This window comes from Streptomyces sp. NPDC014727, assembly GCF_043083485.1.
Classification (GTDB): domain Bacteria; phylum Actinomycetota; class Actinomycetes; order Streptomycetales; family Streptomycetaceae; genus Streptomyces.
On sequence record NZ_JBIBYR010000004.1, the window covers coordinates 1 to 55,930 of the forward strand.

Below are 55,930 nucleotides of genomic sequence, written 5' to 3' on the forward strand. Positions count from 1 at the left end.
GCTCCTCTCACCGCCCCGTGACCCGGCCCGACACGCCGGATCACCTCTGCAGATCAACCCGTACGCACCTCTGCATCAGAGCCCGTACGCCGACAGCGGTCGGCAACGGCGCCCGACGAGGGGCCGAGGATTCCGCCGCGTTGTCGTGTTTTCGCAGGTCAGGCCGGATATCGAACTTCGCACTCTGCAGCGGCCACGTCCGCGTCATCGGCCTCTGAGACGTCGGCGCTCTCTTCGCTGGGTCGACTTCATCACCGCAGGACTCCACGGACAGGGCGTCGGGAGCCGGCTGGAGTGGCCACTCCAGCTGTTGTCCGGACCTCTCGAGGTACGGCGTGCCCTCCGCGTACCGCGACTCGCCGGACACCGGGCTCAGCACACTGAGCCCTGGTCGTCAGCTCCTGCCCCGTCGCCCGGGGCCCACTCAGCGACCTGGGGCGGCGACCGCGCTCCCCCGCAGCAGGGGCGGAAGCCGTGCCACAAACCTACGATGGCTCGACAAGGCACCATCAAGTCGAACCGGCGTTCCAGAGGAGGCCGCGATGGTGGAGCACTTTGTCTGGGTGACGACACGCCGCATCAAGCCGGGCGCGTTGGAGGAGTTCGAGAGGGCCTGGCGCCCGGACCCGTACCCGCAGGCGCTGCGCCGCGCCTACGCGTACTGGTCCGAGGACGGGCAAGAGATCACCGGGGTGTCGTTCTGGGACACCAAGGAAGCATGCGACTCCTGGCGGGCCTCCGCGGCGGAGACGCAGCGGCGTGACGCCATGGCCCCTTACATCGTCGAGGAGCGGGAAGGCTTCTACCGCGGCCGCGAACTCGGAGTCGGGCACGCCTGAAGCCGCCGCGGTCCTTCTGCCCGCGTCCTGGGGCGCCGAGGACGGGCAGCACCGGCCCGCGGACACCGACTCCCGGCCCCATCGATCCTCCGGGGGGCGACACTGGAGTCATGGCCCCATAAACGGTGAACCGAGTTTTGAGGTGGCCGATGAGCACTCTCGAAGAACAGATCGACGTTGCTGTTCCGATCGCTGTGGCCTGGCAACACCTCCACGAGGTGGAGGCCTATCCGCGATTCGTCGAAGGAGTACGCGAGGCTCGTTCGGAGGACGGGCACCGGGCGCGCCTGGACGTCGACGCGGGCGGCCGGGCTCAGGAGTTCGAAGCCGAGATCACCGACCGCGGTAAGGAGCACATGCTGGAGTGGCAGACCACGAGCGGTCCGGACCTGGCGGGAACCTTCTCACTGCTGCCGATCGACCGTGAGCACACCCGAGTCCAGGCCCGGATCGAGTACGACCCGGGCACTGTCAAGGAGGCGTTCGGCGGGCCGAAGGGATTCGCCCAGGCGACTGCGATCGAACGGCTTGTACGGGACGACCTGGAGCATTTCAAGGAGTTGGTGGAACGGGAACGGTGAGGCGCCGCGGACACCTCTGGCCGTCACGGCAAGCTCTGGGGGAGGTCTCAGCAGCCCCAGACCCATCCCCTTCCGCAGCCACGACCGCCTGGACGCTGCCGCTTGCGGAATCCAGCTCCCGCCCACGCAGAACGCTCGGCTGGGAAGCTCCAGCCGAGCGTCTGACTGAACTGCTGACAACAGCCGCTTGACCAGCGGGTCGCTACGCCCTCTTGAATCCGCCACCGGGAGCGGGCTCGTGCCTCCGGCGTGGCCTCGAGGCTGCCATCAGGTCAGATCGTCGGTGTGTCGTCGACGATCTCCTTGTGCGGTTCGACAATGAACTTCCAGCCCTCGCTGGGCTCCAGGAACCGCACTCGGGTCGGGTAGATGTCCAGGGCGCGGCGGTCGCGGTTCTGGCTGCTCGTGTTCTTCCGCGCCCGGGCCGGCTCCTCGTACAGGTCGACCTTGACGTCCGGCACCGCGACGACTTCCTCGCTCCAGCGCTGAACGACCCCCGCGCCGAACGCGTCCCGTGCGGCGGAGTAGAGCGACTCCAGGGATTCCTTGTTCCCGCTGGGCACGAAGAGGGCAAGGTTCAGGAGGACGCCGGCACTCTGGAGAACCTCGATTTCCTCCCCCGCCTTGTCAGCAATCCAGATCCCACCCTCTTCAGCATTGTCCGGGAGGACGTGAATCTCCTCACCGAAAACCGTCCTCGCAGCGAAGGACCCTCCCTCGAAATTTTTGCCCGGCTCCGTAAGGAAAGCCGGGGCATAGCAGTCGAGGGGAAGGCCACCCATCCCCGCCGAGACGAAGATACCGTCCTGGGGGCCCAAGCCTGCAATCTCCTCGGCCGTAAGACGTCGAGCCGTAACCTTCTCGGTATTCACGCCATTCCCCTTTTAATCGCGGCGTCCTGTGAATTCATTAGAACTCTACCACGAAAAGGATCAGCCGCTTTCCATTACGCATGCCTTCGCGCTCACGGTGGCACCGACCAACCCTGCGAGCAATTCTTTCCGGGAGAGCAGCGGGCAACTCCTCCCGCATCACCGAGGAAACGCAGCACTCATAGAGAAATGCGGCGATACCCAAGAGGCGCCATCTTGCTTCGGCACTGTTTTCAGCAACGACGTCAGTCACCGAGTGAAGTCGGTCGGATTTCCGACGCGAGGGCCCTGCGAGCCAGGGACAACGCAAGCAAATTACGCATTCACAGTGCTCTGTGTTCATACCAAGCCAAAGCTCTGAACTGCGCACATCGAGTGACAACCCCTACCGAATCAAAATCGGGTGGGCTTTCCGTTTTCAGCGAACATGCCGGCGACCGTGAACCATCATTCAAAGTTCTGCGATTACGGAGGTCAACAGCGGTCCCTGCCAGTTTCGAAATCGCAATCTCAGCCCTGGCATGCAGAGGCGCGGACGAGAAACACAGAAGCCCCCGGTCCGGCGGCGCGTGAGCACGGGTATGTCCGCCCCGTTCAAGGCCGCCGTCGAGGGACGGCCCATGGCATGCGACCGTGGCCGCGCGGTAGCGCCGCCGTCAAGAGGGTGCCGAGGGCGGCGCCCTCGATCCCGACGCCCAGCTGGAAGCCCCACAGTGCCCGCGGCATCGACAGCGACAGCAGTACGCCCACCACGAGTGCGGTGGCCACCGCCCACACCATGCTGCGGGTCCTGGCCAGCCCGCCCGCCAGCGTCCCTGCGGCCGCCGCCAGCGTGATCGGGGTGAGGAAGTACGGGTATGCCAACGCGCCCAGGCCCCGCTCCTGCGCCCACCAGGTGTAGGCGGGGGGCAGGAGGGCGGCCGTCAGCGCCGTCATGACCAGCACCAGGAGGAGGGCACGCCGGGCCGGCCGGACCCGGTCCTGCACCATGTACCGGGCCAGCCGCCACCCGCGTACCGCCCCGGCCAGCGGCACCCCCAGCAGCAGCGCCAGCAGGGTGAGCAGCCACCACGGGTCGACCAGCCGGGTCATGTACACGTACTGCGTCCACACCGCGGCGTGCAGCGGTCCCGGCAGCGCGGCCAGCCGCTCGTCCATGAACTGGCCGAACTCGATCTGCCACTGGAGCCCGAAGACGGTGTCCGCCTCGGCGACCACCGCCCCCGCCACCACCAGCCCCGGCACCGCGACCGTGAGGAACGGCCGCCGCGCCAGGTCCACCGAACGGGCCCAGCAGTCCCCGAGGAACTGGCACCACAGAGTGAACAGCAGCGCCAGCAGTGCCACCGTCAGCCAGCCGGAGAACTGCGAGGAGAAGCGCAGTCCCGGCAGCATCAGATGATCGACGACGGCACTGGGCGAGAGGGCGAAGCCCGCCAGCGCCCCGAGGCCCACCCCCAGCCGGAAGGGCACCGGCGAGGGCGCTCCGGCCCGGTGGCCCAGCCGGTGCAGCGAGGCGCGGACCACCGTCAGCAGCAGCACCAGCACCACCAGCAGGGTGATCAGCCACGTCGGCCACCAGCCGCTGATGCCGCCGCCCTCCCGGACCCGTGCGGTGACCGAGGCCACCGGATCCCAGGAGGTCGGCAGGCAGAAACCGATGACGAAGGCGAAACCGAAGCCCTGGTGCATCAGCAGCGCCTGGTCCGCCAGGCAGGCCCGGCGCTGCGCGAACGACGGATGGGTGCGGGTGAGCCGCGCCCACCAGCCGCGAACCGACCGCCGTGGCCGGCCGCCGGACCCCGCCGAGGCGAGGTCGAAGGCGTGCAGCAGCGGTTCGGACGTCCCCAGCCACTCCACGACCCGGGCGTCCGCCTGGAACTCCCTGGTCCGCAGGATCACCGAACGGGCGGCGAGCGCCACCGCGGCGAGAACGGCCGAGTCGAACAGCGCGGCCCCCGAGTACGCGGCGCTTCCTGGCACGAAGACCAGCCCACCCAGGTCCCCGAACATCCTGGGGAACAGGATCAGCGCGAAGTAGCAGCGCAGCATCCCCAGAGTGATCAGGGTGATGTCGACATCGCGGTTGCGTAGATGGGCCAGCTCGTGGAGGACGACGGCCCGGAAGGCGTCACGGTCCGCCGCGCCCGCGCCGTGGAGGCGGATCAGGCCGCGGCTGAGGATGATGTGGCGGCGGCCGGCACGGCCGAAGGAGACGCCGTTCACCCCGGAGTCGAGGAAGTCCACCAGGAAGGTGGCCCCGCGGGCCTGCTCGACGCCCGCGGCCAGGCGGGTGACCTCCGCGTGCAGGTCGGGGAAGCGCTCCGCGTCCAGCGGGCGCACCCCGCGGCGCCGGGCACGGCGGGCGGAGCGGAACCAGTAGTGCGCGGCGGTGGCCACGGCGAGGACCGCGTACGAGACGAGGATGCCCTGCGAGGTGTGGTCGCCGCTGGAGTCGCACGGCTCCTGCCGAGGAAGGGCCCTGATGAAGTCCCCCGTCCCGCCGGCCTCCCGCACCGCCTGGCGCAGGCAGTCGTTGAGGTCGGTGGCGCCCCGGTCGCCGGCGATGAAGTCGGCGTAGCCGGGGTGCAGGACGGACATGGACGCCAGCACCGCGCAGATCAGCAGGACGAACGCGAGGAGTGTCCCCGAGGGCAGCGGCCGGCGCGGTGGTGGCACCGTTTCCAGGGGCAGCTCGCCGCTCCCGGCGGCCGTCATGCGCCGGAACCGGGCCCGTCGGCTGCCCTCAGCTGGTCCCGGACCGCCTCGGCGAGCAGCTCGGAGCGGTCCGGCGGCAGACCGAGGAGGACGGCGGTACGTCCGGCCGCGGCCCCCAGCTCGGTGATCCGCTCCTCGGTGAGGGCAGGAGGCCGCTGTCCGGCATCGGGCGCGGCCGGGTCCTCGCCGCGGCCGCGGGTCAGCAGGCGGCGGAGCCGGGCCACCAGGCCGCTGCCGACCGTCTCGCCCATCATCTTGACCACCTCGGTGGCGACCCCACAGGCGATGCTGGTGACGACAAGTTCGGCGGCACCGCCGAAGGCCAGCGGATCGTCCTCGGTGCGCCGCCGGGCCCGCCGTCCGGGGCGCTTCGGCAGGCTCGCCACGGTCTCTTCGAAGTAGGGCAGCTCCTCGGGCGCGATCCGCGCCACGACGGCCCGCGCGAGTGCGAGGTCCGCGGCCTCGGGCTGTTCCACGTCGGTCTCCCTCCTCGGCGGGACATCGAAGGAGCAGCACCGTAACGCACAACGACCCTGCATGCAGGGCTACTTCAGGGCATTGGCAGTCACACCGCCGAACGCTCGCCCTCCCGCACCGATGACCCGCTCCCACTCCGCGAGCAGCCGCAGCCGCAGTCGCCCCGGGCCGCGAGCGGACGGGCCAGGGCGAGGAACGCGGCGCACAGCGCGAGGCAGCCGATCGTCCCACCACCCTTCACCACGCATGACCTGGAGCACAGGAGCCTCGTCGTTGCCCAGATCTCTCTCTAGGCGTCGCGGACCGGCGCACCACCTGGCCCCTTGTTCTCGTAGGCTCGGGCGAGTATCCCCACGGTGGCGGCCATGGCCTGGCGGAGTTCGGCCGGTGCAACGACCTCGACATCCCCGCCGAGCCTCAGCAGTTCGCCGCAGGCGTGCTCGGTGCCCTCGACCGGGATGACCGCCTCGACCCATCCGTCGTCGCCGACGGCGGTCGCGGTGGAGTCGACTGCCCGCACCACCTCCGGGGGGACGTTGTCGGGAAGGCGTCGGCGTCCCCGGGGAGACAGGCGGACGGTGGCTGTGCCGGTGTAGCGGCGAGCCTGGAAGTCATCGAGGTAGGAGGCCCAGTACGCGCCCAGGTCGAAGCCCTGCGGCCGGTCGAACCGCTCGTCGCCCAGCACCGCGTCGAGGACTTGGGCGACGCGGTAGGTCGCGGTCCCCCTGTCGGTGGCGGCCACGAGGTACCAGGTACCGGACTTGAGTACCAGGCCGTAGGGGTGAAGGTGGCGATTCACCTCCTGCGGGGCGCGCCAGCGGCGGTAGCGCACATCCACCGCACGCCGGGTGAGAACCGCGTCGACGAACAAGGGGAGATGCGGTATCCGTTCGGGTTCCCGGTACCAGCCGGGGGCGTCCAGGTGGAACACCGCCGCGGCCCGTGCCGCTTCCTCGCGCAGTCCTGCCGGCAGCGCGGCCAGAAGCTTCAGCCGGGCCGCCGACATCTCGGCCGTGAATCCCAGGTCGGCGGCGGGCCCGGGAAGTCCGGCAAAGAACAGTGCCCGCGCCTCGCCCTCGCTCATCCCGGTGAGGCGGGTGCGGTAGCCGTCGAGCAGTTGGTAGCCGCCCCCGCGGCCCGGCTCCGCGTAGACCGGGACCCCTGCGGACTGCAGGCGCGCCACGTCACGGTAGGCGGTGCGCACGGACACGTTCAGCTCGTCGGCGATTCCCCGCGCGGACATACGGCCCCGCGATTGCAGCAACAGCAGCACCGAGAGCAGTCGACTGGCAGACATGCGCGCATTCTCCTCGGAAACCCTGACAGCACCTGTCACACGGCTCTCCTACCGTCGAACCACTTCCCGGCCATGACCGAACAGGCCGGGAGCTGCGCACGGAGAACACGGAAACAGGAGCCTTGCTGTGCCACCCACCGAACTCGTCGGCCCACCGCCCGTGATCGAGCTTCGCCAGTACACGCTGCGTCCCCGCCGGCGCGACGAACTCATCGAGTTGTTCGACCGGGAGTTCGTCGAATCCCAGGAAGACGTGGGGATGAGTGTGCTCGGCCAGTTCCGGGACCTCGACGATCCGGACCGCTTCGTCTGGTTGCGCGGATTCCGGGACATGGAGGCGCGCCATCGCGCGCTCACGGACTTCTACGGCGGACCCGTCTGGGCCGAGCACGGTCCGCAGGCGAACGACACCATGATCGACTCCGACGACGTCCTCCTCCTGCGCCCCGTGTCGGCCGGGGACGGCTTCACCGGCTCCCTGTCCGGGCGGCCCCCGGTCAGCGCTACGGCGCCTGACCGATTCGTGTCCGCCACCGTGTGGTCCTTCCCTCCCGGACGGCAGGACGGCATCGCGCTGATCCGGGACGGCCTCCTCCTCGCGCTCAAGGAGACGGGACCCGCACCGCTCGCCTTCCTGACCACCGAGCTCGCGCACAACACATTCGCCGCGCTGCCGGTCCGCGCCGACGAGAACGTCGCCGCGATCTTCACCTCGTACCCCGACGAGAGTGCGCACCGTCGGCACCTCGCCGACATACAGGCCCATCCCCTCGCGCGGGAAGAGATCCTGCCGGGCGTCGAGCGGGAACAGACAGCAGCACCTCAGGTACTCCGGCTCGGGCCGACCGGTCGCTCGCTGATCTGACTCCGAACCGGCGCCTCGGGGGAGACGGTCGAGCGCGCCTGCGGCAAGGCCGCCGACCTGCATCACTGGCATACATGACGCCCCTGAGGGCGAGAGCCTCGTCCTTCGTCACCAGCTGCGACGGCCACGGCCGAAACCGCTCCGGCGGGGCCGGGGGCCTGCGTGCGGAACCGCCCGAGCAGGTAAAATGTAGGCCTATGGGTATATGGCGGCGGTTCTCGTTCCGCCAACATTCCTGGCGGGCCAGTGACGGCCTGCTGGCGATCCCGCTCGCTCTGATCGCAGTCATCGTGCTTGTGGACGCGACGACCGGGCCCGACGTGGCGCTGGGCCCCCTGCTGATCGTGGCTCCCGCGCTCACCGCCTCTTTCGCCGGCCCCCTCCTGACCGCCATGGTCGGAGCCATCGCCGTGGCGGCCCTGTTCGGCGTCGGCGTAGGGCTCCGCATCCTGACTACGGAGAGCATCGGTGCGCAGATCGTCGCCGTGGTGGTGGTCTCGGCGATCGTGACGGTGTTCCGGTGGCTCCGGGATCGGTACGGTCGTGAGCTGGCGCAGGTGCGGACGGTGTCGGAGGCCACGCAGCGAGCGGTGCTCAGACCGCTGCCGCGGCAGATCGGACCACTACGGGTGGCCTCGGTGTACCTCGCGGCGGAGGAGCAGGCACAGATCGGCGGCGATCTGTACGCGGCCACCCGCACCTCGGCCGGCACCAGGCTGATCATCGGGGATGCCAGGGGCAAGGGCCTGACCGCGATCGGAGACGCCGCGCTGCTGCTGGGTGCATTCCGGGCGGCCGCACACCGGCAGTCCTCCTTGCCCGACCTCATGGCCTACCTGGAGAACAGCGTGTGCTGGAGCATGGTCGAACCCGCCGAGTCGGAGCAGGAAGGGGAGTGCTTCATCACCGCCGCGATCATCGACATCCCCGACGCGGGTGAGCAGGCGGAGATGATCAGCTGCGGGCACCCGCCCCCCTTGCTGCTTCACGACGGACAGGTCACCGCGCTCAACCCCACCCGCCCCGCGCCGCCACTGGGCCTGGGTGAGCTGACCACACCCCAGTACCAGGTGGACACCTTCGCCCTGGGGCCCGCAGACCTGCTGCTGCTCTACACCGACGGCGTGATAGAAGCCCGGGACCCCGGCAGAATCTTCTACCCGCTGGCCGAACGTGCCGCCTCCCAGGCACACGACAGCCCCCGGTCCCTGATCCACCACCTGCGCGCCGACCTTCTGGCCCATGTGGGCGGGCACCTGGACGACGACGCCGCCATGGTCTGCATCCAGCGCACCCCCGCCCCCGCCCCGGCGACCTCCACGACGGCAGGCACCCACCCGCAGCCCCGCTCCACCACGAAGCACAGCAACCACCACAACCGCCGCTGACCACCAGGAGCGCCGCTGGGGCCCGGATGTCGGTGCGGGCGGACCTCACTCACCGTACGGGGAAGCCGAACGAGTAGCCCTGCTGCCTCAGCCAGGGCAGCACCTCGCGCAGAGCGGCCACGGTCTGGGAGCGATCCCCTCCCGCGTCGTGGAAGAGGACGGTCGGCCCGTTGGAGATCTCGCTCTTGACGGTGGCGACCATGGCGTCCGTGCCGGGACGCTCGAAGTCTCTGGAGTCGACGTTCCAGCCCAGCGGCCGCATTCCCCGGGACGCGGCGAGCTGTCGGCTGTACGGGGTGAAAGCACCACCCGGGGCCCGGTAGTACTGCGGCCGGACGCCTCCGGACGCCTTGGTGATCATGCGTTCGGCATCCAGGATCTGCTGGGACTGGTAGGCCTCGGACTTGGTGTCCATGGTGGTGTCGTGCGAGACCGTGTGGTTGCACAGCCGGTGCCCGGCCGCCACGACCGCCTTGACCAGGTCCGGGTACATCTGAGCCTGCGTGCCCACCATGCAGAACGTGGCCTTCACACCGTTGTCCTTGAGCAGTTGCAGCACCTGCGGTGTCCAGACCGGGTCCGGTCCGTCGTCGATGGTGATGTTGACGCCCCGGGCGCCGCGGTCCGAGGCGTGCGCGATGTCCGCCGCCACCTTGGTCACGGTCCGGTCCTGAGGCCGGGCGTCCGGCGCCGAGACACGCGCTTGCGGCTGCCGCCCTCCGGCGGTGTCGGCCTGCGCGGTCCACACCGAGGTGGCAGCGGCCACCGCTGTCACCCCGAGCGCCGCCGCGAGAAGTCGGCTGTGCCATCCCCTTCCCTTGTGCTTTGCCATGTCCGCCCACCCCTTTGCTGTCTCCGCCGATGCCGTGCCCCCATGAAGACATACGAACGCCCGTACAAGGTCCCTCTGTTACCGATCACAGACGAATCCGCAGGGGGCCGGCGACAAACACAGGAGTTCCGCGACAGACCAGGGGCGCAACGGCCCGGCCCGCCGATCGCAGGGGTCTCGCAGTGCAGTCCGACCGGTACGGCGCCGCAACGGCCTCGGGCAGGGGCCACATCGCCGACGACGCTGCGGGCCCCTGGCTCAGTCGGGCCCTTGGCCCCGCAGCGTGTGCCGCTGCATCAGCCGCGTAATGTCCTTCGCGGTGACGATCCCCACCAGATGGTGCCCGTCCACGACGAGGATGCGCATGCCAGTACCCGGTCGGAGCTTGTCGAGAGCCTCACTCAGAAGATCACTCGGGACGGCAACCGCGCACTGTGACAGCGGAATCGCCACCTCGCGCACGCGCAGCTCCTCCCGGCGCGCTTCCGGTATCCGGGCAAGCCTGCGGATCTGAACGATCCCGCTGGGACGGCCTTCGAAATCGAGCAGCGGCATGGCGGAATGGCGGGAGTTCACTGCCACCTCGTCGATGAAATGCCGGACGGTCAGCCAGTCGGCCCCGGTGGCCACCGGGCTGGACATGGCATCGGCGACCCTGACGCCCCGCAGCTCTGTGTGGATGACGGCGCGCTGCCGTTCGGCGCCGGCGACGATCGCGATGAAGAGACCGACGAAGATGAGCCACAGCCCGTTCGGCGCCCCGCGCAGGAGCAAGATCCAGCCGAAGGCCATCAGCAGCCCGCCCACGACCTGACCGCTTCGGGAGGCCACCCGATCCGCACGTTCCCGGTCTCCGGTACGCCACCACAACAGCGCCTGCACCACCCTTCCGCCGTCGAGCGGCGCAGCGGGAAGGAGGTTGAACACGCCCAGGAACAGGTTCGCCCAGCCGAGCCACACCAGAACGGCGGCGGGCACCGCCCAGCCGATCAGCGCGTGCAGCCCGATTCCCGCTCCGAGCGCGGCGCTTCCGATGATCAGGCTGGTGAGCGGCCCGCTGATCGCCACCGCGAAAGCCACCGCGGCCGTCGGCGGCCGCCCCATCCGGGTCATCCCGCCCAGCGCCCACAGCGTCACATCCTGTACCGCGATCTTCTTCCTGCGGGCCGTCGCGGCGTGTGCCGTCTCGTGGAGCAGGAGGCTGGCCATGAGCAGCAGTGCCCCTACGGCGCTGGCGAAGGTGTACACCGCATCCGAACGCCCTGGAGTCCATGCGGGGAGGGTCTGGCGGCCAAGACCGTACGCGAACAGGACCACCAGCAGCGGCACGCTCCAGTGCATCCGCAGTGGTACCCCGACAACTTGTCCGACACGGACCGAGCCGTTCATCGTCGTCTCCCGCCGGCTCGGCACCCGGTCCACCGGGCAGGACCTCGCGACCTGACTCCGTGAACCGACCAGCACGGCACCCACCCACTATTGTCGCTCTCGGAATCTCCCGCCGTCGGCCAGCGCCCATGGACGCGTTCAGGGAAGAAACGGGGAGATCGAGCGCCCGGTCCCGCCGCCGCCCGCGCGGGTCCGGTTCAGCCCTCCCGTACGATCCACTCGCTGCCGCCCAACGGGTAGTCGTAGCCGGGTCGCCCGGCGCCGGCGCTCGTGCGGAACGGGGTGCCGCTGCTGTCGATGCGCACCGTGCCCCGGCGGCCGCCGCTGGACCAGTCCAGGCTGAGGTCCCAGCGGACGTCGTGCGCCTTGGTGTGCGCGGTGACGTAGAAGACCTCCGGGTCGGACTCGCTGACCTTGTACGGGAAGTCGCGTTGGCCGTTCTTGACGGTGACCGTGGGGCTGCCGTTGTCGAGGTCGATGTCGAACGACTTGGTGCCGACGCCGCCCCCGCAGCCGACCCCCATCGAATAGTCGTTCCAGGCGAGCGGCGCTCCCTTGCCGACGACGCGTACGTGCAGCGCCTCCAGGACGACCGTGTCCCGCCCGGTGCCCTGAACGGTCAGGGCGACCCGCTGCTCCCCCGAGGAGACCGCGCCGTAGGCGCCGGCCCAGCGCAGCGCGTCCTGTTCGCTCGCGGGCGGGCCGACCTGCTCGGGTTCGCTGTCGACGAGGAAATGCTGGCTGCACGGGCTGTCGTAGACGTAGGGGCGGGAGGCGACGTTCAGCGGTACGGCGGTGCTGCCACCGGTGCGCTCGGCCGCGCCCGGCACGCCGCCGCGCTTCGAGGTGCCAGGGGTGGATCCGGCGCTGGAGGCGGAGGCGGACGGTGTGCGGCTCCCACCGGTCGGGGAAGGGGTCGCGGCGTCCGTCGCCGGCGGCTTCTTGGCGTCCGCCGTGTCGGTGGTCGCGCCGGCGGCATCGGCTGCGCGCCGGTCCCCCGCGTCGTTCCCACCCCCGCCGAAGGGCACACTGACGGCGAGCGCCACGGCTCCCAGCACGGCGGCCACTGCTACGGAGGCGATCAGCGCGTTACGGCGACGCCGCGGCGGCGCGGGATCGCGCGGCATGTCGACGACAACCGATTGATCGTCTCCGCCCGGTCCGTGCGTTGACGCCGCGCCGGCCGAATCCGTCGGCGGTCCGGTGACCGCCGTCTCCGGCGAACCGGTTCCACGAGCCGTCCCGGCCGGACCGGCCTCCTGGGCCGAATCCGTCGCCGGAGGCGGATCCGCGGCGGTGTCACCCGCGTTCCTCGCCCCGGCCGCCGTGATCTGGTCCGGCCTGGCCCTTCGTGCCGCGTCCGCCAGGATCCACTGCCGGTGCAGCTCCACCAGCTCCTGCGGCGTCGCCCGGCACACTCTCGCGAAGCGCTCCGCCGGTGCGTACTCCGTGGGCAGCGCGGTGCCGTTGCAGTAGCGGTGCAGCGTCGACGTGCTCATGTGGAGCCGCTTGGCCAGCGCCCCGTAGCTCAGTCCCGAACGGTCCTTCAGCTCCCGCAGCAGCGCCGCGAACTCGCCCGTACCCCCGGCCCCTTCCCTCTCCGACACTCGTTCCACGATCCCCCCATGTCCCGTTCACGCATTCCAGGGGCACTGCTTTTCCCCTGCTCAGAGCGCATTCCAGTGTTCCAGTGTTCCTAACCACCCGCTGTCCATGGCGGCCGGGACGGATCACCCCACAAGCTCCAGTCATCCAAGCACCACACCCACCTGAACAACGAAGGGGCATGGCCACATGTCGAGCATCCGGAACTCCCGCACCCGCCTTCTGACCGCCGCCGCGACCGTCGCGCTCGCCGCTCTCTCCCTGACCGCGTGCAGCGACGGAACGGGCGTGCGGGACGAGGGCGCCTCGGCTGATTCCGCCACGAGCGCCTCGCCCTCCGCGCCTGAGCGCGCACCGTCGGCCCCCGCCTCCGGATCCTCCGACCGCGGCTCCTCCTCCGACAACGCGAAGACGGCCACCCTCGCCTCGAAGCCGGCCGCGCACGCCCCCGCCGCGAAGGCCCCCACCTCCTCCGGCAAGATCGTCACCTGCGAGGGCTCCAACACCAAGACCGTCGCAGCCCCGCTGAACCGTCCTGTCAACCACATGCTCCTCACCGTCACCAACACCGGCAGCAACACCTGCTTCCTGTACCGCTACCCGGCCGTACGCTTCGGCGAGGCCCAGTCGGTGCCGCCGGTCATCGAGGACTCCCAGCCGCAGGCCGTCGTCACGCTGAAGCCGGGCGAATCCGGCTATGCCTCCGTGAATCTGTCCGCCACCGACGGCAGCGGCTCCAACGGCCACACGGAGAAGTCCTTGGTCGTCTACTTCCACGGCCGCTCCGGCAATGAGAGCGTCGGTGCGGGCGCCCACCCCGCACTGCCCGCCAAGGGCGTCTACGTCGACGACTCGCTCAAGGTCACGTACTGGCAGCAGTCGATGGACGACGCCATCAACTGGTGATCTCCCGAACGCCCGTTGCTCCGGCCGCCCGGCCGGAGCAACGGGCGCAGCCGCCACGAGCCCGGAGGCGCTGATCAGGCCGGGCGGGACAGCTCGGGAGCGAGCAGTTCCAGCGCCTCCTCCCAGCGGAAGCGGTCGGCCCCGCCGTCGGCCCCGCCGTCGGCCCCGGGCCGGTGCGGTTCGTGCGACCCGATCAGGACGCCCATCCCACGCAGCCGGTCCAGGCTCGACCGGTACGCCGGATGGGCCGCCTGCGCCGAGTTCAGGTACGGGAGGACGGCGGTCGGGATGCCGAAGCCGTACGCCTCGCACAGGATGCCCAGGGCCAGGGTGTCGGAGCTGCCCGCCGCCCACTTGTTGATCGTGTTGAAGGTGCCCGGGGCAACGGCGATGGCATCGGGAGCCGGCAGCGGGCGAGGGTCGCCCGGTGAGCGCCAGGCCGAGCGAATCGGGTATCCGGTCCGGGCCTCGACGGCCTTCGCGTCGATGAAGCCGAGGCCCTGCGGGGTGGCGACGACTCCGACGTCCCAGTTCGCTTCCTGGGCCGCCGTGATCAACCTGCCGACGTCTCCGGCGATTCCGGCCGCGCACACGACGACGTACAGGAAGGGCTTCTCGGTCTGCTGGTCGGGCTGATCGCTCACGCGGGGCTCCCGGTCGAGGGCTGAAGTGATGCGGTTCAGGCAGCGTACGGCGGCGGTCGCGGGCAGCCGTGTCGGAGCGTCCTGTCGGCCGGGGCGCGGCCGGACGCGGTGATCGGACCTGGCGCTGCCACGGTGTCGGGAGCGCGCCGGTCAGGCCAGGACGACGGGCTTGCCGCTCAGTACGGCCATCCCCGGCCCGGCGGGCGGGGCCGGGGGGCGGGGGGCGGGGGCGTCAGAAGGCCACCGCGTCCCGGATCAGGGGGCACGTCATGCAGTGGCCGCCGCCCCGGCCACGGCCGAGTTCGGCGCCGACGACGGTGATGACCTCGACCCCGGCCCGGCGCAGGAGGGTGTTGGTCTGGGTGTTGCGGTCGTACGTGAAGACGACGCCAGGTTCCACGGCCACGGCGTTGTTGCCGCTTTCCCACTGCCGGCGCTCCGAGGCGTACACATCGCCGCCGGTCTCGATCACCCTGAGCTCGGACAAGCCGAGCGCCTTGGCGACCACGTCGACGAACGGTGTCGTGCCCTCGTCGGTGATCTCGATCCCGGGGGCCCTGTCACCGGGCCTCAGGGAGAAGGTGTGGACCTCGTCCATGATCTTCGGGTAAAGGGTGACGAGGTCGCGGTCGGCGAACGTGAAGACGGTGTCGAGGTGCATGGCGGAGCGCAGTCTGGGCATGCCCGCCACGATCACGTGCTCGGCGGCGCCGTTCCTGAACAGGGCGTTCGCGACCTGGGTGATGGCCTGGCGTGAGGTGCGTTCGCTCATGCCCATGAGCACGACGCCCTTGCCGACCGGCATGATGTCGCCGCCCTCGAAGGTCGCCTGGCCCCAGTCCCGTTCCGGATCGCCCCACCACACCGTGGAGCCCTTGAAGTCGGGGTGGAAGGTGTAGACCGCCTTCATCAGCAGGGTCTCGTCGTGGCGGGCGGGCCAGTACAGGGGGTTCATCGTCAGTCCGCCGTAGAGCCAGCAGGTGGTGTCACGGGTGTAGAGGGTGTTGGGCAGCGGGGGCATCAGATATTCGCGGACGCCGGCGGACTCGCGGGCCAGGGCCACGTAAGGGGAGCGGAAGTCGTCGGGCAGGTCGGCGGTGGCCAGGCCGCCGATCAGGAACTCGGCGAGCCGGCGGGGCGGGAGCGTTTCCAGGAAGGCCCTGGTGTCGTCCTGGAGGCCGATGCCGGCCTCGTTCGCGGTGATCTTGCGGTCGAGGAGCCAGTTCCTCGCCTCCGCGACGGCCATCGTCTCGGCGAGCAGGTCGTGCAGTTCGAGGACCTCGACCCCGCGCAGGCGGAGTTTGTTCACGAAGTCAGCGTGGTCGCGCTGGGCGTTCTCCACCCACATCACGTCGTCGAAGAGCAGGTCGTCGGAGTTGGTGGGGGTGAGCCGACGGTGTGCGAGGCCGGGTGCGCAGACCAGCACCTTGCGCAGTTTCCCGACCTCGGAGTGGACGCCGAGGGCCGCCCCGGTGGTGTCGATGCTCGTCACGGTGTGCCTTTCGGTCGGACGGGGTCGGGGCGCGTCCTCGCGTTCCTCGTCGATGCGTCCCGGTGTCATGCACAGCCCCGCAGACTCCCTCGCCCGACTCAGGGAGAACCTAACGTCATTTTTATCCGTTTGCCCGATATGCCCCTTCGCGGTTCGCTCCGGATGCGCCCGCGCCGGCCGCGGTGGGCGGGGCGCTGTCGGCGGCGCTAGCCTGGGGGAGCAGCGGCCGGTGAGGGCTGCTGTACGGCGGTGGGGCCCGCCGTACTCGAACCGCGGGGCGCGTGCGCGCGTGCCGCCAACGGTCCCTGCTTGCGATGGAGCGCGCCCGTGCGCGGGCGCCCGGCAGGTAGGAGACGTATGCCCAGGCAGGCCCAGTCATGCCGCGTGCCCCCGGCAGCGGTGACGGAGCGCGGCGGCGATCCGCCTGCCGGGCGGAGTGCGCCCGGCAGGCGCGTCAGGCTCTCCCGGCGGCAGTGGCCGGTCCTCGCCATGGTCTCCCTCGGTGGCACGATCGGGGCGTCGGCCCGGTACGGGGCATCCCTCCTGTGGCCCACCGCTCCGGGCGGTTTCCCGTGGACGACGCTGACCGTGAATGTCGTCGGATGCGCGGTGATCGGCGTGTTCATGGTGGTGATCGGCGACGTATGGGCGGCACACCGACTGGTCAGACCCTTCTTCGGTACGGGGGTGCTGGGCGGATTCACCACGTTCTCCACCTACGCGGTGGACATCGAACGCCTCGTCGCCCACGGCCGGCCCGGCCCGGGCCTGGCCTATCTGGGACTGACACTGTTCGCCGCCCTCGCGGCGGTGTGGAGCGCGGTGTGGGCCACCCGCCGCGTACTGGCGTGGAGGCAACCATGACAGGACGGACGAACACGGTCCCGGCCCTGCGACTGACGGTCCTCGTCAGCGAGACCGACGGCTGGCACCACAGGCCCGTGTACACGGAGATCGTGCACCGGGCACACCGGGCGGGGCTCTCCGGTGCGAGCGTCTTCCGCGGAATCGAGGGGTTCGGCACCTCGTCGATGATCCACACCCAACGGCTGCTCTCACTCAGCGAAGACCTGCCGGTGGCCGTCGTGATCGTCGATGCCGAGGAGAGGATCCGCGCGTTCCTGCCGCTCGTCGAGGAGCTGCTCACGGACGGCGGCCTCGCCGTCCTGGACCACTGCGAGACGGTCCGACACGACGACGACCGGGAGCAGAACCCGTGAACTGGCTCCTGGTGATCGTCGGGGCCGCGGTCGGCGCCCCGCTGCGCTATCTGACCGACCGAGCGGTCCAGTCCCGGCACGACACCGTCTTCCCCTGGGGCACCCTCGCCGTCAACGTGAGCGGGTCGCTCGTCCTCGGGCTGCTGGCCGGCGCAGCCACCGCCGGGGCCGCCGCCTCCCACCTGCAGCTCCTGCTCGGCACCGGCCTGTGCGGAGCGCTCACCACCTACTCCACCTTCAGCTACGAAACGCTGCGGCTGGCCGAGGACGGCGCCAGGTTCTACGCCGCCGCCAACATCCTCGCGAGCGTCGTGGCCGGACTCGGCGCCGCGTTCGCCGGAGTCTCGCTCGCCCCGGCCCTGTGGGCATAGTGCACCGGCCGACGATGCGCCCCTGGCGATTCGTGGTCTGGTTCGGAACCATCAGCCTGCTCGCCGACTTCGTCTACGAAGGGGCGCGTTCGATCACGGGTCCCCTGCTGGCCTCGCTGGGGGCCTCGGCCCTGGTGGTCGGTGTCGTCACGGGTGCGGGTGAGGCGGCGGCGCTGATCCTGCGGCTGGTCTCGGGGCCGCTGGCGGACCGCACGGGCCGGTTCTGGGGCTGGACGATCGCCGGGTACGCGCTGACGGTCGTCAGCGTGCCGGTGCTGGGCCTGACGGGGGTGCTCTGGGTCGCCTGCTCCCTGGTCATCGCCGAACGGGTCGGCAAGGCCGTCCGCTCCCCCGCCAAGGACACGCTCCTGTCGTACGCCACCGCGGTGACGGGCCGGGGACGGGGCTTCGCCGTGCACCAGGCGATGGACCAGATCGGCGCGCTGATCGGCCCGCTGACCGTCGCCGGTGTGCTGGCCCTGACGGGCGGCGACTACGCACCGGCGCTCGGCGTCCTTGCCCTGCCGGGCGTGGCGGTGCTGGCCCTGCTGGTCCGGCTCAGGCACCAGGTCCCGCAACCTGCGGTCTACGAAAGCGCGGCAATGGAGGCTGCGGCCGGTACGCAGACCGCCTCCGGGCGGTTGCCGGCCGCGTTCTGGCGGTACGCCGCGTTCACGGCCGTCACGACCTCGGGCTTCGCCACCTACGGTGTGCTGTCCTTCCACCTCGTCACGCACGGGATGCTCGCCACGGCCTGGGTTCCGGTGCTGTACGCCGGTGCCATGGCCATGGACGCGCTGGCGGCGCTGGCCACCGGGTGGGCCTACGACCGGATCGGGCCCCGGGTGCTGGCCGTGCTGCCGCTGCTGGCGGCTTCGGTGCCCGTGCTGGCCTTCGGCGGCAGCCTCGCCGTCGCGGTGATCGGCTCACTGGCGTGGGGGGCTGCGATGGGCATCCAGGAGTCCACGCTGCAGGCCACCGTCGCCGACCTCGTCCCGCCGGGGCGGCGGGCGACCGCCTACGGGGTCTTCGCGGGGGTCATCGGCGCCGCGACCCTGGCCGGTGGCGCGCTCGTCGGCGGTCTCTACGGCTACTCGGTCCCGGTGCTCGTCGTGGTGGTCGTGGTGATCCAGGCCGCCGCTCTGGTGTTGCTGTCCGGCACCCGTGCGCACCGCGGCTGAACCCGCCGGGGCCGCGGAACAGGGCGTCTGCGCGGCTCAGCCGCCGCCCGAGGACCCGGCGGCCCGCTTCCGGGCGGCTTCGATCTCCGCGTACGCCATGTCGCGTCCCTCCCAGTGCGATCCCTCCACCGACTTGCCGGGCTCCAGGTCCTTGTAGACCTCGAAGAAGTGGGTGATCTCCAGCAGGTCGAAGCTGGACACGTCGCCGATGTCCCGCAGGTCGGCGTGGCGGGGGTCGTGCGCGGGAACGCAGAGGACCTTCTCGTCGGGGCCCTTCTCGTCGCGCATCACGAACATGCCGATGGCCCGGCACTGGATCGTGCAGCCGGGGAAGGTGCGCTCACCCACCAGCACCAGGGCGTCCAGGGGGTCACCGTCCCGGCCGAGCGTGTGGTCGACGTAGCCGTAGTCGGCGGGATAGCGGGTGGCCGTGAACAGCATCCGGTCCAGCCGGATGCGCCCGGCCTCGTGGTCCATCTCGTACTTGTTGCGGGATCCCTGGGGGATCTCCACGATCACGTCGAATTCCACGGCAACGGCCTCCAAGCGGCAGGCGGGCACGGTGTCGTCACGCGCACGGCCAGGGACCGTCGGCGGAAGGTGTCCGCGGTTGCGGTGAGCCCCATCACCGGCACGCCGGGGCGCGCACTCCCAGTCTGCATTCTCACGCGGACGCCGCCAGCGCTCACCGCGGTCGTGCGCCCAGGGGAGGTACCCGGTACCCGCTGTGCGTGACGTGACGGCCGCCCCGTGTGTCACGTACTCCGGGCACCACCGTCCCGCGGCCGGGCCCCGCACGGGGGAAACATCCGGCTTTGTCGCCACCTCGCCTTGCTGTCAGGCAGGTTGATGAGGTGCCCTCCTCGGCGCGACACCGGGAGCTCCGGCCCTCGACCACGGATAGATCGGCATGCACACGACAGGAGGAAGCGCGACAGGAGCCTTGGCCGGGAGCGAGCGACCCGCGAACCCGTCACGCGGGCGCGGCGCATGCGTCGTCCACCGACGCGTATGCCCCGGCGGTGACCAGGAGGGTCACACATTCATATACGCACCGGGTACGCATTCTTGACCGTTCGTCACCTATGTCCACCAAAAAGACCCAGGTCAGCCCGGTGCTGGACGGCCAACTCCGTCCCTGGATGTGAACATTCCGCGTCAAGAGTGCAACTGGCGTGTCGGTCTTGACATTTACCCGAGAGGCCGATGCTAAGATCATCTTACTTCCAGTGGGCTGATGGCGTATGGGGGCATTCCGGGAGGGATGAATTCCTCGGCCCCGCTTTCGGAGGGGCCTTCCCTGCGTGGCACAAGTCGCGACTAGACCAGTCCGGCCGGTGCGGCTCATGAGGGAGCGTCAAGCCGTTTCCATAGCCATGGCACTTGAAGTGAGTCTCATGACATTTGCACAGGGCCCTCTCTTCTGGGCGCTGGTTGTCGTAGCACTGGTCGCTGTCGGTGCCGTCCTGCGGGCTCGCAAGACCAACATCGGGCTGCGCAGACAGAACACCGGCCTACGGGGCGAGCGTGACGCGCTGCAACGGCAGCGGGACGAGCTCCACGTAGCCCACAACGGTCTGCTGCACCGGCAGGCCGCCGAGATGAATGAGGTCCGCAAGGACGCCGAAGAGGAGACCAAGGCCGTCCTCAAGGCGGCCGTGCGTACCCTTCAGGGGCTCGCGGACGAGCAGCAGGTGGTCGTCGAGAACGCCCAGAAGAAGTACGGCGACGACCCCAACATGCTCGCCGACCTGATGGCCATCGACCACGCCAACAGCCAGTTCGGCCGCCGCGCGCAGGGCATCGCGGTGCTGTGCGGCGGCTGGCTCGGGCGCAGGGAGACCGTCGCCTCGGTCTTCGACGTGGCCCGTAGCGCGCAGGGCCGTATCCGCCAGTTCGACCGCGTCCGGGTCAATGGACAGGTCAACTTCTCGGTCGTCAGCAAGGCCGTGGAACCGGTCGCGGTGGTCCTCGCCGAACTGCTGGCCAACGCCACCAACTACTCGGCCCCCGGCACGCCGGTGGAGATCAACATCCAGGCCGTCCCGAAGGGCGTCTGCCTCATCATCGACGACGCGGGCCTCGGCATGGGCCAGGAGGAGAAGGACCGCGCGGCGGCCCTCCTCGCGCCCCAGGCCGCCATCAGCGTCTCCAGCCTGGGCATTCCCCCACAGTTCGGATTCGCCGTCTCCGGTGTACTGGCCGCCCGCTACGGGTTCAAGGTCTCGGTGGACTCGGTATCCCCTTATGGAGGCGTACGCGCGGTGGTTCTCCTGCCCGACGAGCTTCTCACCGGCGATGCGCCCACGCCCCCGGTGGCCGCCGCGGCGCCCGTCCACCATGACGCGGAGGTGTCGGCGCTCCCCCGCCGCCAGGTGAGCGCGCCGCCGCCGACCCCGCTGTTCCCGCCGGCGGCACAGCCGGTCTCCGCCCCGCAGCCCACGGGGTCCTTCACCACCGCCGGTGGCCTGCCCAAGCGTCGTCGCAAGAGCCCGGTTTCAGTGGTGCCGTCGACCGACCCCGGGCCGGTGCGCAGCAACGAGGAAACCGCCTCCCGCCTGGGCGCGTTCCAGCGCGGAACACGGTCCGGACGTGACACGACGACGATGGAAGGACCCGAGATCCAGTGAACCCCGATCTGACCTGGGTGCTCAACGATGTGCTCCAGGTACCCGGCGCTCGGCACGCGATCCTCGTCTCCGCCGACGGCCTGCTGCTGGCCAACTCCAGTGAGATCGGCCGGGACGACGCGGAGACCGTGGCGGCGGCGATGAGTTCCATGCAGTCGCTGAGCCGGGCCGTCGCGCCCTTCATCGGGGCCCAGACCCCCGGTCGCTGGCGTCAGACGCTCCTTGAGTACGAGCACGGCTGGATCTTCCTGATCGCCGCGGGCACCGGCGCCTATCTGGCGGCGGCCGCCGCGGCCGACGTGGACATGGAGGCCATGTCCTTCCGTATGCAGCAGCAGGTCACCGCGCTGGGGAAGGCGATGACCACGCCTCCCCGCCACAACGTCGGAAGCGACGCATGACGGCGCCGGGCGAGGAGCAGTCCGTCAGCAGCGGGTTCGTCCGGTCGTACGTCATCACCGGCGGACGCGGGCTGCCCGACGCGGAGGGCCTGTCCCTCGTCACTCTGGTCACCATCGCACCCGGCCGGCAGCAGCCCCCCAACCCGAGCCCCGAGGTCCGGGCGATCTGGAAGCTGTGTTCCGGCGGCTATCTGTCGGTGGCCGAGGTCGCGGGCCATCTGGAACTGCCCGTCGGAGTGGCGCGGCTGCTGCTGAACGATTTAGCGGAACAGGGTCATCTGATGCGCCGCAAGGCGCCACCGCCGGCTCAGCTCGTTGACAGGAAGATCCTCGAAGAGGTGTTGCATGGACTCCACGTCCGGTTCGGCTGAGAACATCTATGTGTCGGACGCGGTACAGCGTGCGGCGAAGATCCTCGTCGTCGGACACTTCGCCGTGGGCAAGACGACGCTCATCGGCACCCTCTCCGAGATCACACCGCTGCGCACCGAGGAGAGGATGACGCAGGCCAGCGCCCACGTCGACGACCTGCGGGGCGCACCCGACAAGGTCACCACGACGGTCGCGCTGGACTTCGGCCGTCTGACGCTGAGCGACGAGCTGGTGCTGTACCTGTTCGGTACGCCGGGCCAGCAGCGTTTCGTCGAGCTGTGGGAGGACATGGCCCGGGGTTCGCTCGGCGCGCTGCTCCTCGTCGACCCGGCCCGTCTCGCCGACACCTTCCCGGTGATCGACCTGGTCGAGACGTACGGGCTGGAGTACGCCGTCGCGGTCAACAGTTTCGACCCGTACTCCCGGCATGCCGAGGAGGAGTTGCGCGAGGCCCTCGACCTGCTGCCGGACACCCCGGTCGTCTACTGCGACGCCCGGGACGAGAACTCGTCCGCGCAGGCCCTGATCACCCTGGTCCAGCACCTTCTCGCCCGGGTGGCCTGACCTCCGCTCCGTGTACGCCGTCCGCCGGAACGGGTGACCCGAGCCCCGTCTTCCGTCCACCGTCCGGGCCCACGAGGCCCGCGATCACACCTAGGAATCACACATGGACTCTCAGCCGGGAGCCACCCCGTACAGCGCCCCCACCGGGTGCCCGATGCACGGCGAGCGGCAGAAGTCGCTCTACGGGCCGGAGTTCGCGTCCGATCCGCAGCGTGTGTACAACGAGTTCCGGGCGCACGGGCTCGCCGCTCCGATCGAGCTGGCTCCCGGGGTGGACGCCACTTTGATCGTGCAGCACGAGGCCGCGCTCCGGGTTCTGCAGAACCCCTCCTTCTTCGCCCGTGACTCCAGGCGGTGGGCGGCGCTGCGGGAGGGCCGCGTACCGCTGGACAGCCCGGTGCTGCCGATGATGGCGTACCGGCCCAACTGCCTGTTCACGGACGGCACCGAGCATCTGCGGCTGCGCAAGGCGGTCACCGAGAGCCTCGGCCGGCTCAACACCAACCGGCTCAGCCGGGACGTCGAGCGCATCGCCGACTACCTCATCGACCAGTTCATCGAGCGCGGCAGCGCCGACCTGCTGGGCGACTACGCCAAGCTCCTGCCGCTGCTGCTGTTCAACCAGCTCTTCGGCTGCCCCGGTGACATCGGTGACCGGCTGACCCGCTCGATGTCCGCGATCTTCGACGGCGAGGACGTGCTGCGAGCCAACGCCGAGCTGACGGAGTGCCTGATGGAGCTCGTCGCGCTCAAGCGGCGCCAGCCCGGTGAGGACATCACCTCCTGGCTCATCCAGCACCCGGCCGGGCTGCGGGACGAGGAGCTCAAGGACCAGCTCGTCATGCTGATGGGCGCGGGCATCGAGCCGGAACGCAACCTCATCGCCAACGCACTGCTCCTCCTGCTGTCCGACGACGCCGGGAACCCGCACCGGCGGGGTACGGGAATGCTGGTCGAGGACGCCCTCGACGACGTGCTGTGGAACAACCCGCCGATCGCCAACTACGCGACGCACTACCCGGTCCAGGACGTCGACCTGGGCGGTGTGACGCTGAAGGCGGAGACCCCTGTACTGATCAGCTTCGCCGCCGCGAACAGCGACCCCGCGCTCACCGACGCCCGTCAGACCCTGAGCAAGGGCGCCCACCTCGCCTGGGGCGCGGGTCCGCACGTCTGCCCGGCGAAGTCCCCCGCGCAGCTCATCGCCCTCACCGCGATCGAGAAGATCCTCAACTCGGTGCCGGACCTCGCCCTCGCCATCCCGTCCTCGGCGGTCGAATGGCGGCCGGGTCCGTTCCACCGGGCCATGGTGTCCCTGCCGGTCCGGTTCAGCCCGAGTGCGCCGCGCCATGCTGCGAAGGCCGCGACGCAGTCGCCCGTCTCGTCCCGGATCACCCCTGCCGAAGAGCTTCCCGCCGCGCGCTACGACCAGGTGGAGTCGCCGAAGAAGGCGAAGGGCTGGTGGAGTTCCTTCCTGGACGTCTTCCGGGTATGACGCCGTCCGACGCCATGGGACAGGGCCGGTCCATACGCCTACCCGGCCCTGTTCACCACCCGGCTTGAGCGGCGTCCGGCACATGACAAGGGGTCAGCAGGGCATTTCTCTGTGACAGGAGCAACAGGGATCGACGCTTGGCGGACATATGCGGAGGGGTAAGTTCTGGCCGTAACCATGAGCCCAGGGCAAGGAACTCTGCGTGAGCGCTATATGTGGCACAGACCGGCCCGCCGTCGACCGCCGTGCCCTCATCTCCCTTCTACGACGTCTCAAATCGCCGGAAGGGCAGGCCGATCCCTACGGTCTCCTGGGTGAGATGAGAGCCATGGGAGACGTCGTGCGGGCTCCCTGGGACGCGTACTTCGTCACCGGGTTCGACGCGTGCAGCGAAGTGCTCCGCGGTCGCAACTGGCTGGCACCGGACTTCGCCTGGCAGGAGCGCCAGGAGGACACCGAGCGCTGGGAAGCGGTCGCCACCCAGGAGATGACCAAGACGCTCTCCCGCCTCAACGCGCCCGAGCACACCTGCCAGCGCCGCAGCCTCGGCAACCTCTTCGACCGTTCGACCATCGAGCGGCTGACCCCGCAGGTCGAGGAGCACGTCACCCGTCTCCTCGACGATCTGGCCGGCAAACTGCGCCGGGGCGAGGCCGACTTCGTCGGTACGGTCAGCGAACAGCTTCCGATCAGCACCATCGGCTCCTGGCTGGGGATCCCGCCCGAGGACTACGCCCACATCCTGGAGATCACCCACAACCAGGTGCACGCCCAGGAGCTGCTGCCCACCAAGAGCCAGCTCGCCGTGTCCGCCGAGGCGACCCTGCATCTACGCGCGTACTTCACCGAACTCGTGAAGCAGCGCCGCGCGAACCCCGGCAACGATGTCCTGACCGGCTGGATCCACACCTGGGACGCGAAGGAGCCCGACCGCGAGGCGGCGGACGAGATCCTTTACCGTCTCACCATGTTCGTCACCATCGCCTCGCTGGAGACCACCGCGACACTGCTGTCGACCATGGTGGATCTCCTGCAGAGGGAGCCCGGCCGGTGGGCGTGGCTCGCGGAGAACCCGGGTTACATCGACGCCGCAGTCGACGAGGTCCTCCGGTACGACCCGCCCATCGGGATCAACACCCGGATCGCGGCCGACGACACGGTCCTGGCGGGTGTGCCGATCGCGAAGGACAGCATGGTCCACGTCATGTACGGGGCCGCCAACCACGACCCGCGGCGCAATGAGAACCCGGACGCCTTCGACATCTCGCGCACCGGCACCCACCTCACCTTCGGCGGCGGAGTGCACTACTGCCTGGGCGCGGCCCTCGCCCGCCTGGAGGCCCGTACGCTCCTCACCCAGCTCCTGAAACGTTTCCCCACCCTGCGCACCGTCACACCGGCCAGTTACGCGTCCCGCCTGGTCTTCAGGCGCGTGACCTCGATGAGCGTGGCGATATGAAGCTCTCCCTGCCCGACTACCTCTCCCCCTACCGGCGACCGGGCACGGTGCGCACCGAACGCGAGGGCCCCGTCCTGCGGGTGGAGCTGAACTGCCCCGCCACCGGCAACGCTGTCACCGAGGCGATGCTGGACGATCTGCTGGCGGTCCTGGCCGTCCCGGACCCCGATGTCCGGGTGCTGGTGCTCAGCGGTGCCGGCGACGACTTCTGCCTGGGCGGTGACCGCGGCGAGTTCGCCGACTGGCTCGACGACGACCCCACCGGGCGGGGCATCCGGATCGCGGGCGACAAGGCCCGCCGCGTCTGTGAGGCCATCTCCACCAGCCAGGCCGTCACCATCGCCAGGATCCAGGGCAAGGCGATCGGCGCGGGACTCGCGCTGGCACTCGCCTGCGATCTGCGCGTCGGCGCGGACACCGCCGGATTCCGGCTGCCGGAGCTGGCGCTCGGGCTGCCCACCGCGTGGGGCGGCGTGCTGCCCCGTCTGATTCATGAGGTCGGCGCCGCCCGCGCGCGCGAACTCATCCTGACCGGACGTGCCTTCGACGCCGCGGAGGCGTACGAACTGTCCGTCCTCCAGCGCATCGTGCCCGAGGACTCCCTCGACGCGGCGGTCACCGCGTGGGCCAAGCCCATCGTGCGCCGCCCGGAGGCCGCCCTGCGCGTCACGAAGGCGCTGCTCAACTCCTACGCCGCCCCGACCCGGCTGGCCGATCCGTCCGTCCTGGACGCGGAGCTGATGGCCACCGTCGCCGCCGCGACCCGCCGCAGCCGCGACGCCGGAGGGGCCGGGACGGTGCGTTAAGGCCCTTCGCCTCGGTCAAGCCCGGCCCGATCCGGTCAAGCCCGGCCTGATTCGAACGAGAGACCCCAGAGGTCCCTGAAGCTCACGAGCCCCGCTCTCCCCGCCGTTCCCCCGCACCTGGACGCTGGGCTCGCCCAGGAAGACATGGGCACCCCTTCCGCTTCAGGAGCGTGGCGCATTGCTCCACCGGTGTCACGTTGTCGCGCGACGGGTGTGGACGAACGGCTCGGCTTCCTCGGGAGAAATAGTCTGCGGGGCGGGGGCCTGGGCGGTCGATCATCCCGCGTGCGTGCGTCAACGGGATCCACTCGATCCGGTCGGACTCGTTCTCAAGTGCGGGACCGCCGGAGGCGGGAAGGGGTCCGGAGGCGGGGTACGCGGGGGCGTCGACGGGTCCGGCGCTTCCCGCAGCACACTCCTGCAGCCGTTCCCAGGGAACACCGACTGTCGGGTTTCGCATACCGAGTGAGGTCACACACATTGAGGTCACACACATGAGGAAGCACCGCGGTAAGACGTCCCGCCGATGGATGGCCGTTGCTGTCATCGCTTTCGGAACCGTGGGAGCCGTGGGGACCACGGGAGTCGCGGGGACAGCGGAAGCCGCAGACGTGCCCTTCGCCGCCACCACGACCGTCTTCGGCGCACATGAGAAGGAGACCGCCCGCCTGCTGACACTGATGAACAGCGTTCGCCACGCGGTTGGTTGCCCGTCTTTGACGACGAACACGAAACTCACGAAGTCCGCCCGGGAGCACAGCGCGGACATGGCTTCCCACCAGAACATGTCCCACACCGGCTCCGACGGCTCCGCCCCGAGCGACCGGATCGCGGACGCCGGATACGAGCGGAGCGCGTACGGCGAGAACGTCGCCCACGGCTACACCACCCCGGAGAGCGTCATGGCCGGCTGGATGAGCAGCCCCGGCCACCGGCGCAACATCCTCGACTGCTCGTTCAAGGAAATCGGTCTGGGCCTCGCGCAGCCCGGCAACTACTGGACGCAGGACTTCGGACGGCCCCGCGCTCAAACGAAGTACGGAAGGTAGGGGGGCGCACCGGCTCCATCTCCCGCCACGCGAACGGAACTTCGCACCCCGTCGCACGTCGCGCAGCTCCCGCGACGCGCCCCCGCCGTCCTGTTCCAGGGGTACGGCAGAGGGCCCGCGTACGGCAGCGGTAGTACGTGCGACTCCATGCAGGCGGACGACGACGATGACGCCCCTGTTCACGAAGGATCGAGGCAATCCTCCGGCCCCGCCGTGCCCCGGCGCGGCCGGAGCGCGGCATTCGCGCCGCCGACCCGTTGCCCGACCCAGACAGACTGGAGCGCCTCTTCGTGGCCACCTTCCTTTACCGGCTGGGCCGCTTCTCCTTCCGGAGACGCCGGCTCGTCGCCCTGCTCTGGGTGGTGGTCCTGGCCGCCTGCGCGTTCGCGGCGGCCAAGGCGCCGACCGCCCCCGAGGACGGGTTCTCGATGCCCGGCACGGAGTCGCAGAAGGCGTTCGACCTGCTGGACCAGCGCTTCCCCGGCGGCAACTCCAACGCCGCCGACGCCCGTATCGTCTTCGTCGCACCCAAGGGCCAGAAGATCACCGCGGGCCCGAACAAGGCCGCCGTCGAGAGGATCGTCGCGGACGTGGCGGCCGGCTCGCAGGTCAAGGGCGCGCTCGACCCGTTCCACCTGGCCGGGGCCGTCAGCAAGGACGGCACGACCGCGTACTCCACCGTCTCGTACGACGTACAGAGCACCGACCTCACCGACGCCACCACCAAGGCGCTGGAGGACGCCGCCGAGAACGGGCGGGACGCGGGCCTGACCGTGGAGCTCGGCGGTTCGGCCCTGGTGCCGGAGGGAGAGCTCGGCGGCACGACCGAACTCATCGGTGTCGCCGCCGCCGCGGTCGTCCTGCTCATCACCTTCGGATCGCTCGCCGCCGCGGGCCTCCCGCTGCTCACCGCGCTCGTCGGCATCGGCGTGGGCGTGGCCTCGATCGTCGCCCTCGGGATGTCCACGACCACGACCACGCTCGCCCTGATGCTGGGGCTCGCGGTCGGCATCGACTACGCCCTGTTCATCGTCTCGCGCTATCGGACGGAACGAGCGGAGGCCCACCGCGCCGAGGAGGCCGCGGCACGGGCCGTGGGAACGGCGGGCTCCGCCGTCGTCTTCGCCGGTCTCACCGTCGTCATCGCCCTGGCGGGCCTGTCCGTGGTCGGCATTCCCGTGCTGACGAAGATGGGCCTCGCCGCGGCGAGCACCGTCGTGATCGCCGTCCTGGTCGCGATGACCCTGCTGCCCGCGCTGCTCGGCTTCTTCCAGAAGGCCGTCCTGCCGCGCGCCCAGCGCAAGGCACGGGGCAGGCAGCACGCCGAGGACGGCCGGCCCAACATGGGCACCCGCTGGGCCCGCTTCGTGATCCGTCGGCCGCTCGCGGTCCTGGCGCTCAGCGTCCTCGGCCTCGGCCTGATCTCGGTACCGGCGCTCGACCTCCAGCTCGGCATGCCGGGCGACGAGTCGAAGTCCACCTCGACCACCCAGCGCCGCGCCTACGACGCCCTGGCCCACGGCTTCGGTCCCGGCTTCAACGGACCGCTCACCGTGGTCGTCGACGCCAAGGGCTCGGACGACCCGAAGGCCGCCGCGGCGCGCGCCGCCAAGCAGCTCAGCGCCACCGACGGCGTCGTCGCCGCGACGCCCCCCGCCTTCAACAAGGCCGGTGACACCGCGGTGCTCACCGCCGTGCCCGCCACCGGACCGAGCTCCGCGGCCACCACGGACCTCGTCCACACCATCCGCGACGAGGCCCGTGACCTGCGGTCCGAGACCGGTGCGACGATGCTCGTCACCGGTGCGACCGCGGTGAACATCGACGTGTCGCAGAAGGTCACCGACGCGCTGGTCCCCTACCTGGCGCTCGTCGTCGGTCTGGCCTTCCTGCTCCTGGCGGTCGTCTTCCGCTCGCTGCTGGTCCCGCTCAAGGCGGCCCTCGGCTTCCTGCTGTCCGTGACGGCGGCCTTCGGCACGATCGTCGCGGTCTTCCAGTGGGGCTGGCTCGCCGACGCCCTCGGCGTCGAGCAGACCGGACCCGTGATGAGCATGATGCCGATCTTCCTGATCGGGGTGGTCTTCGGTCTGGCGATGGACTACGAGGTCTTCCTCGTGACCCGGATGCGGGAGGCGTACGTCCACGGGGAGCGGCCCGGCGAGGCGATCGTCACCGGGTTCCGGCACAGTGCCCGGGTCGTGGGAGCCGCGGCCGTCATCATGATCGCGGTGTTCGCCGGGTTCATCGGGATGAGCGAGTCGATGATCAAGATGATGGGCGTCGGTCTCGCCACGGCCGTCTTCTTCGACGCGTTCGTCGTCCGGATGACGGTCGTCCCGGCGGTGCTCGCCCTGCTCGGCGACCGGGCGTGGTGGCTGCCCCGGTGGCTGGGGAGGGTCCTGCCCCAGGTGGACGTCGAGGGCGAGAAGCTGAATCACGGCGGGCCCGGGGCGCCCGCGCCGACGGCGGAACCCGCCCCCGATCCCGTACGCGTATGAATCGCGTGGAGTGACGTGGGGCGGCCCCAGGCCCGTCCGTCGTGCGCAGGACGGACGGGCCTTCGGCCTCCCTGCACGGGTGGCCGGCCGAGTCGACGACCATGGATGGCCGGACAGACCCCGCGGAAGAGGAAGAGAGACTGCGTGTTCACCGACTGGTGGCAATGGGCCCGACGCCACCCCTGGGCCGTCGACGTGGCGGTGGCCGTGGTGCTGTGGGTCTTCGCGGTCTTCTCCAGCACCCTGACCGCCGCCCGGATCGTCCGCGCCCCGACGCTCGCCTTCTCCCTGGCCGCCGTCGTGCCCTCCGCCGTTCTGCTGCTGGGGCAGCGCCGATTCCCGCGCACGGTGGTGGTGGTGACGACGATGTGCGGTGGCGTCCTGGGCGTCATGGGCGGCCGCATCGGGTTCGACCCCGGCCCGAGCGTCGCCGGCGCCGCCTTGGTCGCCCTCTATCTCCTGGCCCTGCGTACGGACCTGCGCACGACCGCGGTGTACACGGCCGGGGTGGCCGTCGCCCTCGTCGTCGTCTCCGTCGGCTGGGGCAAGGGCGCACTGCTGCGGCCCGACCAGATCGGCACCCTCTCGTGCGTCCTGCTGGCGGGCGCCGTCGGCGAGTCGGTACGGACCCGGCGCGACCATGTCGCCGCCGTGGAGGCACGGGCGGAACTGGCGGAACGGACCCGCGAGGAGGAGGCACGCCGCCGGGTGAGCGAGGAACGGACCCGGATCGCCCGCGAGCTCCACGACATCGTCGCGCATCACATCGCCCTCGCCCACGCACAGGCGGCCACCGCCGCGTACCTGCTGCGCAGCCGGCCCGAGCAGGCGCAGGACATGATGGACCAGCTCGCCGGAACCACCTCCTGCGCACTGCGCGAACTCAAGGCGACCGTGGGGCTGCTGCGCCGCGAGGGCGATCCGGAGACGCCTCTGGAACCGTCCCCCGGGCTGGCCCAGCTCCCGGAGCTGATCGCCTCGTTCGAGCGGACGGGCCTCGCCGTCTCGGTGTCGGTGGAGGGTGAGAAGCGGGCGCTGTCGTCGGGCACGGACCTGACCGCGTACCGGATCGTGCAGGAAGCGCTGACCAACGTCACCAAGCACGCGGGCTCCGCGACGGCCTCGGTGCGGCTCCGCTACACGCGCCGTCTGCTCACCCTCACCATCACCGACGACGGACACGAACCGCAGACGGCGGGCGCGCCCGGGTACGGCCTCATCGGCATGCGGGAACGGGCCCTGTCCGTCGGCGGCCGGCTGGCCGCCGGGCACCGGGCGAGCGGCGGTTTCGAAGTGACCACGGAGCTTCCCCTGGAGGCGGCGGAACCCGAACCCCACCAGGACGACGAGAGGACGGCGCGGTGACCATCCGGGTACTGCTGGCCGATGACCAGGCGCTGCTGGCCGGAACCTTCCGGCTGCTGATCGACTCGAACGACGACATGGAGGTCGTCGGCGTCGCGGCGGACGGCCGGGAGGCGGTGGAGCTGGCCCGTGCCACCGCGCCGGACGTGGTCGTGATGGACATCCGCATGCCGGGCCTCGACGGGCTGGCGGCGACCGAGGAGATCTGCCGCGACGAGGCGCTGCGAGAGACCCGCATCCTCATCCTCACCACGTTCGAGATCGACGAGTACGTGGCGCGGGCCCTGCGCGCGGGAGCCAGCGGCTTCCTCGGCAAGGACGTCGGCCCCGAGGAACTCCTGGACGCGATCCGCACGGTGGCCTCGGGCGACACGCTCCTGTCGCCGACCGCGACCCGGGCCCTCATCACCCGCTATCTCGCCCGCCCGGAGGGCGGCACCGCCGTGCCCGGGGCACTGGACGTCCTGACCGCCCGCGAGCGCGAGGTCATGGCGCAGGCCGCCGAGGGGCTGTCGAACGACGAGATCGCCGAGCGGATGCATGTCAGCCCGCTGACCGTACGCACCCATGTCGGGCGGGCGATGAGCAAGCTGGGGGCCCGGCACCGGGCCCAACTGGTCGCCATGGCCTACCAGTCGGGCCTGGTGCGAGTGGACCCGCCGCAGCCGGGCGACGGGCGCTGAGGGGGATCCTGGTCGTCGTGGCGGTGGCCGTCTCGGCCGTCGGGAACCCTGGGCCGGGGCCGTCGCGGCGCTGTCGTCCGCCGCGTGGTTCGACTTCTTCCTCTGTCGTGCACCAGGCCCTTACGCGACGGGCTCCCCGGCCCCCACGAGTTCCCCCTCGGACGCGCCCCGGCAGCCGCACGGTTGCCGAGATGGCGCGAGGCCGGCCTCGATGCCGTCCAGGGCCCGGCGGGCGGCATCGAGCTGCGCCCGCAGGGACTCGGTGCCGTCATCGGCGCGCAACCGGCGTCCGGAAGGCACCTCGCTCTCCTCCAGTTCCCGCTCCTTCTCCAACTCCCGGGCCTCCTCAAGGGAGTTGATGACGACGCCGATGAGGAGGTTGACGAGCAGGAAGGAACCGAGCAGGACGAAAGAGGCGAAGTAGACGATCGTCCAGCGCGAGATCTCCAGCGCGGCGCGGACCGCGTCCCCGAGGCCGTCGAGGGTGATGAGGAGGAAGAGCGTGAGCGCCGCGCGGCCGAGCGAGCCGAAGTGCTCGGGGTTGTCGTCGGAGAAGAAGACCCAGCCGACCATGGCGTACACATAGAGCAGGAGCGCGCCGACGAGCAGAAAGCTCAGCGTGCCGGGCAGGCTCTTGCCGACCGCCACGATCACGATGCGCAGCTGGGGCAGAAATCGTGCCGCACGCAGCACCCGGGCCAGCCGCAGCAGTCGGAGCACCGTGGCGTTCTCGCGGGCGAACGGCAGGAAGGCCAGGGCGACGACGAGCACGTCGAACACGTTCCAGGGGTCGCGGAAGAAGTCCCTGGGACGGTCGGCGTGGGCTGCGGCCCGCAGCAGGATCTCGGCGGTGAACGCGGCGAGAAAGACATGCTCCGTCGCCTTGAGCGCACCGTGCCACTCCTGCACGACGCCGCTGTACGTCTCGATCCCCAGCAGGGCCGCATTGGCCACGATGACGCAGAACACGGTGCCGGCGAAGGCCGAGGAGTCCACGACACGGCGGCTGTGTACGGCGATTGCACGCCGTAATTCCGCGGCGACCTGTTCGGACATGGTGTGATTCGTTTCCTCGAAGACTTCGTTGCGCCGCAGGCCGGCTCCCGCTCACCAACAGGAGTGGATCTTAGACCGACCGGCAAATGGAGGGCGGCGTCGCGGGGCCGGGCACGCACTCCCCCAAGGCCTCAAGGGCCAGGGGGGACCCCCTGCGGCGTTGTCGTCGGTCACCAACGCTCCGCGTTGCCTCCCTCCTCCGCCTTGCAGCTGCACGCACCCGGCCCCGCCCCTTATCCCACCCCCCATTTGCCGGTCGGTCTTTGAGGGCGTTGGCCCGGGTCAGCATCCGGACTTGGCCGTGGCCCGCACTCCGAAGTGCACATACCGGGAGCCGTCGGGCAGGGCGTAGAACACCACGGGTATCCAGCCGTCCGCCTCGCCGCGACGGGCGGCGAAGACCGTCTTCGCCGGTGAGTCCGACACCGGGGTCAGATTCCAGAAAAGCGGCTCGAAGGTGCCCTTGAGGCCGTCGGCGCCTTCGTACTTCACCTGGAGCACTCCCTCGCCCACGGGCCGGTCGGTGACGGTCATGAGGAACCCCTCACGCCGGTAGCTGCCGGTGAACGGCCGTGTGTCCACCTCCGGTTCGTCCTCCGCGGGGCCGAACTCCGGCATGGCCACCCCGGCGAACTCGGCGGTCAGCTCACGGCAGAGCGCCTCGTGGACCTTGGGTGCGGCGGCCCCGCCGTTGGTCAGCAGGGCGATGGCGAGGCCCGCCTCCGGGACGGCCCGCAGATACGCGAGCTGTCCGAACGTGCTGCCGTCGTGGCCGAAGCCTCGGACGCCGTCCCACTCGAACAGGCCCCAGCCCAGGCCCCAATGGGCGCCGAGGAACCACTGGTCGGGCAGCTCGACCTCCCGCGTCAACATCGCTTCGACGGCCTCGGCCGACATCACCCGGGTGCCGTCGGGCGCCCGGCCGCCGTCGACGAAGAGGCGGGCGAACCGTGCCACGTCGGCCGCCGTGGCGCAGATCCCGCCGTACGGACCCGCCGAGCGGGGCAGCATGTTCCACAGCGGGGTGGGGACGGGGTCCTCGCCCGGCTCGCCCATGTGCCCCATCGCGGCGCGGAAGCGGAGCACCTCCTCGGGCAGCGTCACGGTGTGCTCCAGTCCGAGCGGGGCGCAGATCATCTCCTTCAGCGCCTCGTCCCAGGTCAGACCGGTGATCACCTCGACGATCCGGCCGAGGACGTTGTACGCGGTGCTGGAGTACGACATCGTCGCGCCGGGCGGGTTGGTGAGGCCGACGCTCCCGGCTCCCTCGACATAGCGCGCCAGGCAGTCGTCGCCCCGGCCGGTGTCGCTGACGTGGTCGCCCTCGATGCCGCTGGTGTGGTTGAGCAGCTGTCGCGGGGTGATCGTCGCGGTGGCGCGGGCGTCGGCGACGGCGAAGTCCGGGAGCACGTCCACGACCGGTGCGTCCAGGTCCAGCCTGCCGCTGTCCGCCAGCATCACGACGAGCGCGGCGGTGTAGCCCTTGCTGACCGAGCCGATCTGGAACACCGAGTCCGTGGTCGTCCCGACGCCGGTCCCCGTGTGCAGGATGCCGCTCGCCAGCTCGTGGATCTCCCCGTCGACCAGTACGGCGAGCGAGGCCCCGGGGACATGGTGGGTGGCGATGAGCTCGTCGAGCCGGGCCTGGAAACGCGCGGTGTCGAAGACCCGGCTCCCCTGGGCCGTACCCGGCGTGCGATTCGACTTCGTCGACTTCTCCGACATGGCGTTCCTCCCGTGACCGCGAACATTTCGTGCGCCGCGCGCTCCGCACACTGTACGGCGACCGCACACCGTTCGCAACGCCGCACGGCGTACGGAGTACGGCAACAGTTCGGCGACCCCGCTCCGGCGCGCGTGCGGGCGGTCGGCTGGCTAGCGTGAAAACACCGGGCAACCCGCCGAGCGCAAAGGAGTCGACGTCATGGCTGTACAACCGGAGGGCACGCCGTGCTGGGCCGACGCGATGTTCCCCGACCTCGACGGCGCGAAGCGCTTCTACAGTGATGTGCTGGGCTGGACGTTCGGCGAGTCCTCGTCCGAGTTCGGCGACTACACGCAGGCGTACGCCGACGGCAAGGCGGTCGCCGCCGTCGTACCTCCGATGCCCGGCCAGGAGGGCCCGTCGGCCTGGTGCCTGTACCTCGCCTCACCGGACGCCGCGGCCACCGCCGCGAAGATCCGCGAGAACGGCGGCGAGACGCTGATGGACCCCATGCAGGTCGGCGAGTTCGGCACGATGCTGCTGGCCCGCGACCCGAGCGGTGTCGTCTTCGGCGTGTGGCAGGCGGGTACGCATGAGGGCTTCGAGGCCCAGAGCGTGCCCGGTGCGTTCTGCTGGGCCGAGGTGTTCACCCGGGAGCCGGAGAAGTCCGATGCCTTCTTCTCCGCCGTCTTCCCGTACAGCATGGTGAAGATCGCGGACGAGCAGATCGACTTCAGGATGTTCAACCTGGGCGACAAGACGGTCATGGGGCGGATGAGGATGGGCGACGAATTCCCGCCCGAGGTACCACCGCACATGAACGTGTACTTCACCGTCGCGGACTGCGACGCCGCCGTGGCGAGGGCGACCGAGCGCGGCGCGGTCCTGCGCTTCGGCCCGATGACCATCCCGTTCGGCCGTTTCGCCGCGCTGACGGACCCGCAGGGCGCGGCGTTCTCCGTGATCGACGTCCACACGACCGAGGGCGAGGCACCCAGGACCTCACCGGTGTCCTGACCGGTCCGGAACACTCTCAGATCGTACGGAGCGCGCATTCACGTCCCCAGGCGTTCCAGCAGGGCCGGGAGATCGGCGAAGGAGTCGATCACATGGTCCGGGGTACCGTCGGCCGCCCGGTGCGTCTCGGGGAGGTACTTGCCGGTCCTGACGAGTACACCGGTGAGCCCGGCGCGCTGGGCCGCCAGGACGTCGGACTCGATGTCGTCGCCGACCATCAGGGCGTGGGGCGCGGTGGCGCCGAGGTGGGCCAGGGCCGTGGCGAAGAACGACCCGGCGGGTTTGCCGGTGATCTCCGCCTCGACGCGGGCGGCCTGCTCCAGCCCCAGGAGGAAGGCCCCGGTGTCGAGGTCGAGCCCGGCGGCCGTGCGCCAGTACATGTTCCGGTGCATGGCGACGAGCCGGGCACCGCGCTGCACATGGCGGAAGGCGCGGTTGAGTGCCGCGTAGGTGAAATCGTCCCCGGCCCCGCCGAGGATCACCACGTCCGGGGCCTCGCCGCCAACGGCGTCCTCCTCGTCCCCGTCCACGAGTGCCACACCCGTCAGGTCGTCCCGGATGTCACCGGTGTTGATCAGCAGGCAGCGGGCCCCGGGATGGTGCTCCCGCAGGTGAGCGGCGGTGACGGCGGGGGCGGTGAGAATGTCGTCGGCGGAGACGGGGAAGCCCTCGCCCACCAGCTTCTCGGCGATCGAGGCGCGGGTGCGGGAGGTGGTGTTGGTGACCAGCGCCAGCGGGATGCCCGCCTCGCGCAGCCGTTCCATGGCCGCCACGGTGCCGGGCAGGGGCTTCCAGGACACCGTGAGCACACCGTCGATGTCGATCAGGACCGCTCCGATTCCTTCCATACGGTCGACCCTGCCCGAGTTGCGCCGCCACCGCACATGGGGTTGTTTCGAAGTGGGGAGCAGGTGGGGCGTGTACGCATGCGGCCCGTCTTCCCCGGTTGGGGGTGAAACCGTCGTGCTGTTCGCCGACCGCGTGGACGCGGGAGCGCAACTGGCCGAGGCGCTGCGGCATCTGGAGCGAGAGGACCCCGTCGTGCTGGGTCTGCCCCGCGGCGGCGTCCCGGTGGCGTTCCAGGTGGCACAGCTGCTCGGCGCCCAACTCGATGTGATCGTGGTCCGCAAGCTCGGTGTGCCGCACCACGAGGAGGTGGCGTTCGGCGCCATCGGCGAGGGCGGGGTACGGGTCATCAACGAGGACGTCGTCGGACATGTCCGGCTCGGAAAGCAGGACCTCGCGGCGATCGAACGGGTCGAGACGGCGGAGCTCGTGCGACGGGCGCAGACGTACCGCGCGGGCCGGCCGCGGACTCCGCTCGAAGGCCGGACCGTGATCGTCGTGGACGACGGCGTCGCGACCGGCGCGACGGCCGCGGCGGCCTGCCGGGTCGTACGGGCCCAGCGTCCGGCGCGCCTGGTGGCGGCCGTACCTGTGGCGCCGCCCGACGCGGTCGCCCGGCTGCGGGAGTCCGCGGACGAAGTGGTGTGCCTGTCGACGCCGCACCTGTTCTACGCCGTCGGCGAGTGGTACCGCGACTTCTCGCAGACCTCCGACGAGGAGGTCGTCTCCCTGCTGGCCCAGGCCGAGTACAGGGGACACGCGACGCCGGGCACCGACTGAGCGACCGACCGGCCGACACCCGGCATCGCTCCCGCTCCATGCGCACGCGCGGCTCTCGAACCGCGCGGACCGTCCCCGGAGACCGGCGGCGGAGACCGGCGTCGGGCGGGGTCACGCGCCCCGGCGGACCAGCTCCGGAGGTGTCCACGCGGCATGGCGCAGGATCGTGCGGACCGTCGCGCCGGACGGCGCCAGCCGGAGCGCGGTGTTGCGCACGGCGACCGCGACCGGATGGCTCAGCTGCTGGCCCATCCGTCCGGCCCGGCGCGCGGCGCGGGCGACCGACTGGCTGCGGGGCCGGCGCTCGGCGTCGTAGCGCAGCAGTGCGGCCCCGACGGTGTCCTCGGCCGACAGTGCGGCAGCCAGCGTCACCGCGTCCTCCAGCGCCTGGCAGGCCCCCTGGCCGAGATGGGGCGTCATGGCATGGGCGGCGTCGCCCAGGAGCACGACGCGGCCGGCGGTGTAGGAGGGCAGCGGGGTCACCAGTTCGTTCACGTCGTGATGCAGGACGGCGTCGGGCCTTGTCGCCTCCAGCAGGGCGGGGACGGGAGCGTGCCAGTCACCGAACCGACGGCGCACCTCGGCGAGGGGATCCGGGTGGCGCACACCGGCGGGCGCGTTGAGCACCGCGTGCCACTCGGCCCGGCCGTCGGCGAAGGCGATGTGGCCGAACTCGGCGCCCCGGCCCCAGGTCAGTTCGAAGTCGCTCCGCAGATCGATGGGGCACTCGGTGATGGCGCGCAGGACAGTCGCCCCGCTGTGGACGGTGCCGGGGTGGCCGGGAAAGAGCAGACCGCGCAGCCGGCTGGACACGCCGTCGGCGGCCACGACCAGATCCGCGTCGAGGGCGGTCTCGCCGAAGCGCGCCCGCACCCGTTCGGGCCCGGTCCCCTCGACGCTCCTCACCTCGGCTCCGACGACCAGGGACGCGGGCGGCAGTGCCTCGCGCAACAGGCGGTGGAGTGTGGCGCGGGGGATCCCGACGATCGGGGTTCCCAGCTCGCGCTCCAGTGCGGCCCCGTCCATCCCCGCGAGCCGGCGGCCGTCCGGGGTGCGGGTGCCCCCGGTGTACTGGGGCCGCGCGGCCGCGCGTACCGCCTCGCCCACGCCGAGCACGTCCAGGGCCCGGATGCCGTTCGCGTGCAGGGAGATGCCCGCGCCCGCGTCGTCGAGGACCCGGGACCGTTCGACGACCGTCACCTCCCAGCCGATGAGACGCAGTCCGATCGCGGCCGAGAGACCGCCGATTCCGCCGCCGACGACCACCGCGCTCTTGCCCATGTCAGGTCCCCTCGTCCGCCGCGCCACGGCTTTCTACAGATGTAGAAAGAGAATATCGCCCACTGTCTACAGGTGTAGAAAGGGGTGGTGACCACAGATCGACGAACCGTCCTCGCCGACGCGGCCATCGGCGTGCTGGCCGATTCCGGGATGCGGGGCCTGACCCACCGGGCCGTGGACCGGGCGGCGGGCCTGCCGCCCGGGACGACCTCGGCGTACTTCCGCACCCGCCAGGCGCTGCTCACCGCGCTCGTCCGCCGGCTCGTCGCCATCGACCAGGCGGAGCTCCGTACGGCCGGGGAGGACGCACCGGTGCCACGGGACGCGGACGAACTGACGGACGGCCTCGCCGCGTTCGTCGAGCGGCGGCTGACGGGGGAGGGACGGCGGCGGACGATCGCGCGCCACGCCTGCGCCGTCGAGAGCGTGCGCCATCCGGAGCTGCGCGAGATCCTCGTGCCGCGTGAGAACGCGGCACGGGACCGTGTGCGGGAGTTCCTGGCCGCACACGGTGTCGCCGACGTCGAGGGCCGCACCCTCACCCTGCTGGCATGCGTGGACGGACTGGTCTTCGACCGGTTGGTCGGCGGTGGGGGCGTGCCCCGCGAGGAGATCCGGGGGCTGGTCACGACGGCCCTGCGGGAGCCCGCCGGGGGATAACCGGGCTGGGAGAACGGGCCACGGGCAGCGGGCCGGGGCCGTCCCGCCCGACCCGGACCGCTCACCGCGCCGCCCAGGCGCGTTCAGCCCCTTGGGCCCGCTCCTCCCGCTCAGTCCGCGCAGTACGCGTCCCGCTCCGGCCGTACCCCCGTCGTCAGGAACGTGGTGACCGCGCGATCGCCGCAGGCGTTCCCGTTGCCCAGGTACATGCCGTGTCCACCGTGGTCGACCGCGACCAGGCGGGCGCGGTCGCCGAAGGCCTCGCGCATCTTCAGGGCGCCGGAATACGGGGTCGCCGGGTCGCGCAGGCCCTGGATCATCAGGACGTTGGACGGTCCCTGGTCCGTGATCCTGGTCGGCTGCTCGGCGGGGGCGTCCTTCCAGAAGGTGCACGGCATGATGTTCACCGCCATCCCGGCGGTCAGCGGGTGCTTCACACGGTCGGCGGCGACGGCGCGCGCGTACGAGGAGACCGTGCCCTGCCAGCGCACGTCGTTGCACATCACGCCGACGACGACAGCCGCTTCCGCGTCCGGCAGCGGCCCGCTCAGCGCGTCGGGCAGGACCGGCTTCACCGAGGCGTCCCGTGCCGCCTGGACGAGCCCCGCCAGCTGGGCAAAGGCGTCGTCGTTGTACAGGGACAGCTGGATCGCCTGGCGCAGCCCTTTGCCGGTCAGCGGGACGCCCGGCGTGGTGGACTCCCTCGGTTCACGGTCCAGCCGCGCCGCCAGGTCCAGCACCAGCGGCTGCACGTCCTCGGCCCGCTGAGCCAGTCGCAGCCCCTCCGCTTCCCTGGCCGGGTCCGAGGCCCAGCGCGCGAAGTCGGGGAAGCGGTCGGCCGCCCCCACCGCCATGTTCGCCAGCCAGCCCTTGGCCACCCGTGACGGGTCGGGGTCGCCGTTGCTGTCCAGCACCCAACGGTCCGTGTGCTGCGGGTACTTCTGGGCGTACACGGCGCCCACATAGGTGCCGTACGAGGACCCCCAGGCCGACAGCTTCTCCTCGCCCAGCGCCTGCCGGAAGCGGTCGATGTCCCGCACCTCGTTGGCCGAGGTCAAGCTCCGCAGCAGCGCTCCCCCGTTGCGGGCACACGCTTGCGCGACCCGTCGCGACCGCTCCACGTTCTCGGTGATCGAACCGTCGGCGGCGGGCCAGGACCGCAGGTTCACCATCTCCCGGTCCTCCGGGGCCAGCCCGCAGCTCGCCTTCGGGCTGCCGCCGACCCCGCGCGGGTCGAGGCTCACGATGTCGTACTGCCCCGCCGTCTCCCGTCGCAGCTGCTCACCCTTCTGCGCCACCCGCTGCACCCCGGACGAGCCGGGGCCACCGGGGATCACCAGCAGCGTGCCGCGCCGGGCCGAGGGGCGGTCGCTGCGCAGCCGGGTCACGGCGAGGGTGAGCTGCGGGCCGTCCGGGGCCCGGTAGTCGAGCGGTACGGGCAGCTCGGCGCACTCCTGCGCGGCGGGGCCGCCGGACTCGGCGCAGGGCCGCCAGTCGAGTGCGGGTGCGGACGCGGTACCGGCGTGGGCAGGTGCGGTCACAACCCCGGTGAGAGCGGTGGCGGCGACGGTGACGGACAGGGCGACGAAGGCAGCGGATTTTCCGTAAGTCCTCATACCACAAGCCTTGTTGGGCGAAAGCCCTCAGCCCATCCGGGAGGCATGACGGAAGGCGGTGGGGTTACCCCCCGGATGCGCGACGCCGACAGCGAGAAGCCCCACCATGCCGTGCACGATGGGGACTTCGGGAGCGCATGCGCTGGGCGGAGCGGTCAGACGGCGCCGAACTCTCCGGCCTTGACACCCGCCACGAAGGAGGCGAACGAGGCGGCGGGAACGTTCAGAACCGGGCCGCCGAGGTTCTTGGAGTCGCGGACCGGGACCACGCCGCGCGGCGCGACGAGGTTGGCGGCGACCTCCACGCAGTTGCCGCCGTTGTTGCTGTACGAAGACTTGAACCAGCGGGGGGACTCGGTCGTGGTCGTCACGGGGTGCCCTTTCGTGCCTCGTTGATCATGGCCACCGATGCCGCCTGCGACAGCGCTTCGGCCTGTAGCTGATGGTAGGCCGCCAACAGGGGAAGCACGGAGGTCGTATCGCGTTCCAGATGTCCCCGCATCTGGGATTCCGCGTATGCGATCACGGACAGGTCCGACAGTGTCAGCAGGTTCATCGGGAGATCGAACGGACGGCGCTCGCCCACGTCGTACGGGGCGATCTGGAGGACGGTGTTCGGCAGCTCGGCGAACTCCAGCAGCCGGTCGAGCTGGGCGGCCATGACCTCACCCCCGCCGACCCGCCTGCGAATACAGCTCTCGTCCATCACGACCAGCATCGTGGGCGGGCGCGGGCGCACCAGAGCCGCCTGCCGTTCCGCCAGGAACGAGACCCGTTCGGCTGCCTGTTCGGGGACGATCGCTCCTCGCCGCACGGCGCTGTCCGCCAGGACTCGGGCGTACTCCGGTGTCTGCAACAGCCCAGGGATGATGCCGATTTCGTACAGCCGGATCTCTACCGCGCGCCCCTCGTGTCCCACGTACTGCGGGAAGCCCTCCAGCAGTGAGCCGTGCCGGATCTCGCGATACTGTCGTTCGAACGTGTCTGCTGTTTCCCCGGTGCCGAAAACCTGGTCCGCATTGCGCGAGAACCGAAGAGTCGGCATCTTGCGACCAGTTTCGACGGCGGAGATATGGGTGCCGGAGTAGCCCATCCGATCGGCTAACTCCTCCTGCTTCCAGCCGTGTTCCTCTCGCAAGCTGCGGATGCGTGCACCGAAGGCGGCCTCAGGACTGCTCTCGGGGTCCAAGTCCTTGCGATTCAAAGGCTGTCACCGACTTTCCGTTCATGCCCCACAAGTTGAAGCGCCTCAAACTCTAGGCCACGCTGAGCCGCCTGAGTAGTGGAATGACTACGGAGAGGAGTGACCCGTGTCCGCAGAGACCGGTTCCCCGACCGGGCAGGAGCCTTGTCGCAGGTGTCAGAAACTCCGCCTGGCCGAAGCCCTCGCCAACGATCAGCACGACTACAGCAAGGCGACGGACTGCCGGGTGCTGCTGCGGCGCCACCGGAACACGACGGCCTGTTCGGAGCGAGGGCCGGCATGAGCGAACAGGAACGGGAGCCGGAACAAGAGCCGGAGCGTGCACCGGAGTTGCCCGAGTTCAACCCGCTGCGCTGGCCACCGTGCGAGTGCCCGCGGTGCCGCTCCCCCAAGAAGGACGGCGACGCCGCCGGGGACTCCACGTTGATACGGCAGCTCCGGGCCAGGGTCACCGAGGAGAACGGGCTGCGCAGCTCCCTCCGGCGGACGCGGTGAGGACTCCCGTCACACTCCCCCTTCGCCATCCGACAGGCGCGCTCGGGAACCGTGAGGGACCGACGGCCGCGGCCCGGCCCCGCGACCGGACGCCGGCGGCGACGGTCGGCGTCCCCTGCCACCGCAATGCGAGGCGATGGCAGAGGAACGCCGTTGAGGAGGGGCCGTCACCGGGCGTCGGGCGATTCAACCCGGTCCACACCGGCAGCGGTCCGTCAGCCGTCGACCCTAGGCACCCCGTCCGCCCCGTGCCGCACACCACGCCAACGGCCCGTCCGGCACCACTCCAACAGCGGGCGCCGGGGCGGGCACGGGCCCGGTCGTCCCCCGTCGGGGGCCTTCGTCGCAAGGGCTCCCCCGCAGGCGCTCTCCGTACAATCCGCGTACGGCGTGACAGGCATGACCCGAACGAGAGGTTCCTCCAGTGTCAGTCAACAGCACCACTGCGTCGTCGCGACCCGTCACCGTCGTCACCGGTGGCAGCCGCGGCATCGGCGCCGCTACCTGTGTCCGCCTCGCGTCCGAGGGGCATGACCTCGCCCTGGGCTTCGTGAGCGACGCCGAGGCCGCCGAGCGGACCGCGGCGGCGGTGCGGGCCGCGGGGGCGCGCTGTGTCACGGTGCGGGTGGACACCTCCGTGGAGGCCGATGTGGAACGGCTCTTCGACACCGCCGCTGCGCAGCTCGGCCCCGTCACCGGGCTGGTCAACAACGCGGGAGTGACGGGACCTCTGGGGCGCCTCGTCGACACCTCCACCCGGACACTGCGTCAGGTCCTCGACGTGAACGTCCTCGGCTTTCTGCTGTGCTGCCGCCGGGCCGCGAAGGACATGGCGGCCACCGGGTCCGGAGCGATCGTCAATGTCTCCTCGGCCGCCGCCACCCTCGGCAGCCCCGGGGACTTCGTCCACTACGCCGCCACGAAGGGCGCGACGGACACCCTGACGATCGGGCTGTCCAAGGAGCTGGGTGCCGACGGCATCCGGGTCAACGCGGTCGCCCCGGGAATGATCGAGACCGACATGCACGCCACGGCGGGCGACCCCGGCCGTGCGCAAGCGGCCGTGCCCGGCATCCCGCTCGGCCGCCCCGGGGCCGCCACGGAGATCGCGGCCGCCATCGCCTGGCTGCTGTCCGCCGAGGCGTCCTATGTGACCGGAGCGGTGCTCCGGGTCGCGGGCGGACGCTGACGAGGGCGGGGCGCTCCGGACTCGGACTCGCAGGGCGGTTCCGCGGACCGGCCCTGCGAGTCCGCCCCACCGACCAGGGCCCACGGCACCCCCGCCCGCCGTCCGGCGTTATGCAGTTCATGGAGTCTTCGCCCAGCTGTCGCCCCTACGGGCCGGTTCCTCCCCCGCCCCGCGGCTAGCTTGCAGACGAACCCCCTCGCCGTTCCTCCCCGCGGAGACATCCATGTGCAGCCCCCTCCACCAGCCCGACGGGCCGCTTCTGCCCGGCGCCAGCCGTCGTACGTTCCTGCGGGCCACCGCACTCACCGGTGCCGCCACCGCGGCCACGGGGCTCGTGTCCGCCACTCCCGCCGCGGCTCTTCCCCAGCAGAACGCCGATGCCGTCACGGCCGGTTGGCGGCCGGACCCCCAGAGCCCCAGATTCACACTCGTCGTCATGCCGGACACCCAGTACCTCTTCGACGGGGCGAGCATCGACAAGGCGCCGGTCGAGGCGTCGTTGCGTTACGTCCTCGAACACGGGCGCGACGAGAACATCGTCTTCCTGTCCCATCTGGGCGACCTCACCGAGAGCGGTCAGGCGGGCGAATTCGCGTCGATCGGCGAGGCGTTCGGGCTGCTCGACCGGCGCCGGGTCGGCTACAGCGTCGTCGCGGGCAACCACGACATCAAGTCGTCCACCGACGACCAGCGCGGTCGCACCCCGTACCTGGACACGTTCGGCCCGCAGCGCATGCGGCGCCTGCCGACGTTCGGCGGCGCGACCCCGGACGGCTACAACACGTACCACCTGTTCCACGCCGCCGGTCGCGAGTGGCTGGTCCTGGCGCTCGACTGGCGGCCGTCGGCGGGCGGTCTCGCCTGGGCGAAGAACGTGATCGCCCAGCACCCGGACACGCCGGTCATCCTCACCACCCACGAGCTGGTGTACGCGAACGCGGACGGCGACGAGGCCGAATTCTCCGACCACGGAAAGCAGCTGTGGGACGAGCTGATAGCCGGGCACGACCAGATCTTCCTCACTCTCAACGGCCACTACTGGCCCGCCGGACGCACCACCCGCAAGAACACCGCGGGCAACGACGTCCACCTGCACATCACCAACTATCAGAACCGCTACTACGGCGGCAGCGCGATGATCCGCCTCTACCGCTTCGACCTGGCCAGGAACACCATCGACGTGGAGACGATCTCCCCGTGGATCCTCGGCCGCGCGGGCGAGAAGCTCAACGAGCTGGAGCGCGGCGAGATCGAACTGACCGGTCCGCAGGACCGCTTCGCCGTCCCCATCGACTTCGAGAAGCGGTTCGCGGGCTTCGCGCCCGTGCCCGTGCGAGGCCCCCGTCCGGCGAAGCAGCTGCTGATACCGGGCACCGTCGCCTACTGGCGCTTCGACTCCCCCTCGCACCAGGACGGTTCGGCCGCCGACGCGAACCTGCGTGTCCCCGATCTCTCCGGGCACCGCAACGACCTGCTCCGCGAAGCCGTCCCCGGCAGTGCGCCCGACGCGCTGCGCTGGTCCACCGGCCACCACCCCGACCAGCCCGCTCACGGCAGCCTCTACTTCGACGGCTCGAAGCCCCCGCTGCGCGGCGCGTATCTGCGCACGGAGAACAACGCACCGCTCAACACCAAGACCTTCAGGGCCGGTTACACCATCGAAGCCTTCCTCCGCCTCCCCGCCGACTGGGACGCCGGACGCAACGCCTGGGGCGCCGTACTCAGCCGCCGCGGCACGCTCGGGGCCGCGGGCAAGACCTCCGGCGACCCGGAGGAGCCCGTCGCCACCCTCTCCGTGTCGGACGGCCCCGGGCTCCAGTGGGCGGCGGCGCCCCTGAACCAGGCGGGGGCCGTCACCAACTGGAGCCATGAGCTGCCGCGGGAACGGTGGTGGCATGTGGCGGTCGTCAACGACGCGAAGCACACGACGATGTACGTCGACGGCTGCGTCGTCGCCCGCAATCCCGCCACCCGCGCCACCGGTCTCGCCACCGCGGGCCTGCCCTGGTTGCTCGGCGCCTACGAGTACGGGGGCAGGCTCGACCAGCTGATGCACGGCTGGCTCGGCGACATCCGGATCGTCGAACGCGCCTTGCCCGCACGGGACTTCATGATCGCCTGAGGAGGAACGGGGAACGGCCCCGAGGTCACGCCGCCCGGTTGGTGCGGCGCTGCTTGGCGGCGGCGCGCGCCTCCGGCGTGGGCAGGTCCGAGCGGCGCGACTGCCCGGACCGGGCGGGACGGCCGCGCCGGCCACGGGAGGACGGTGCGCCGCTCCTGGCCCGCTCGGTCACCGGGGCGGTGACGGTGACGGGCACCCCCGAGGGCTTCTGCGCGCCGGTGATCCGGCTCAGCTCGGCCTCACCGGAGCGGACCTGGGCGACCTTCGGGACGATCCCGGCGTCGGCCATCAGCCGGGTCATCTCACGGCGCTGGCCCGGCAGCACCAGCGTGACGACGCTGCCGGACTCACCGGCGCGGGCGGTGCGCCCGCCGCGGTGCAGGTAGTCCTTGTGGTCGCTCGGCGGGTCGACGTTGACGACCAGGTCGAGGTTGTCGATGTGGATGCCACGCGCCGCGACGTTCGTGGCGACCAGCACCGTGACGTGCCCGGTCTTGAACCGGGTCAGGGTGCGGGTGCGCTGCGGCTGGGACTTGCCGCCGTGCAGCGCGGCGGCCCGCACCCCGCTGTTGAGCAGATGATCGGTGAGCTTGTCCACTGCGTGCTTGGTGTCCAGGAACATGATCACCCGGCCGTCGCGGGCCGCGATCTCGGTCGTGGTGGCGTACTTGTCGGCCCCCTGCACGTAGAGCACATGGTGCTCCATCGTCGTCACGGCACCGGCCGCCGGGTCGACCGAGTGGACCACCGGGTCGTGCAGATAGCGGCGGACCAGCGAGTCGACGTTGCGGTCCAGAGTCGCCGAGAACAGCATCCGCTGGCCCCCCGGCAGCACCAGGTCGAGCAGTTCGGTGACCTGCGGCATGAACCCCATGTCGGCCATCTGGTCGGCCTCGTCGAGGACGGTGATGGCGACCCGGTCGAGGCGGCAGTCGCCGCGCTCGACGAGGTCCTTGAGCCGACCGGGTGTGGCGACGACGACCTCGGCACCGCCACGCAGGGCGGAGGCCTGTCGGCCGATCGACATGCCGCCGACGACGGTGGCCATGCGCAGCTTGAGCGAGCGGGCGTACGGGGTGAGCGCGTCGGTGACCTGCTGGGCCAGCTCCCGGGTGGGGACGAGGACCAGGGCCAGCGGGCGGCGGGCGTCGGCCCGGTTGCCCGCGGTACGGGCCAGCAGGGCCAGGCCGAAGGCGAGCGTCTTGCCGGAACCGGTCCGGCCGCGGCCCAGCACGTCGCGCCCCGCGAGCGAGTTCGGCAGGGTGGCCGCCTGGATCGGGAACGGCGTGGTGACGCCCTCGGCGGCGAGCGCGGCCAGCAGGGGCGCGGGCATGTCCAGCTCCGCGAAGGCCGCGGCGGCCGGCAGCGCCGGGGTGATGGTCTTCGGCAGCGCGAACTCGCCCTGCTTGGCAGCGGGCCTGCGGCCGGAACCACCGGAACGCTGGGCGGTGCCGTAGCGGCCGACGCCCTGGCCGCCCTGGCGGCTCGGGGACTGCGAGCGGAATCCGCCGCCGGAGCGGGTGCGGGAGTTTCCGTCGTTCGAGCGGGTTGTGCGGTCGCGGTTCATACGGAACCCTTCCTCGACAGGGCGCGTATCGAGGAACTCGCTGCGGCGACGAGCGGCACAGGAATCACAAGAACGGGCCGTTGACATATGTGTGCGAAGCCCGGCTGAGAAAAATGATCCGTACCGGACAAACGGGTCCGGGGGCCTCGGGGGGCATCCGCCGCGCAGCTCACGATGCGGGCCCCGGAAAACAATGAGCTGGGGCCCGCACCCAAGGTGCGGGCCCCAGCTGTGCACGTGCGACCAGCGCGTCGGCGCCGGAGCAGCAGGATCAGATGGGGGTGATGTTCTCCGCCTGCGGGCCCTTCTGGCCCTGCGTGACGTCGAATTTCACCTTCTGGCCTTCCTGCAGTTCGCGGAAACCGCTGGAGGCGATGTTCGAGTAGTGGGCGAAGACGTCCGCGCCGCCGCCGTCCTGCTCGATGAAGCCGAAGCCCTTTTCCGCGTTGAACCACTTCACGGTGCCAGTAGCCATTTTTTTTTATCTCCTTCTGGGGCAGTGCCCGGGATTCACATTGCGTGAATTCCACGTCGCCGCGATGATTACCCCATCCAGAACAAAGTGCCGGAAATGCAAAAGCGCACTCGTCGTCACATTGGGTCGACGAGAGCACTTGGAATCTTGGGAACCACAACTGCAACTACATTCAGGGTAGCACGACGGAAGCGTCCGGGCGCGGCAAATAATTACGCTCCACCACGCACGCCATAAATCATCGTCGCACATTGCGTGGAATTCTGTTCCGACGGTCACGGGTATTCGCCCGCCCCGGCGCCCACCCTCGGACCGCACCGCGTCACCCCGGCGACGCCGACGGCGTGGGACAGTGCGGGACGGTGCGCCGCGACACGCGGCACACCCACTGACCCATCGGTCAGTTGATGACGACCTGACCAGCGGTCATAATGCAGGCGTAGCCCTTCACGCATCCCCCGTCGTGAAGGGCCACACCACTATGCGAAGCATGCCCTTTTTGCCCATGCCGGACTTCGCGGGCAGGGGACTCCCCTCGTGGTTCCCTGCCCGTGTTTTTTCGAGTTAACAGTGACGTAGAGTGTTTGCGCAAGCCCGCTCCCGTACCACCGACCGCGCTCAGGACGCCCCGTCAGGGTTCGTTACAGTACGAGCCCGTTGACCGAATCGCAGACCGCGCGGCGCCGGTCGGACGTGCGGATACGTGGGGGACCGGATGGACGGCGGCAAGGAACGCGTGCCGGAGCTGCGGACGTTGCAGCAGAAGGTCGAGTACATGGTGGAGAAGACGTTCCCCGGCCAGAAGGTCTCGGGACGGGTCTTCGCCGACCTGGTCAGGGAACGCGGCGGCTCCCTCTCGCACAGTTACTTCTCCAACATTCTCGCCGGAAAGGTCACTCAGCCCTCCGAGGACATCCTCAAGGCACTCGGTCTGGGCTTCGGCGTGGACTGGCGGTTCTTCAAGGAGGAGTCCGAGGTCGTCGACGACGTCGTCGCCGGACTCCAGTTCCTCGCCAAGCGGCGTACGGGGGAGATCAGCGGACTGGCCGGGCGCGGCCTCGACGAGGACGGACTCCCGCCGGAGCTGCTGCAGTTCGCGCTCTCCCTGCTGGAGGACGCCAAGGGCCGGCGGAGCAACGCCGACGGTGACGGCGGCTCCCCCTTCGGCGATCCGGAGAAGTAGGTCCTCATGTCGCTGCGCCAACTGCGCAAGGAGTGCGAGGCCGGGCTGGCCGACCTGCCCATCCCCGCCCCCTTCTCCATCGACGCACTGGTGGCGAACATGGAGGCGGCCCGCGGCCGCACCATCGTGCTGCACGAGATGCCCGACCGGCTGGCCCGCGTCAACGCCGCCTGCGGTCTGCGGCTGAAGACCGGCGGGACCAGCTTCGTGCTCTACCGGCGCCGCCCGACCGCGTACCAGACCCAGCACGTCATCCTGCACGAGCTGTGCCACGAGTGGTTCGACCACGGCACCTCCCTCGATCCGGAACAGCTCCGGCGGCTGCTGCCGGTCTTCGACACCTCGCTGATCACCCGGGTCCTCGGAACCGAAGCCCCGCCGCGGCCCCCCGCGACCGCCGGTGCTCCGCGGCCGGTGGCCGCCACGATCGCCGACGCGCTCCGCTCGGGCGACGGCACCGTGCAGGCCCGCGCGCAGTACGACACCCACGACGAACGCATGGCCGAGTTCGGCGCCTCGCTCATTCCCCGCATGGCCAGGGACGTGACGAGCGACGACATGGTGGGTCGCCTGGCGAACTCCCTCTCCCGGCCCGTCGCCAACCGCCGCCGCGGCCTGTTCCGCCGCACCTGACACCGAACGGTCCCCCCACTCCCCCACTCCCCCACTCCAGAGGATTCCGCCGTGACCCCGCTCGATCTCGCCGGCTATCTCGTAGCGGCCCTGATGACGGCCGTCGCCCTCTGGCGCATGCCGGCCGCCCTGTGGGGCGACGAGGAGGACAAGCGCCGCCGGGCCCTGTGGGGCTGCTACGCGGGATTCGCCGCCGCCCTGTGGACCAAGACCCGGGCCGTGCGCATCGCCCTCAACGACAGCGCCGTCACCGACCTCGCCGTCCTCATCAAGCACTACACGGCGACGATCGCGATCCTGGCGATCCTCAGCTACATCGTCGCGATCTACGGCCAGTACCCCGACGCCGGAACCGTTCCGCGCCACGTGCGCTTCGCCCGCGCCATCCAGCAGGTGGCGACCAAGGCGTCGATCGCCACGCTGATCCTGCTGACCGTGCTGTTCTTCACCGTCGTCGACCGTTCCGTACCCGCGGACCGCTTCGTCGCCGACCACGCGGGACAGTGGGGCGCCACCCTGTACATGAGCGTGTTCTACCTCTACCTGGGCACCGCGTCCGCCGTCTGCGCCTACCAGTGGGCGCTGGCCACCGCCGGTGCCGGGCTGCGCCATCTGCGCGTGGGCCTCGGCATGATGACCTTCGCCATGTTCATCGGGGTCGGGTACACCGTCAGCCGGACCCTGTTCCTGTGGGCCGGCGTCGTCGACCCCCCGAGCGAGGACTTCGCCCTGAAGTTCGACGAGATCACCGAGGCGGCGCAGGTGGTGCTCTTCGCCTTCTTCGCGGTGGGAGCCTCCGTTCCCGCCCTCGGCAAGGGGCAGCGGCGCGCGAAACTGTGGCGGGCCCAGGTCGAACTGCACGGCCTCTGGACCGAGTTGATGAGGGCCTTCCCCGAGCAGCCCTTCGACCCGCCGGCCTCGCTGGCCCGCGAGCTGACCCGCTTCGACACCCCCGCCGACCTGCGTGTCGACCGCTGGGCCGCCGATATCGCGGACGCCGTCGAGAAGCTGCGCCACTACGTCCCCGACACCCTGCTCCCGGCCGCCAGGGCCGCCGCCGCGGACGGCACCCGCGGCGGCGGCCCGGACGACGGGAAGGCCGGGCCGCTCGCCGAGGCTTACTGGATCAAGGCGGCGCTGCGGGCCAGGAGCACCGGAGCGCCCGCCTCGGGCGCCGCGGCGGTCGAGGCCCAGCACGCCATCGACCAGGACGGCGAGGTGGCCTGGCTGGTCCGGGTGGCCGCCGCCTGCCGGACGGTCACTCAGGACCGGGCGGAGCAGGTGCTGGCGCGTGCCGTGTCCGCCGCGTCGGCAGAGTCCGCGCGGTCCGCGGCAGCCGCCGGAACCACCGCACCGGCCCGCACCCCGTCCCCGGAGGAGACAGCATGACGTCCACCGACACCACCGAAGCGACCGGCCCCACCGGTGCGACCGACGCCGCCGCCTCGCCGCGCACCGGCGCCGCGCGCACCGTCACCGACGTCTTCCAGCCGCGCAATCTGCTGCTGGCCGGCATGCTCGGCATCGGCCTGGCCGCCGCCGGTCACTGGACCGGACTCCTCTGGGGCCTCCTCGGCGCCCTGTGCGCCGGGATCGTTCCCGCCGGGTACATCGAATGGGAGCGGGGGCGCGGCACCTGGGGCGACCGCCATGTCGTCGACCGCACCAAACGGGCCCCGATCTTCTTCGTCATCCTCGGCTCCATAGGCGCCGGTTCACTGGTGATGGTCCTGGGCCACGCCCCCACCGGCATCCTCGTGGCGATGCTCGCCCTCTGGGCGATGACGGTGATCCTGCTGGCCGTCAACACCGTCTGGAAGATCTCGGTGGACGCCGCCGTCGCCTCGGCCGTCGTCGCGCTGCCCGCCGTGGTCCACTCTCCGTGGTGGCTGCTCGCGTACGCGATGACCGTCGCCGTGTGCTGGTCGCGTGTCGCGCTCGGGTACCACTCGGTGGCGCAGACAGTCGCCGGGGCGTCGCTGGGGGCCGCGACGGCGGGCACGTTCCTGTTCGTCTGAGCGGCGTTCGACGGCCCGGCCACGGACCGGGTGATGACGCAAAGACCACCGTTGAACCGATCGCCCCCGGGGTACAGGTGCCCCGTGTCGAACTTCGAGATCACCACCGCAAGCGCCGACGACCTCACGATGCTGGCCGAATGGGCCCACGAGGAGAGCTGGAATCCCGGGCTGACCGACCGTCATGCCTTCTTCTCCGCGGATCCGCGCGGCTTCCTGATCGGCCGGCTCGACGGCACTCCGGTCTCCTGCGTCTCCGTGGTCCGTTACGGCCGCGACTTCGGGTTCCTGGGTTTCTACCTCACCCGCCCCGAGCTGCGCGGCCAGGGCTACGGCATCCAGCTGTGGCAGGCCGGCATGGCACGGCTGGACGGGCGCAACGTCGGGCTGGACGGTGTCGTGGCCCAACAGCCCAACTACCGTAAATCCGGATTCCGTTCCGTCTGGACGAACATGCGTTACGAGGGCCGGCCGCCCGCCGGCCTGCCCGTCCCGCCCGGCACCGCCCTGGTCGACGCCCGCTCCGTCCCGTTCGACCGGCTGGCCTCCTACGACCGCCGCTTCTTCCCCGCCGACCGCGACAGCTTCCTCGCTCCGTGGATCGCCGGCCCCGGGCGCACCTCGCTCGCCGCCGTCCGCGACGGGGAGCTGCGGGGCCTCGCCGTGACGCGCCGCTGCCGTACGTCGTCCCGCATCGGTCCCGTGTACGCCCGGTCGCCCGAGGTGGCCGGTGCCCTCGTCAGCGCGCTCGCGGCCACCGATCCGGACACCCCGGTGGCGGTCGACGTACCCGACGTCAATCCGGCGGCCGTGCGCCTCGCGGAACAGCTGGGGCTCACCCCCTCGTTCGAGACCGCCCGGATGTACACGGGCCCGGCACCGGATGTCGACCACACCGGCCTGTTCGGCATCACCAGCCTGGAGCTGGGCTGACCGGCCCCGGATGCCGGGCGGCGTCCCGGGTCAGGGGGTGGTGCGGGGCCGGGTGCGCGAGGCCAGTACGGCTATGTCGTCCTCCGCGCCCGGCCCGAACCGCCGAAGGACGTCGTCCAGCAGCTCGTCGAGGCTGCCGCCCGCGGGCAGGGTCAGCTCCCTGAGGCGGCCGACGGAGACGTCTATGTCCTCACCGCGCCGCTCCACCAGGCCGTCGGTGTACAGGAACAGCACCGTGCCCGGCCCGAACTCCACCGATGTCGTCCGGTACCCGCCGAACCCGGTGCCGAGCGGCGGTCCCACCGGCATCTCGTCGCACACCCTGGTTCCCGCCGCTCCCGGATCGATGAGCACCGGCGGCAGATGACCGGCGCTCGCCACCTCGCACGCCCCGCCGTCCCGGTCGACGACGGCCAGCAGACAGGTCGCCGCCCGGTCCAGTCCGGACCGTTCGACCACCCGGTCCAGCTGTTCCAGGATGCGGTGCGGCGGCAATTCGTCGTCGGCGAACATCCGCAGCAGCGAGCGGTAGTGGCTCATGGCGACCGCCGCCTCCACCCCGTGGCCCATCACATCGCCCATCGCCTTCAGATGCCGTCCGTCCCGCAGCGGGATCACGTCGAACCAGTCGCCGCCGACCATCACGCTCCGGTCGGCCGGCAGATAGCGGGTGGCGATCTCGATGTGCGGGTGCGGCGGGCGCGGCTCGGACAGCAGGGCGCGCTGCAGCTCAAGGGCGATGGTGTGCTCGTGGCCGAACCGGCGGGCGTGGTCGAGATCGACGGCGGCGCGGCCGGCGAGCTCCCGGGCGACCACCACGTCCTCGTCCGTGAAGACCGGTGAGTCCCCCGACCGGATCAGGCCGAGGATGCCGAGCGGACGGCTGCGCACGGTGAGGGGCACGATGACCGCCGAATGCATCCCGAGGGCGCGGTAGGCGGCGACCCGATCGGGAGCGGGGGCGGAACGCCTGAGCTGTTCGTCGGTGGTGTGGTTCTCCACGACCGGCTGGTTGGTCGCCAGACAGCGCTGTACGGCCGCGCCTTCCTGGTAGTCGATGTACTCACCGGCCAGCCCGAACGCCGGCAGCTCGGCGCGCAGCCCGGTCACCGCCGTCAGCGCCGCCCTGCGCAGCCGCAGCACACCGGCGGGCGCGGGACGTACCGGAGCGGCGATGTCGGGCGGGAACACCTCGACCGTGGCGAGGTCCGCCAGGCCCGGTACGACGAGGTCGACGAGTTCCGAGCAGGTGGTGTCCATGTCGAGCGTGGTGCCGATCCGGGTGGCCGCCATGTCGAGCAGGGTCAGGTGCCGCCGGGCCTGCGCCAGCTCCTCCCGTCCCCGGTCCGAGGTCAGGATCTCCAGCATGATCCCGGCCAGGCCCACGATCCGCCCGCCGACCTCAAGCCGGTGGTACACCCCGTGCCAGTACCGTCGGCCGGTGCCCGCCGCGGTGAATCCGCTGGAGGTGATCTCACGGGGTTTCCCGTCGGCGAGCACGGCCCGCATCATGTCCTCGCCCGCGTCGACCCCGGGGAGGACCTCGGAGACGGTGCGTCCGAGGTGTTCGGCGGCCGGAACCCCGTTGAGCCGTTCGAGGGCAGGGTTGACGTACAGATACCGCAGCCCCATGTCGAGGACACCCACCCCGGCCATGGTGTCCTCGACCAGAGCCACCAGGCTCGCCGGGTCGAACGGCACGGCGCCGTGGGCGTACGCATCGGCCTGCACGTCAACCTCCTGGGGCGGGGGCACGGGCCTCCCGCAGCCCGGCCTTCAATCGTCGGCCGCCCACCCGCGCCGCGCATCCGCAGCCGGGTCCCGCCGCCCCCTCGTCCGCCGGGCGGGCCCGGCCGCCCCTTCCGCGCGCCCGCGGCGCCTCCTGCGGGGAACGGACCGCACATGGCCGCCGGGCCCCGGACGTGTGAACGCCCGGAACTCCGGCGGTGGGGATTCCGGCAGTCGCGGCTCAGGTGAGCGGGTGCGATGTCCGGCCGGACGCCTCGTCTATCTCGTCGTGCGCCTTCGTCAGCATCTTCATCGCCAGCTCATTGAGCGCTCTGGCTCCCGCGATCTCCTCACCCACTCGCGGCTGATCCTTGTCGGAGGGGTGACGGCTCGCATACCCGTGGGCCCGCACCTCGTTCCCGTCCGGAAGCCGGACCAGGGCGGCCGCGCGGGTGCGGTGGGTGTCCTCCTCGAATTCCAGGTCCACATGCCACCCGACAGTTGTCTGCACCATGACGATCACCTCCCTACCAGGGTGCGCCCGTTCCCCCGCCCCTGCACCACGGCGCCACCCCCGGAAACGAGCGTGCCCCCGGCACCGCGAGCCGTCACGTTCTCCCGCGGTCCCCGGCCCCCGGCCGCCCGTGTCCGGACGGGGCGTGGTCCCGGCGGCCGAGACCGAGCCGGTCCAGGTCGAGGGTCCCGTCCGTCGCCGGGGCGGCCAGGGGCAGGCGGAGCGCCGTCGTGACCGCGCCGGGCAGCGGGCCCAGACCCAGCAGACCGGTGACGACACATGCCGTCAGCTCGTGCCAGGCACCGGCGCGTCGCAGCATCGCGTGGTCGCTGCCCCGGATCGCGATCAGACAGGCGTGGGCACCGGCCCGGCGGGCGCGGACCGTGAAGGACTGGGACTCCCGGGGACTCGTGACCCGGTCGCGGGTGCTGTGCAGCAGAACGACATCGCGGCCGGCGAGCTGGGTGACCGGATCGTCGGCCGGGCACCACGGGGCGAGGCCCACCACGCCGCGTACCAGCGGATGGCCGGCGGCGCGCAGGGCGGCACGGGCACCCATCGAGTGGCCGACCAGTACCACCGGGATCTCACCGGCCTCGCGGCGCAGGGCGTCGAGCGCGCGTACGGCGTCGTGGTACGGGTCCTCGCGGGGGCCGTTCCAGCCGCGGTGGGTATAGCGGGCGGGGCGCACGAGGACGTCCGCCGCGCCGTCGCCCGTGGCCCCGGCGAGGGCCCGCCTGAAGGGACGCATCCGCGCGGCGGGCAGGTTCAGCGGGCCGGGCGGGGGCGGGCCCAGGCCCGTCTCACGGCCGCCGTGCAGCAGGAGCACGGCGGCGGAGGGTGGTCGTCGGTCTGGCATGGGTACCTCCTGGTGCGGGGGCCGGTCCCGTGACGAGCATGCTGTACGGA

Annotated in this window: 53 protein-coding genes and 1 pseudogene; 32 read left to right on the forward strand and 22 right to left on the reverse strand. The window is 70.9% G+C overall.

Annotated elements, in window-relative coordinates; genetic code table 11:
- Positions 1-542: 542 nt before the first annotated feature.
- Positions 543-839 carry a hypothetical protein gene (locus tag ACF1B9_RS08370; RefSeq protein ID WP_391741504.1) on the forward strand — a complete coding sequence of 99 codons (297 nt, stop codon included), beginning with the start codon at positions 543-545 and terminating at the stop codon, positions 837-839.
- A gap of 149 nt (positions 840-988) precedes the next feature.
- On the forward strand, positions 989-1,420 hold the full coding sequence (locus tag ACF1B9_RS08375; RefSeq protein ID WP_391741503.1) for an SRPBCC family protein: 432 nt from the start codon (positions 989-991) through the stop codon (positions 1,418-1,420).
- A gap of 272 nt (positions 1,421-1,692) precedes the next feature.
- Here ACF1B9_RS08375 and ACF1B9_RS08380 read toward each other — a convergent pair whose 3' ends face one another.
- The 4 genes from ACF1B9_RS08380 to ACF1B9_RS08395 form a co-directional block, all read right to left on the reverse strand.
- Positions 1,693-2,292: a hypothetical protein gene (locus tag ACF1B9_RS08380; protein ID WP_391741502.1), complete on the reverse strand. Its 600-nt coding sequence runs from the start codon at positions 2,290-2,292 to the stop codon at positions 1,693-1,695.
- Between the two features lie 594 nt (positions 2,293-2,886).
- Positions 2,887-5,010 carry a M48 family metallopeptidase gene (locus ACF1B9_RS08385; protein ID WP_391741501.1) on the reverse strand — a complete coding sequence of 708 codons (2,124 nt, stop codon included), beginning with the start codon at positions 5,008-5,010 and terminating at the stop codon, positions 2,887-2,889.
- Positions 5,007-5,486, reverse strand: coding sequence for a hypothetical protein (locus ACF1B9_RS08390; protein WP_391741499.1), 480 nt, complete (start codon positions 5,484-5,486; stop codon positions 5,007-5,009). The genes ACF1B9_RS08385 and ACF1B9_RS08390 overlap by 4 nt, the downstream gene beginning before the upstream one ends.
- 290 nt (positions 5,487-5,776) lie before the next feature.
- Positions 5,777-6,784 carry a helix-turn-helix transcriptional regulator gene (locus ACF1B9_RS08395; RefSeq protein ID WP_391741498.1) on the reverse strand — a complete coding sequence of 336 codons (1,008 nt, stop codon included), beginning with the start codon at positions 6,782-6,784 and terminating at the stop codon, positions 5,777-5,779.
- A gap of 127 nt (positions 6,785-6,911) precedes the next feature.
- Here ACF1B9_RS08395 and ACF1B9_RS08400 point away from each other — a divergent pair, with 127 nt between their 5' ends.
- A complete protein-coding gene (locus ACF1B9_RS08400) occupies positions 6,912-7,649 on the forward strand; it encodes an NIPSNAP family protein (RefSeq protein WP_391741497.1) in 738 nt (245 codons plus the stop codon).
- A gap of 197 nt (positions 7,650-7,846) precedes the next feature.
- The gene (locus ACF1B9_RS08405; RefSeq protein WP_391741496.1) at positions 7,847-9,037 is read left to right on the forward strand and encodes a PP2C family protein-serine/threonine phosphatase; all 1,191 of its coding nucleotides are present in this window, start codon (positions 7,847-7,849) and stop codon (positions 9,035-9,037) included.
- 49 nt (positions 9,038-9,086) lie between these two features.
- Here the strand turns inward: ACF1B9_RS08405 and ACF1B9_RS08410 are convergent, their stop codons facing one another.
- The 3 genes from ACF1B9_RS08410 to ACF1B9_RS08420 all read right to left on the reverse strand — a co-directional run bounded on the left by ACF1B9_RS08410 (position 9,087) and on the right by ACF1B9_RS08420 (position 12,865).
- A complete protein-coding gene (locus ACF1B9_RS08410; RefSeq protein WP_391741495.1) occupies positions 9,087-9,869 on the reverse strand; it encodes a polysaccharide deacetylase family protein in 783 nt (260 codons plus the stop codon).
- Between the two features lie 258 nt (positions 9,870-10,127).
- A complete protein-coding gene (locus ACF1B9_RS08415) occupies positions 10,128-11,258 on the reverse strand; it encodes a site-2 protease family protein (RefSeq protein WP_391741494.1) in 1,131 nt (376 codons plus the stop codon).
- Positions 11,259-11,455: 197 nt separating this feature from the next.
- Positions 11,456-12,865, reverse strand: a complete 1,410-nt coding sequence (locus tag ACF1B9_RS08420; RefSeq protein ID WP_391741493.1) for a helix-turn-helix domain-containing protein — start codon at positions 12,863-12,865, stop codon at positions 11,456-11,458.
- A gap of 187 nt (positions 12,866-13,052) precedes the next feature.
- Here ACF1B9_RS08420 and ACF1B9_RS08425 point away from each other — a divergent pair, with 187 nt between their 5' ends.
- Positions 13,053-13,769 carry a DUF4232 domain-containing protein gene (locus ACF1B9_RS08425; protein ID WP_391741492.1) on the forward strand — a complete coding sequence of 239 codons (717 nt, stop codon included), beginning with the start codon at positions 13,053-13,055 and terminating at the stop codon, positions 13,767-13,769.
- A gap of 74 nt (positions 13,770-13,843) precedes the next feature.
- On the opposite strand, the gene ACF1B9_RS08430 is transcribed toward ACF1B9_RS08425, so the two are convergent.
- Together ACF1B9_RS08430 and ACF1B9_RS08435 are read right to left on the reverse strand one after the other, a co-directional pair.
- Positions 13,844-14,413 carry a flavoprotein gene (locus tag ACF1B9_RS08430; RefSeq protein ID WP_391741490.1) on the reverse strand — a complete coding sequence of 190 codons (570 nt, stop codon included), beginning with the start codon at positions 14,411-14,413 and terminating at the stop codon, positions 13,844-13,846.
- Between the two features lie 232 nt (positions 14,414-14,645).
- Positions 14,646-15,974, reverse strand: a complete 1,329-nt coding sequence (locus tag ACF1B9_RS08435) for an arginine deiminase (protein ID WP_391741488.1) — start codon at positions 15,972-15,974, stop codon at positions 14,646-14,648.
- A gap of 420 nt (positions 15,975-16,394) precedes the next feature.
- Here ACF1B9_RS08435 and ACF1B9_RS08440 point away from each other — a divergent pair, with 420 nt between their 5' ends.
- From ACF1B9_RS08440 to ACF1B9_RS08455, 4 genes are read left to right on the forward strand one after another with little or no spacing between them, the layout of a single operon-like run.
- Complete coding sequence (locus ACF1B9_RS08440) at positions 16,395-16,769, forward strand: fluoride efflux transporter FluC (RefSeq protein ID WP_391741529.1); 375 nt, start codon at positions 16,395-16,397, stop codon at positions 16,767-16,769.
- Entirely contained in the window at positions 16,766-17,125 is a 360-nt protein-coding gene (locus tag ACF1B9_RS08445; protein WP_351071696.1) for a DUF190 domain-containing protein, read from the forward strand. The genes ACF1B9_RS08440 and ACF1B9_RS08445 overlap by 4 nt, the downstream gene beginning before the upstream one ends.
- A complete protein-coding gene (gene crcB, locus ACF1B9_RS08450; RefSeq protein ID WP_391741486.1) occupies positions 17,122-17,496 on the forward strand; it encodes a fluoride efflux transporter CrcB in 375 nt (124 codons plus the stop codon). Before ACF1B9_RS08445 ends, crcB begins: the two co-directional genes overlap by 4 nt.
- Positions 17,497-17,510: 14 nt before the next feature.
- Positions 17,511-18,677, forward strand: coding sequence for an MFS transporter (locus ACF1B9_RS08455; RefSeq protein ID WP_391741485.1), 1,167 nt, complete (start codon positions 17,511-17,513; stop codon positions 18,675-18,677).
- 36 nt (positions 18,678-18,713) lie between these two features.
- On the opposite strand, the gene ACF1B9_RS08460 is transcribed toward ACF1B9_RS08455, so the two are convergent.
- Positions 18,714-19,208 (reverse strand): inorganic diphosphatase, encoded by a 495-nt coding sequence (locus ACF1B9_RS08460; RefSeq protein WP_391741484.1) that lies wholly within the window; start codon positions 19,206-19,208, stop codon positions 18,714-18,716.
- 866 nt (positions 19,209-20,074) lie between these two features.
- Between ACF1B9_RS08460 and ACF1B9_RS08465 the strand changes: the two genes are divergently transcribed.
- The 11 genes from ACF1B9_RS08465 to ACF1B9_RS08515 all read left to right on the forward strand — a co-directional run bounded on the left by ACF1B9_RS08465 (position 20,075) and on the right by ACF1B9_RS08515 (position 31,999).
- Positions 20,075-21,307 carry an ATP-binding protein gene (locus ACF1B9_RS08465; protein WP_391741483.1) on the forward strand — a complete coding sequence of 411 codons (1,233 nt, stop codon included), beginning with the start codon at positions 20,075-20,077 and terminating at the stop codon, positions 21,305-21,307.
- Positions 21,304-21,708 carry a roadblock/LC7 domain-containing protein gene (locus ACF1B9_RS08470; RefSeq protein ID WP_351071720.1) on the forward strand — a complete coding sequence of 135 codons (405 nt, stop codon included), beginning with the start codon at positions 21,304-21,306 and terminating at the stop codon, positions 21,706-21,708. The genes ACF1B9_RS08465 and ACF1B9_RS08470 overlap by 4 nt, the downstream gene beginning before the upstream one ends.
- Positions 21,705-22,079 carry a DUF742 domain-containing protein gene (locus ACF1B9_RS08475; protein ID WP_351071722.1) on the forward strand — a complete coding sequence of 125 codons (375 nt, stop codon included), beginning with the start codon at positions 21,705-21,707 and terminating at the stop codon, positions 22,077-22,079. The genes ACF1B9_RS08470 and ACF1B9_RS08475 overlap by 4 nt, the downstream gene beginning before the upstream one ends.
- Positions 22,054-22,644: an ATP/GTP-binding protein gene (locus ACF1B9_RS08480; protein ID WP_351071724.1), complete on the forward strand. Its 591-nt coding sequence runs from the start codon at positions 22,054-22,056 to the stop codon at positions 22,642-22,644. The genes ACF1B9_RS08475 and ACF1B9_RS08480 overlap by 26 nt, the downstream gene beginning before the upstream one ends.
- A 103-nt stretch (positions 22,645-22,747) precedes the next feature.
- On the forward strand, positions 22,748-24,139 hold the full coding sequence (locus ACF1B9_RS08485; RefSeq protein ID WP_391741481.1) for a cytochrome P450: 1,392 nt from the start codon (positions 22,748-22,750) through the stop codon (positions 24,137-24,139).
- Between the two features lie 328 nt (positions 24,140-24,467).
- Entirely contained in the window at positions 24,468-25,598 is a 1,131-nt protein-coding gene (locus ACF1B9_RS08490) for a cytochrome P450 (RefSeq protein ID WP_391741480.1), read from the forward strand.
- Entirely contained in the window at positions 25,595-26,404 is an 810-nt protein-coding gene (locus ACF1B9_RS08495; protein ID WP_391741479.1) for an enoyl-CoA hydratase/isomerase family protein, read from the forward strand. The genes ACF1B9_RS08490 and ACF1B9_RS08495 overlap by 4 nt, the downstream gene beginning before the upstream one ends.
- Positions 26,405-26,973: 569 nt before the next feature.
- A complete protein-coding gene (locus tag ACF1B9_RS08500) occupies positions 26,974-27,453 on the forward strand; it encodes a CAP domain-containing protein (protein ID WP_391741478.1) in 480 nt (159 codons plus the stop codon).
- A 290-nt stretch (positions 27,454-27,743) separates the two neighbouring features.
- On the forward strand, positions 27,744-29,951 hold the full coding sequence (locus ACF1B9_RS08505; protein WP_391741477.1) for an MMPL family transporter: 2,208 nt from the start codon (positions 27,744-27,746) through the stop codon (positions 29,949-29,951).
- A 144-nt stretch (positions 29,952-30,095) separates the two neighbouring features.
- Positions 30,096-31,316 carry a sensor histidine kinase gene (locus tag ACF1B9_RS08510; RefSeq protein WP_391741476.1) on the forward strand — a complete coding sequence of 407 codons (1,221 nt, stop codon included), beginning with the start codon at positions 30,096-30,098 and terminating at the stop codon, positions 31,314-31,316.
- Positions 31,313-31,999 (forward strand): response regulator, encoded by a 687-nt coding sequence (locus tag ACF1B9_RS08515; protein ID WP_391741475.1) that lies wholly within the window; start codon positions 31,313-31,315, stop codon positions 31,997-31,999. Before ACF1B9_RS08510 ends, ACF1B9_RS08515 begins: the two co-directional genes overlap by 4 nt.
- Positions 32,000-32,119: 120 nt before the next feature.
- Here the strand turns inward: ACF1B9_RS08515 and ACF1B9_RS08520 are convergent, their stop codons facing one another.
- Positions 32,120-33,055 carry an ion transporter gene (locus tag ACF1B9_RS08520; protein ID WP_391741474.1) on the reverse strand — a complete coding sequence of 312 codons (936 nt, stop codon included), beginning with the start codon at positions 33,053-33,055 and terminating at the stop codon, positions 32,120-32,122.
- Positions 33,056-33,337: 282 nt separating this feature from the next.
- Positions 33,338-34,780, reverse strand: a complete 1,443-nt coding sequence (locus tag ACF1B9_RS08525) for a serine hydrolase domain-containing protein (protein ID WP_391741472.1) — start codon at positions 34,778-34,780, stop codon at positions 33,338-33,340.
- 199 nt (positions 34,781-34,979) lie between these two features.
- Between ACF1B9_RS08525 and ACF1B9_RS08530 the strand changes: the two genes are divergently transcribed.
- Positions 34,980-35,777 (forward strand): VOC family protein, encoded by a 798-nt coding sequence (locus tag ACF1B9_RS08530; RefSeq protein ID WP_391741470.1) that lies wholly within the window; start codon positions 34,980-34,982, stop codon positions 35,775-35,777.
- Between the two features lie 38 nt (positions 35,778-35,815).
- Here the strand turns inward: ACF1B9_RS08530 and ACF1B9_RS08535 are convergent, their stop codons facing one another.
- Positions 35,816-36,625, reverse strand: coding sequence for an HAD-IIA family hydrolase (locus ACF1B9_RS08535; RefSeq protein ID WP_391741469.1), 810 nt, complete (start codon positions 36,623-36,625; stop codon positions 35,816-35,818).
- 115 nt (positions 36,626-36,740) lie between these two features.
- Here ACF1B9_RS08535 and ACF1B9_RS08540 point away from each other — a divergent pair.
- Positions 36,741-37,367, forward strand: a pseudogene (locus ACF1B9_RS08540) (phosphoribosyltransferase); the annotation flags it as partial.
- Between the two features lie 147 nt (positions 37,368-37,514).
- On the opposite strand, the gene ACF1B9_RS08545 reads toward ACF1B9_RS08540, so the two are convergent.
- The gene (locus tag ACF1B9_RS08545) at positions 37,515-38,684 is read right to left on the reverse strand and encodes an FAD-dependent monooxygenase (protein ID WP_391741467.1); all 1,170 of its coding nucleotides are present in this window, start codon (positions 38,682-38,684) and stop codon (positions 37,515-37,517) included.
- Positions 38,685-38,771: 87 nt separating this feature from the next.
- Between ACF1B9_RS08545 and ACF1B9_RS08550 the strand changes: the two genes are divergently transcribed.
- Entirely contained in the window at positions 38,772-39,344 is a 573-nt protein-coding gene (locus ACF1B9_RS08550) for a TetR/AcrR family transcriptional regulator (protein ID WP_391741465.1), read from the forward strand.
- A 110-nt stretch (positions 39,345-39,454) separates the two neighbouring features.
- Here the strand turns inward: ACF1B9_RS08550 and ACF1B9_RS08555 are convergent, their stop codons facing one another.
- From ACF1B9_RS08555 to ACF1B9_RS08565, 3 genes are all read right to left on the reverse strand, one after another.
- On the reverse strand, positions 39,455-40,960 hold the full coding sequence (locus tag ACF1B9_RS08555) for an alpha/beta hydrolase (protein ID WP_391741464.1): 1,506 nt from the start codon (positions 40,958-40,960) through the stop codon (positions 39,455-39,457).
- 155 nt (positions 40,961-41,115) lie between these two features.
- The gene (locus ACF1B9_RS08560) at positions 41,116-41,331 is read right to left on the reverse strand and encodes a DUF397 domain-containing protein (RefSeq protein ID WP_391741463.1); all 216 of its coding nucleotides are present in this window, start codon (positions 41,329-41,331) and stop codon (positions 41,116-41,118) included.
- On the reverse strand, positions 41,328-42,164 hold the full coding sequence (locus ACF1B9_RS08565) for a helix-turn-helix domain-containing protein (protein WP_391741462.1): 837 nt from the start codon (positions 42,162-42,164) through the stop codon (positions 41,328-41,330). Before ACF1B9_RS08565 ends, ACF1B9_RS08560 begins: the two co-directional genes overlap by 4 nt.
- A gap of 106 nt (positions 42,165-42,270) precedes the next feature.
- Between ACF1B9_RS08565 and ACF1B9_RS08570 the strand changes: the two genes are divergently transcribed.
- The 4 genes from ACF1B9_RS08570 to ACF1B9_RS08585 all read left to right on the forward strand — a co-directional run bounded on the left by ACF1B9_RS08570 (position 42,271) and on the right by ACF1B9_RS08585 (position 45,970).
- The gene (locus ACF1B9_RS08570; protein ID WP_391741461.1) at positions 42,271-42,447 is read left to right on the forward strand and encodes a hypothetical protein; all 177 of its coding nucleotides are present in this window, start codon (positions 42,271-42,273) and stop codon (positions 42,445-42,447) included.
- On the forward strand, positions 42,444-42,659 hold the full coding sequence (locus ACF1B9_RS08575; RefSeq protein WP_391741459.1) for a hypothetical protein: 216 nt from the start codon (positions 42,444-42,446) through the stop codon (positions 42,657-42,659). Before ACF1B9_RS08570 ends, ACF1B9_RS08575 begins: the two co-directional genes overlap by 4 nt.
- A gap of 424 nt (positions 42,660-43,083) precedes the next feature.
- A complete protein-coding gene (locus ACF1B9_RS08580) occupies positions 43,084-43,848 on the forward strand; it encodes an SDR family oxidoreductase (RefSeq protein WP_391741457.1) in 765 nt (254 codons plus the stop codon).
- 223 nt (positions 43,849-44,071) lie between these two features.
- On the forward strand, positions 44,072-45,970 hold the full coding sequence (locus tag ACF1B9_RS08585; RefSeq protein WP_391741456.1) for a LamG-like jellyroll fold domain-containing protein: 1,899 nt from the start codon (positions 44,072-44,074) through the stop codon (positions 45,968-45,970).
- Positions 45,971-45,995: 25 nt separating this feature from the next.
- Here ACF1B9_RS08585 and ACF1B9_RS08590 read toward each other — a convergent pair whose 3' ends face one another.
- Both ACF1B9_RS08590 and ACF1B9_RS08595 read right to left on the reverse strand, forming a co-directional pair.
- A complete protein-coding gene (locus ACF1B9_RS08590; protein WP_391741455.1) occupies positions 45,996-47,537 on the reverse strand; it encodes a DEAD/DEAH box helicase in 1,542 nt (513 codons plus the stop codon).
- Positions 47,538-47,808: 271 nt separating this feature from the next.
- A complete protein-coding gene (locus ACF1B9_RS08595) occupies positions 47,809-48,012 on the reverse strand; it encodes a cold-shock protein (RefSeq protein WP_391741453.1) in 204 nt (67 codons plus the stop codon).
- Positions 48,013-48,727: 715 nt separating this feature from the next.
- On the opposite strand from ACF1B9_RS08595, the gene ACF1B9_RS08600 reads away from it, so the two are divergent.
- The 5 genes from ACF1B9_RS08600 to ACF1B9_RS08620 all read left to right on the forward strand — a co-directional run bounded on the left by ACF1B9_RS08600 (position 48,728) and on the right by ACF1B9_RS08620 (position 52,779).
- The gene (locus tag ACF1B9_RS08600) at positions 48,728-49,195 is read left to right on the forward strand and encodes a hypothetical protein (RefSeq protein ID WP_391741452.1); all 468 of its coding nucleotides are present in this window, start codon (positions 48,728-48,730) and stop codon (positions 49,193-49,195) included.
- A gap of 6 nt (positions 49,196-49,201) precedes the next feature.
- The gene (locus ACF1B9_RS08605; protein WP_391741451.1) at positions 49,202-49,828 is read left to right on the forward strand and encodes a toxin; all 627 of its coding nucleotides are present in this window, start codon (positions 49,202-49,204) and stop codon (positions 49,826-49,828) included.
- 51 nt (positions 49,829-49,879) lie between these two features.
- Positions 49,880-51,217 carry an MAB_1171c family putative transporter gene (locus ACF1B9_RS08610; RefSeq protein ID WP_391741450.1) on the forward strand — a complete coding sequence of 446 codons (1,338 nt, stop codon included), beginning with the start codon at positions 49,880-49,882 and terminating at the stop codon, positions 51,215-51,217.
- Positions 51,214-51,846, forward strand: a complete 633-nt coding sequence (locus ACF1B9_RS08615; RefSeq protein WP_391741448.1) for a hypothetical protein — start codon at positions 51,214-51,216, stop codon at positions 51,844-51,846. Before ACF1B9_RS08610 ends, ACF1B9_RS08615 begins: the two co-directional genes overlap by 4 nt.
- A gap of 84 nt (positions 51,847-51,930) precedes the next feature.
- The gene (locus ACF1B9_RS08620; protein ID WP_391741446.1) at positions 51,931-52,779 is read left to right on the forward strand and encodes a GNAT family N-acetyltransferase; all 849 of its coding nucleotides are present in this window, start codon (positions 51,931-51,933) and stop codon (positions 52,777-52,779) included.
- A 30-nt stretch (positions 52,780-52,809) separates the two neighbouring features.
- Here the strand turns inward: ACF1B9_RS08620 and ACF1B9_RS08625 are convergent, their stop codons facing one another.
- The 3 genes from ACF1B9_RS08625 to ACF1B9_RS08635 all read right to left on the reverse strand — a co-directional run bounded on the left by ACF1B9_RS08625 (position 52,810) and on the right by ACF1B9_RS08635 (position 55,880).
- Positions 52,810-54,510, reverse strand: coding sequence for a SpoIIE family protein phosphatase (locus ACF1B9_RS08625; protein ID WP_391741444.1), 1,701 nt, complete (start codon positions 54,508-54,510; stop codon positions 52,810-52,812).
- Between the two features lie 238 nt (positions 54,511-54,748).
- On the reverse strand, positions 54,749-55,021 hold the full coding sequence (locus tag ACF1B9_RS08630; protein ID WP_351071777.1) for a DUF1876 domain-containing protein: 273 nt from the start codon (positions 55,019-55,021) through the stop codon (positions 54,749-54,751).
- Positions 55,022-55,115: 94 nt separating this feature from the next.
- Entirely contained in the window at positions 55,116-55,880 is a 765-nt protein-coding gene (locus ACF1B9_RS08635) for an alpha/beta hydrolase (RefSeq protein WP_391741442.1), read from the reverse strand.
- Positions 55,881-55,930: the final 50 nt, after the last annotated feature.

What these genes read in the sequence shown, in the direction of transcription:
- ACF1B9_RS08370 (WP_391741504.1), top strand. Translation starts at nt 543, where the DNA reads ATGGTGGAGCACTTTGTCTGGGTGACGACACGCCGCATCAAGCCGGGC.
- ACF1B9_RS08375 (WP_391741503.1), top strand. Translation starts at nt 989, where the DNA reads ATGAGCACTCTCGAAGAACAGATCGACGTTGCTGTTCCGATCGCTGTG.
- ACF1B9_RS08385 (WP_391741501.1), bottom strand. Translation starts at nt 5,010, where the DNA reads ATGACGGCCGCCGGGAGCGGCGAGCTGCCCCTGGAAACGGTGCCACCA.
- ACF1B9_RS08395 (WP_391741498.1), bottom strand. Translation starts at nt 6,784, where the DNA reads ATGTCTGCCAGTCGACTGCTCTCGGTGCTGCTGTTGCTGCAATCGCGG.
- ACF1B9_RS08405 (WP_391741496.1), top strand. Translation starts at nt 7,847, where the DNA reads ATGGGTATATGGCGGCGGTTCTCGTTCCGCCAACATTCCTGGCGGGCC.
- ACF1B9_RS08410 (WP_391741495.1), bottom strand. Translation starts at nt 9,869, where the DNA reads ATGGCAAAGCACAAGGGAAGGGGATGGCACAGCCGACTTCTCGCGGCG.
- ACF1B9_RS08415 (WP_391741494.1), bottom strand. Translation starts at nt 11,258, where the DNA reads ATGAACGGCTCGGTCCGTGTCGGACAAGTTGTCGGGGTACCACTGCGG.
- ACF1B9_RS08425 (WP_391741492.1), top strand. Translation starts at nt 13,053, where the DNA reads ATGTCGAGCATCCGGAACTCCCGCACCCGCCTTCTGACCGCCGCCGCG.
- ACF1B9_RS08435 (WP_391741488.1), bottom strand. Translation starts at nt 15,974, where the DNA reads ATGACACCGGGACGCATCGACGAGGAACGCGAGGACGCGCCCCGACCC.
- ACF1B9_RS08440 (WP_391741529.1), top strand. Translation starts at nt 16,395, where the DNA reads ATGGTCTCCCTCGGTGGCACGATCGGGGCGTCGGCCCGGTACGGGGCA.
- ACF1B9_RS08445 (WP_351071696.1), top strand. Translation starts at nt 16,766, where the DNA reads ATGACAGGACGGACGAACACGGTCCCGGCCCTGCGACTGACGGTCCTC.
- ACF1B9_RS08455 (WP_391741485.1), top strand. Translation starts at nt 17,511, where the DNA reads ATGCGCCCCTGGCGATTCGTGGTCTGGTTCGGAACCATCAGCCTGCTC.
- ACF1B9_RS08465 (WP_391741483.1), top strand. Translation starts at nt 20,075, where the DNA reads ATGACATTTGCACAGGGCCCTCTCTTCTGGGCGCTGGTTGTCGTAGCA.
- ACF1B9_RS08475 (WP_351071722.1), top strand. Translation starts at nt 21,705, where the DNA reads ATGACGGCGCCGGGCGAGGAGCAGTCCGTCAGCAGCGGGTTCGTCCGG.
- ACF1B9_RS08480 (WP_351071724.1), top strand. Translation starts at nt 22,054, where the DNA reads ATGGACTCCACGTCCGGTTCGGCTGAGAACATCTATGTGTCGGACGCG.
- ACF1B9_RS08485 (WP_391741481.1), top strand. Translation starts at nt 22,748, where the DNA reads ATGGACTCTCAGCCGGGAGCCACCCCGTACAGCGCCCCCACCGGGTGC.
- ACF1B9_RS08490 (WP_391741480.1), top strand. Translation starts at nt 24,468, where the DNA reads ATGGGAGACGTCGTGCGGGCTCCCTGGGACGCGTACTTCGTCACCGGG.
- ACF1B9_RS08495 (WP_391741479.1), top strand. Translation starts at nt 25,595, where the DNA reads ATGAAGCTCTCCCTGCCCGACTACCTCTCCCCCTACCGGCGACCGGGC.
- ACF1B9_RS08520 (WP_391741474.1), bottom strand. Translation starts at nt 33,055, where the DNA reads ATGTCCGAACAGGTCGCCGCGGAATTACGGCGTGCAATCGCCGTACAC.
- ACF1B9_RS08525 (WP_391741472.1), bottom strand. Translation starts at nt 34,780, where the DNA reads ATGTCGGAGAAGTCGACGAAGTCGAATCGCACGCCGGGTACGGCCCAG.
- ACF1B9_RS08530 (WP_391741470.1), top strand. Translation starts at nt 34,980, where the DNA reads ATGGCTGTACAACCGGAGGGCACGCCGTGCTGGGCCGACGCGATGTTC.
- ACF1B9_RS08535 (WP_391741469.1), bottom strand. Translation starts at nt 36,625, where the DNA reads ATGGAAGGAATCGGAGCGGTCCTGATCGACATCGACGGTGTGCTCACG.
- ACF1B9_RS08545 (WP_391741467.1), bottom strand. Translation starts at nt 38,684, where the DNA reads ATGGGCAAGAGCGCGGTGGTCGTCGGCGGCGGAATCGGCGGTCTCTCG.
- ACF1B9_RS08555 (WP_391741464.1), bottom strand. Translation starts at nt 40,960, where the DNA reads ATGAGGACTTACGGAAAATCCGCTGCCTTCGTCGCCCTGTCCGTCACC.
- ACF1B9_RS08575 (WP_391741459.1), top strand. Translation starts at nt 42,444, where the DNA reads ATGAGCGAACAGGAACGGGAGCCGGAACAAGAGCCGGAGCGTGCACCG.
- ACF1B9_RS08585 (WP_391741456.1), top strand. Translation starts at nt 44,072, where the DNA reads ATGTGCAGCCCCCTCCACCAGCCCGACGGGCCGCTTCTGCCCGGCGCC.
- ACF1B9_RS08590 (WP_391741455.1), bottom strand. Translation starts at nt 47,537, where the DNA reads ATGAACCGCGACCGCACAACCCGCTCGAACGACGGAAACTCCCGCACC.
- ACF1B9_RS08595 (WP_391741453.1), bottom strand. Translation starts at nt 48,012, where the DNA reads ATGGCTACTGGCACCGTGAAGTGGTTCAACGCGGAAAAGGGCTTCGGC.
- ACF1B9_RS08600 (WP_391741452.1), top strand. Translation starts at nt 48,728, where the DNA reads ATGGACGGCGGCAAGGAACGCGTGCCGGAGCTGCGGACGTTGCAGCAG.
- ACF1B9_RS08605 (WP_391741451.1), top strand. Translation starts at nt 49,202, where the DNA reads ATGTCGCTGCGCCAACTGCGCAAGGAGTGCGAGGCCGGGCTGGCCGAC.
- ACF1B9_RS08615 (WP_391741448.1), top strand. Translation starts at nt 51,214, where the DNA reads ATGACGTCCACCGACACCACCGAAGCGACCGGCCCCACCGGTGCGACC.
- ACF1B9_RS08630 (WP_351071777.1), bottom strand. Translation starts at nt 55,021, where the DNA reads ATGGTGCAGACAACTGTCGGGTGGCATGTGGACCTGGAATTCGAGGAG.
- ACF1B9_RS08635 (WP_391741442.1), bottom strand. Translation starts at nt 55,880, where the DNA reads ATGCCAGACCGACGACCACCCTCCGCCGCCGTGCTCCTGCTGCACGGC.